This is a genomic window from Cryobacterium sp. 10I5 (genome assembly GCF_035019865.1).
In the GTDB taxonomy this organism is placed as follows: Bacteria; Actinomycetota; Actinomycetes; order Actinomycetales; family Microbacteriaceae; genus Cryobacterium; species Cryobacterium breve_A.
The window spans coordinates 56775-109322 of record NZ_JASJVI010000004.1; the positions used below are offsets into that span (position 1 = coordinate 56775).

Annotated in this window: 74 protein-coding genes, 4 tRNA genes and 1 pseudogene (2 of these 79 running past the window's edge); 19 read left to right on the forward strand and 60 right to left on the reverse strand. The window is 65.5% G+C overall.

The genetic code is table 11. The features are described from left to right. The 6 genes from QN350_RS02515 to QN350_RS02540 form a co-directional block, all read right to left on the reverse strand. On the reverse strand, nt 1-138 hold the 5' portion of the coding sequence (locus tag QN350_RS02515) for a hypothetical protein (RefSeq protein WP_323515688.1). 609 nt of this gene lie to the left of the window's left edge; only the first 138 of its 747 coding nucleotides appear in the window; the start codon lies at nt 136-138; its stop codon lies off the left edge, out of view. 72 nt (nt 139-210) lie between these two features. Then, nucleotides 211-636 carry a hypothetical protein gene (locus QN350_RS02520; protein ID WP_322138882.1) on the reverse strand — a complete coding sequence of 142 codons (426 nt, stop codon included), beginning with the start codon at nt 634-636 and terminating at the stop codon, nt 211-213. Then, nucleotides 629-1030, reverse strand: a complete 402-nt coding sequence (locus QN350_RS02525; RefSeq protein ID WP_322138883.1) for a hypothetical protein — start codon at nt 1028-1030, stop codon at nt 629-631. The genes QN350_RS02520 and QN350_RS02525 overlap by 8 nt, the downstream gene beginning before the upstream one ends. 10 nt (nt 1031-1040) lie before the next feature. Continuing rightward, nucleotides 1041-1382: a hypothetical protein gene (locus QN350_RS02530; RefSeq protein WP_322138884.1), complete on the reverse strand. Its 342-nt coding sequence runs from the start codon at nt 1380-1382 to the stop codon at nt 1041-1043. A gap of 9 nt (nt 1383-1391) precedes the next feature. Next, entirely contained in the window at nt 1392-1814 is a 423-nt protein-coding gene (locus QN350_RS02535; RefSeq protein WP_322138885.1) for a hypothetical protein, read from the reverse strand. A 2-nt stretch (nt 1815-1816) separates the two neighbouring features. Then, complete coding sequence (locus tag QN350_RS02540) at nt 1817-2053, reverse strand: hypothetical protein (protein WP_322138886.1); 237 nt, start codon at nt 2051-2053, stop codon at nt 1817-1819. Between the two features lie 86 nt (nt 2054-2139). Between QN350_RS02540 and QN350_RS02545 the strand changes: the two genes are divergently transcribed. Beyond that, entirely contained in the window at nt 2140-2304 is a 165-nt protein-coding gene (locus QN350_RS02545; protein ID WP_322138887.1) for a hypothetical protein, read from the forward strand. Nucleotides 2305-2313: 9 nt separating this feature from the next. On the opposite strand, the gene QN350_RS02550 is transcribed toward QN350_RS02545, so the two are convergent. Further along, entirely contained in the window at nt 2314-3534 is a 1221-nt protein-coding gene (locus QN350_RS02550; protein ID WP_323515691.1) for a phage minor capsid protein, read from the reverse strand. A 296-nt stretch (nt 3535-3830) separates the two neighbouring features. On the opposite strand from QN350_RS02550, the gene QN350_RS02555 reads away from it, so the two are divergent. Next, complete coding sequence (locus QN350_RS02555; RefSeq protein ID WP_322138889.1) at nt 3831-4304, forward strand: hypothetical protein; 474 nt, start codon at nt 3831-3833, stop codon at nt 4302-4304. Here QN350_RS02555 and QN350_RS02560 read toward each other — a convergent pair. The 17 genes from QN350_RS02560 to QN350_RS02640 all read right to left on the reverse strand — a co-directional run bounded on the left by QN350_RS02560 (nt 4297) and on the right by QN350_RS02640 (nt 14944). Continuing rightward, nucleotides 4297-4368 (reverse strand) — tRNA-Asn (locus tag QN350_RS02560). The genes QN350_RS02555 and QN350_RS02560 overlap by 8 nt on opposite strands. Nucleotides 4369-4419: 51 nt before the next feature. Then, nucleotides 4420-4776: a hypothetical protein gene (locus QN350_RS02565; RefSeq protein ID WP_322138890.1), complete on the reverse strand. Its 357-nt coding sequence runs from the start codon at nt 4774-4776 to the stop codon at nt 4420-4422. A 78-nt stretch (nt 4777-4854) separates the two neighbouring features. Beyond that, nucleotides 4855-5787, reverse strand: coding sequence for a P22 phage major capsid protein family protein (locus QN350_RS02570; RefSeq protein WP_322138891.1), 933 nt, complete (start codon nt 5785-5787; stop codon nt 4855-4857). 17 nt (nt 5788-5804) lie between these two features. Beyond that, nucleotides 5805-6446 (reverse strand): hypothetical protein, encoded by a 642-nt coding sequence (locus QN350_RS02575; protein WP_322138892.1) that lies wholly within the window; start codon nt 6444-6446, stop codon nt 5805-5807. Between the two features lie 71 nt (nt 6447-6517). Continuing rightward, on the reverse strand, nt 6518-8086 hold the full coding sequence (locus QN350_RS02580; protein ID WP_322138893.1) for a hypothetical protein: 1569 nt from the start codon (nt 8084-8086) through the stop codon (nt 6518-6520). Nucleotides 8087-8120: 34 nt separating this feature from the next. Then, nucleotides 8121-9428 (reverse strand): PBSX family phage terminase large subunit, encoded by a 1308-nt coding sequence (locus QN350_RS02585; protein WP_322138894.1) that lies wholly within the window; start codon nt 9426-9428, stop codon nt 8121-8123. Beyond that, nucleotides 9418-9948 (reverse strand): hypothetical protein, encoded by a 531-nt coding sequence (locus tag QN350_RS02590; RefSeq protein WP_322138895.1) that lies wholly within the window; start codon nt 9946-9948, stop codon nt 9418-9420. The genes QN350_RS02585 and QN350_RS02590 overlap by 11 nt, the downstream gene beginning before the upstream one ends. 141 nt (nt 9949-10089) lie before the next feature. Further along, complete coding sequence (locus QN350_RS02595) at nt 10090-10428, reverse strand: RyR domain-containing protein (RefSeq protein ID WP_322138896.1); 339 nt, start codon at nt 10426-10428, stop codon at nt 10090-10092. A gap of 441 nt (nt 10429-10869) precedes the next feature. Further along, complete coding sequence (locus QN350_RS02600) at nt 10870-11133, reverse strand: hypothetical protein (protein WP_322138897.1); 264 nt, start codon at nt 11131-11133, stop codon at nt 10870-10872. A gap of 115 nt (nt 11134-11248) precedes the next feature. Beyond that, nucleotides 11249-11323, reverse strand: a tRNA-Met gene (locus tag QN350_RS02605). Between the two features lie 42 nt (nt 11324-11365). After that, nucleotides 11366-11659, reverse strand: a complete 294-nt coding sequence (locus tag QN350_RS02610) for a hypothetical protein (RefSeq protein ID WP_322138898.1) — start codon at nt 11657-11659, stop codon at nt 11366-11368. Between the two features lie 237 nt (nt 11660-11896). Beyond that, nucleotides 11897-12100 carry a hypothetical protein gene (locus tag QN350_RS02615; RefSeq protein ID WP_322138899.1) on the reverse strand — a complete coding sequence of 68 codons (204 nt, stop codon included), beginning with the start codon at nt 12098-12100 and terminating at the stop codon, nt 11897-11899. Beyond that, nucleotides 12097-12972 (reverse strand): hypothetical protein, encoded by an 876-nt coding sequence (locus tag QN350_RS02620; protein ID WP_322138900.1) that lies wholly within the window; start codon nt 12970-12972, stop codon nt 12097-12099. Before QN350_RS02620 ends, QN350_RS02615 begins: the two co-directional genes overlap by 4 nt. Continuing rightward, complete coding sequence (locus QN350_RS02625; RefSeq protein ID WP_322138901.1) at nt 12969-13217, reverse strand: hypothetical protein; 249 nt, start codon at nt 13215-13217, stop codon at nt 12969-12971. Before QN350_RS02625 ends, QN350_RS02620 begins: the two co-directional genes overlap by 4 nt. A gap of 328 nt (nt 13218-13545) precedes the next feature. Then, a complete protein-coding gene (locus QN350_RS02630) occupies nt 13546-14121 on the reverse strand; it encodes a hypothetical protein (protein WP_322138902.1) in 576 nt (191 codons plus the stop codon). Then, nucleotides 14118-14297: a hypothetical protein gene (locus QN350_RS02635; RefSeq protein ID WP_322138903.1), complete on the reverse strand. Its 180-nt coding sequence runs from the start codon at nt 14295-14297 to the stop codon at nt 14118-14120. Before QN350_RS02635 ends, QN350_RS02630 begins: the two co-directional genes overlap by 4 nt. Then, nucleotides 14297-14944 (reverse strand): hypothetical protein, encoded by a 648-nt coding sequence (locus tag QN350_RS02640; protein WP_322138904.1) that lies wholly within the window; start codon nt 14942-14944, stop codon nt 14297-14299. Before QN350_RS02640 ends, QN350_RS02635 begins: the two co-directional genes overlap by 1 nt. 26 nt (nt 14945-14970) lie before the next feature. Here QN350_RS02640 and QN350_RS02645 point away from each other — a divergent pair, with 26 nt between their 5' ends. Beyond that, nucleotides 14971-15258 (forward strand): hypothetical protein, encoded by a 288-nt coding sequence (locus QN350_RS02645; RefSeq protein WP_322138905.1) that lies wholly within the window; start codon nt 14971-14973, stop codon nt 15256-15258. Nucleotides 15259-15260: 2 nt separating this feature from the next. Here the strand turns inward: QN350_RS02645 and QN350_RS02650 are convergent, their stop codons facing one another. The 31 genes from QN350_RS02650 to QN350_RS02800 all read right to left on the reverse strand — a co-directional run bounded on the left by QN350_RS02650 (nt 15261) and on the right by QN350_RS02800 (nt 33731). Continuing rightward, nucleotides 15261-17102 (reverse strand): DNA cytosine methyltransferase, encoded by a 1842-nt coding sequence (locus QN350_RS02650; protein ID WP_322138906.1) that lies wholly within the window; start codon nt 17100-17102, stop codon nt 15261-15263. Next, complete coding sequence (locus tag QN350_RS02655) at nt 17099-17749, reverse strand: hypothetical protein (protein ID WP_322138907.1); 651 nt, start codon at nt 17747-17749, stop codon at nt 17099-17101. The genes QN350_RS02650 and QN350_RS02655 overlap by 4 nt, the downstream gene beginning before the upstream one ends. A 76-nt stretch (nt 17750-17825) precedes the next feature. Beyond that, on the reverse strand, nt 17826-18029 hold the full coding sequence (locus tag QN350_RS02660) for a hypothetical protein (protein ID WP_322138908.1): 204 nt from the start codon (nt 18027-18029) through the stop codon (nt 17826-17828). Next, nucleotides 18026-20656: a DNA methyltransferase gene (locus QN350_RS02665; protein WP_322138909.1), complete on the reverse strand. Its 2631-nt coding sequence runs from the start codon at nt 20654-20656 to the stop codon at nt 18026-18028. Before QN350_RS02665 ends, QN350_RS02660 begins: the two co-directional genes overlap by 4 nt. A gap of 69 nt (nt 20657-20725) precedes the next feature. After that, the gene (locus QN350_RS02670) at nt 20726-20986 is read right to left on the reverse strand and encodes a hypothetical protein (protein WP_322138910.1); all 261 of its coding nucleotides are present in this window, start codon (nt 20984-20986) and stop codon (nt 20726-20728) included. Between the two features lie 3 nt (nt 20987-20989). Beyond that, nucleotides 20990-21496: a single-stranded DNA-binding protein gene (locus QN350_RS02675; protein WP_322138911.1), complete on the reverse strand. Its 507-nt coding sequence runs from the start codon at nt 21494-21496 to the stop codon at nt 20990-20992. Continuing rightward, complete coding sequence (locus QN350_RS02680; protein WP_322138912.1) at nt 21496-21732, reverse strand: hypothetical protein; 237 nt, start codon at nt 21730-21732, stop codon at nt 21496-21498. Before QN350_RS02680 ends, QN350_RS02675 begins: the two co-directional genes overlap by 1 nt. Beyond that, the gene (locus tag QN350_RS02685) at nt 21729-22049 is read right to left on the reverse strand and encodes a hypothetical protein (RefSeq protein ID WP_322138913.1); all 321 of its coding nucleotides are present in this window, start codon (nt 22047-22049) and stop codon (nt 21729-21731) included. The genes QN350_RS02680 and QN350_RS02685 overlap by 4 nt, the downstream gene beginning before the upstream one ends. After that, nucleotides 22046-22453 (reverse strand): hypothetical protein, encoded by a 408-nt coding sequence (locus tag QN350_RS02690; protein ID WP_322138914.1) that lies wholly within the window; start codon nt 22451-22453, stop codon nt 22046-22048. Before QN350_RS02690 ends, QN350_RS02685 begins: the two co-directional genes overlap by 4 nt. Then, nucleotides 22450-23307, reverse strand: coding sequence for a hypothetical protein (locus QN350_RS02695; protein WP_322138915.1), 858 nt, complete (start codon nt 23305-23307; stop codon nt 22450-22452). The genes QN350_RS02690 and QN350_RS02695 overlap by 4 nt, the downstream gene beginning before the upstream one ends. After that, complete coding sequence (locus QN350_RS02700) at nt 23307-23450, reverse strand: hypothetical protein (RefSeq protein ID WP_322138916.1); 144 nt, start codon at nt 23448-23450, stop codon at nt 23307-23309. The genes QN350_RS02695 and QN350_RS02700 overlap by 1 nt, the downstream gene beginning before the upstream one ends. Further along, on the reverse strand, nt 23447-23851 hold the full coding sequence (locus tag QN350_RS02705; RefSeq protein ID WP_322138917.1) for an HNH endonuclease: 405 nt from the start codon (nt 23849-23851) through the stop codon (nt 23447-23449). Before QN350_RS02705 ends, QN350_RS02700 begins: the two co-directional genes overlap by 4 nt. After that, complete coding sequence (locus QN350_RS02710) at nt 23848-24435, reverse strand: hypothetical protein (RefSeq protein WP_322138918.1); 588 nt, start codon at nt 24433-24435, stop codon at nt 23848-23850. The genes QN350_RS02705 and QN350_RS02710 overlap by 4 nt, the downstream gene beginning before the upstream one ends. Nucleotides 24436-24507: 72 nt before the next feature. Next, nucleotides 24508-25389 carry a DUF2303 family protein gene (locus QN350_RS02715; RefSeq protein ID WP_322138919.1) on the reverse strand — a complete coding sequence of 294 codons (882 nt, stop codon included), beginning with the start codon at nt 25387-25389 and terminating at the stop codon, nt 24508-24510. Then, nucleotides 25390-25758 carry a hypothetical protein gene (locus QN350_RS02720; protein WP_322138920.1) on the reverse strand — a complete coding sequence of 123 codons (369 nt, stop codon included), beginning with the start codon at nt 25756-25758 and terminating at the stop codon, nt 25390-25392. It abuts the gene before it with no gap. Nucleotides 25759-25844: 86 nt separating this feature from the next. Then, on the reverse strand, nt 25845-26264 hold the full coding sequence (locus QN350_RS02725; RefSeq protein ID WP_322138921.1) for a hypothetical protein: 420 nt from the start codon (nt 26262-26264) through the stop codon (nt 25845-25847). Then, nucleotides 26257-27162: a recombinase RecT gene (locus tag QN350_RS02730; RefSeq protein WP_323515695.1), complete on the reverse strand. Its 906-nt coding sequence runs from the start codon at nt 27160-27162 to the stop codon at nt 26257-26259. Before QN350_RS02730 ends, QN350_RS02725 begins: the two co-directional genes overlap by 8 nt. 118 nt (nt 27163-27280) lie before the next feature. Further along, a complete protein-coding gene (locus QN350_RS02735; RefSeq protein ID WP_322138923.1) occupies nt 27281-27904 on the reverse strand; it encodes a hypothetical protein in 624 nt (207 codons plus the stop codon). A gap of 112 nt (nt 27905-28016) precedes the next feature. Next, on the reverse strand, nt 28017-28328 hold the full coding sequence (locus QN350_RS02740) for a hypothetical protein (protein WP_322138924.1): 312 nt from the start codon (nt 28326-28328) through the stop codon (nt 28017-28019). Next, nucleotides 28325-29605, reverse strand: coding sequence for a hypothetical protein (locus tag QN350_RS02745; protein ID WP_322138925.1), 1281 nt, complete (start codon nt 29603-29605; stop codon nt 28325-28327). The genes QN350_RS02740 and QN350_RS02745 overlap by 4 nt, the downstream gene beginning before the upstream one ends. After that, nucleotides 29602-29793, reverse strand: a complete 192-nt coding sequence (locus QN350_RS02750; RefSeq protein WP_322138926.1) for a hypothetical protein — start codon at nt 29791-29793, stop codon at nt 29602-29604. Before QN350_RS02750 ends, QN350_RS02745 begins: the two co-directional genes overlap by 4 nt. Further along, nucleotides 29790-30020, reverse strand: a complete 231-nt coding sequence (locus QN350_RS02755; RefSeq protein ID WP_322138927.1) for a hypothetical protein — start codon at nt 30018-30020, stop codon at nt 29790-29792. The genes QN350_RS02750 and QN350_RS02755 overlap by 4 nt, the downstream gene beginning before the upstream one ends. A gap of 91 nt (nt 30021-30111) precedes the next feature. Then, nucleotides 30112-30384: a hypothetical protein gene (locus tag QN350_RS02760; RefSeq protein WP_322138928.1), complete on the reverse strand. Its 273-nt coding sequence runs from the start codon at nt 30382-30384 to the stop codon at nt 30112-30114. Next, a complete protein-coding gene (locus QN350_RS02765; protein ID WP_323507814.1) occupies nt 30381-30512 on the reverse strand; it encodes a hypothetical protein in 132 nt (43 codons plus the stop codon). The genes QN350_RS02760 and QN350_RS02765 overlap by 4 nt, the downstream gene beginning before the upstream one ends. Beyond that, entirely contained in the window at nt 30509-31336 is an 828-nt protein-coding gene (locus tag QN350_RS02770) for a phage antirepressor KilAC domain-containing protein (RefSeq protein WP_322138929.1), read from the reverse strand. Before QN350_RS02770 ends, QN350_RS02765 begins: the two co-directional genes overlap by 4 nt. Nucleotides 31337-31544: 208 nt before the next feature. Continuing rightward, nucleotides 31545-31880: a hypothetical protein gene (locus tag QN350_RS02775; protein ID WP_322138930.1), complete on the reverse strand. Its 336-nt coding sequence runs from the start codon at nt 31878-31880 to the stop codon at nt 31545-31547. Then, nucleotides 31877-32068, reverse strand: a complete 192-nt coding sequence (locus QN350_RS02780) for a hypothetical protein (RefSeq protein ID WP_322138931.1) — start codon at nt 32066-32068, stop codon at nt 31877-31879. Before QN350_RS02780 ends, QN350_RS02775 begins: the two co-directional genes overlap by 4 nt. Before the next feature lie 38 nt (nt 32069-32106). Continuing rightward, entirely contained in the window at nt 32107-32703 is a 597-nt protein-coding gene (locus QN350_RS02785; RefSeq protein WP_322138932.1) for a hypothetical protein, read from the reverse strand. A 25-nt stretch (nt 32704-32728) separates the two neighbouring features. Beyond that, nucleotides 32729-32796: transfer RNA gene (locus tag QN350_RS02790), tRNA-OTHER, on the reverse strand. 504 nt (nt 32797-33300) lie between these two features. Next, nucleotides 33301-33492: a hypothetical protein gene (locus QN350_RS02795; RefSeq protein ID WP_322138933.1), complete on the reverse strand. Its 192-nt coding sequence runs from the start codon at nt 33490-33492 to the stop codon at nt 33301-33303. Then, complete coding sequence (locus tag QN350_RS02800) at nt 33492-33731, reverse strand: helix-turn-helix transcriptional regulator (protein ID WP_322138934.1); 240 nt, start codon at nt 33729-33731, stop codon at nt 33492-33494. Before QN350_RS02800 ends, QN350_RS02795 begins: the two co-directional genes overlap by 1 nt. A 164-nt stretch (nt 33732-33895) precedes the next feature. Between QN350_RS02800 and QN350_RS02805 the strand changes: the two genes are divergently transcribed. From QN350_RS02805 to QN350_RS19935, 5 genes and pseudogenes are all read left to right on the forward strand, one after another. After that, nucleotides 33896-34369, forward strand: a complete 474-nt coding sequence (locus tag QN350_RS02805; protein WP_322138935.1) for a hypothetical protein — start codon at nt 33896-33898, stop codon at nt 34367-34369. Continuing rightward, nucleotides 34344-34721: an ImmA/IrrE family metallo-endopeptidase gene (locus tag QN350_RS02810; RefSeq protein WP_322138936.1), complete on the forward strand. Its 378-nt coding sequence runs from the start codon at nt 34344-34346 to the stop codon at nt 34719-34721. The genes QN350_RS02805 and QN350_RS02810 overlap by 26 nt, the downstream gene beginning before the upstream one ends. Beyond that, nucleotides 34718-36142: a recombinase family protein gene (locus tag QN350_RS02815; RefSeq protein ID WP_322138937.1), complete on the forward strand. Its 1425-nt coding sequence runs from the start codon at nt 34718-34720 to the stop codon at nt 36140-36142. The genes QN350_RS02810 and QN350_RS02815 overlap by 4 nt, the downstream gene beginning before the upstream one ends. 123 nt (nt 36143-36265) lie before the next feature. After that, nucleotides 36266-36610: a TadE family type IV pilus minor pilin gene (locus tag QN350_RS02820; RefSeq protein WP_322138938.1), complete on the forward strand. Its 345-nt coding sequence runs from the start codon at nt 36266-36268 to the stop codon at nt 36608-36610. A gap of 71 nt (nt 36611-36681) precedes the next feature. Further along, nucleotides 36682-37014 (forward strand): annotated as a pseudogene (locus QN350_RS19935) (Rv3654c family TadE-like protein); the annotation flags it as partial. A gap of 69 nt (nt 37015-37083) precedes the next feature. Here the strand turns inward: QN350_RS19935 and QN350_RS02825 are convergent. Next, on the reverse strand, nt 37084-37326 hold the full coding sequence (locus tag QN350_RS02825) for a hypothetical protein (RefSeq protein ID WP_281533962.1): 243 nt from the start codon (nt 37324-37326) through the stop codon (nt 37084-37086). A gap of 141 nt (nt 37327-37467) precedes the next feature. Here QN350_RS02825 and topA point away from each other — a divergent pair, with 141 nt between their 5' ends. From topA to QN350_RS02855, 6 genes are all read left to right on the forward strand, one after another. Further along, nucleotides 37468-40491 (forward strand): type I DNA topoisomerase, encoded by a 3024-nt coding sequence (gene topA, locus QN350_RS02830; RefSeq protein WP_322138939.1) that lies wholly within the window; start codon nt 37468-37470, stop codon nt 40489-40491. A gap of 86 nt (nt 40492-40577) precedes the next feature. Further along, nucleotides 40578-41180, forward strand: coding sequence for a dTMP kinase (gene tmk / locus QN350_RS02835; RefSeq protein WP_322140376.1), 603 nt, complete (start codon nt 40578-40580; stop codon nt 41178-41180). A gap of 50 nt (nt 41181-41230) precedes the next feature. Beyond that, on the forward strand, nt 41231-42481 hold the full coding sequence (locus tag QN350_RS02840) for a DNA polymerase III subunit delta' (protein WP_322138940.1): 1251 nt from the start codon (nt 41231-41233) through the stop codon (nt 42479-42481). A gap of 165 nt (nt 42482-42646) precedes the next feature. Beyond that, nucleotides 42647-44185 (forward strand): alpha/beta hydrolase, encoded by a 1539-nt coding sequence (locus QN350_RS02845; RefSeq protein WP_323515699.1) that lies wholly within the window; start codon nt 42647-42649, stop codon nt 44183-44185. Nucleotides 44186-44260: 75 nt separating this feature from the next. Then, the gene (locus tag QN350_RS02850; RefSeq protein WP_322138942.1) at nt 44261-44899 is read left to right on the forward strand and encodes a TetR/AcrR family transcriptional regulator; all 639 of its coding nucleotides are present in this window, start codon (nt 44261-44263) and stop codon (nt 44897-44899) included. Between the two features lie 52 nt (nt 44900-44951). Beyond that, nucleotides 44952-45027 (forward strand) — tRNA-Thr (locus QN350_RS02855). 15 nt (nt 45028-45042) lie between these two features. On the opposite strand, the gene QN350_RS02860 is transcribed toward QN350_RS02855, so the two are convergent. Both QN350_RS02860 and QN350_RS02865 read right to left on the reverse strand, forming a co-directional pair. Then, complete coding sequence (locus tag QN350_RS02860; protein ID WP_322138943.1) at nt 45043-46200, reverse strand: tyrosine-type recombinase/integrase; 1158 nt, start codon at nt 46198-46200, stop codon at nt 45043-45045. 369 nt (nt 46201-46569) lie between these two features. Beyond that, nucleotides 46570-47142, reverse strand: a complete 573-nt coding sequence (locus QN350_RS02865; RefSeq protein ID WP_322138944.1) for a hypothetical protein — start codon at nt 47140-47142, stop codon at nt 46570-46572. A 237-nt stretch (nt 47143-47379) separates the two neighbouring features. Between QN350_RS02865 and QN350_RS02870 the strand changes: the two genes are divergently transcribed. From QN350_RS02870 to QN350_RS02890, 5 genes are all read left to right on the forward strand, one after another. Next, entirely contained in the window at nt 47380-47631 is a 252-nt protein-coding gene (locus tag QN350_RS02870) for a hypothetical protein (RefSeq protein WP_322138945.1), read from the forward strand. 90 nt (nt 47632-47721) lie between these two features. Beyond that, nucleotides 47722-48360, forward strand: a complete 639-nt coding sequence (locus QN350_RS02875; protein WP_322138946.1) for a hypothetical protein — start codon at nt 47722-47724, stop codon at nt 48358-48360. A gap of 375 nt (nt 48361-48735) precedes the next feature. Continuing rightward, complete coding sequence (locus tag QN350_RS02880) at nt 48736-49428, forward strand: hypothetical protein (protein WP_322138947.1); 693 nt, start codon at nt 48736-48738, stop codon at nt 49426-49428. A gap of 191 nt (nt 49429-49619) precedes the next feature. Then, the gene (locus QN350_RS02885; RefSeq protein ID WP_322138948.1) at nt 49620-50177 is read left to right on the forward strand and encodes a hypothetical protein; all 558 of its coding nucleotides are present in this window, start codon (nt 49620-49622) and stop codon (nt 50175-50177) included. Between the two features lie 691 nt (nt 50178-50868). Further along, nucleotides 50869-51402 carry a SecDF P1 head subdomain-containing protein gene (locus QN350_RS02890; protein ID WP_322138949.1) on the forward strand — a complete coding sequence of 178 codons (534 nt, stop codon included), beginning with the start codon at nt 50869-50871 and terminating at the stop codon, nt 51400-51402. A 68-nt stretch (nt 51403-51470) separates the two neighbouring features. Here the strand turns inward: QN350_RS02890 and QN350_RS02895 are convergent, their stop codons facing one another. Together QN350_RS02895 and QN350_RS02900 are read right to left on the reverse strand one after the other, a co-directional pair. Further along, nucleotides 51471-52433 (reverse strand): hypothetical protein, encoded by a 963-nt coding sequence (locus QN350_RS02895; protein ID WP_322138950.1) that lies wholly within the window; start codon nt 52431-52433, stop codon nt 51471-51473. A 2-nt stretch (nt 52434-52435) separates the two neighbouring features. Then, nucleotides 52436-52548 carry the final stretch of a GntR family transcriptional regulator gene (locus QN350_RS02900; protein WP_322138951.1) on the reverse strand. 235 nt of this gene lie beyond the right edge of the window, so only the last 113 of its 348 coding nucleotides appear in the window; the start codon falls outside the window, past its right edge; the stop codon is at nt 52436-52438.

Sequence of the window (52548 nt, forward strand, 5' to 3'; positions counted from 1 at the left end):
GGGCGTGTTGACGAGGGCGTTGATGTCGCCGGACACGTTCTCGAAGGACCCGGCCCGCTTGATGCGGAGGATCTCTTCGTGGGCGAGTGCGATGGTGCCAGCAGTGGGCACCTCGGCGTCGAACATGGTTGTTGGCATGATTTCTCCAATTGGGGTTGGTGTCGGGCGCGCCGACGGACCCCACGAGCGTGGGGAGTTTGAGGGGGTGGGTTACGGGCGACGGCCTGTGAAGTGGAACGTCTGGAAGGTGCCGCAGCGGCCGGACGAGTCCGCGGTGACGAGCAACTCGGAGAACAGTTCGCACCAGGCGACCTGCATCCCGGGCGGGACGTTCGCCTTGTAGTCGAGGACCGCCGTGATCGCGCCGGCAAGGTTCTCGGCGGCGATGGTGTTGCCCTTGATGCGGGAGAACACCTGCACGCGGTAGAGCATGTCGGAGCGGCCGTCAGCGATCGGCTGGAGCCACGTCAGCACGAGGCAGTTGTCCGTGGTCGTGGGCATCGTGGGCCCGTTGGTGTAGATGCCCCGGTCCGTGGCCGCGTAGCTGCCGGTCGAGTACACGGCGACACCCTGGTCGGCGAGGTGCTGCGCGAGCGCCCGCTTGAAGACGATCGCGTAGGAATCCGGGTCAGCCACGGCCAGCCTCCGCCCCGACGATCTCGCCCAGCTCGGCCTTGTTCTGCAGGGCCGGGTCGGAGAGGTAGTGCGACTTGCGTCCGTTCTGGAAGTTCGAGCCTCCCGAGTAGTGCCGGCCGAGGTTGTCGACCAGTTCCCCGTCCTCGTGCCATCGGGCTGCGTACGGCGTATCGAAGACGACGAGGGTGTCGTCGCCGAGCACGGTCGCGGGGACGGTCGTCCCGGATGCGACGAGGGTGCCGCCGCCGTTGGAGTCGAGTGGGGCCTCGGCGGACGCCAGGGCGAGCAGCCGTTCTGCCGCGACGTTCTGTCCCTTCACCGCGCCGAGCAGCAGGGATGCGATCGCGCCGTCGAGGTTCGTGATGATGTCGACGGTGACTTGGATGCCGGCCATGGGGCCTCCCTCAGATGTAGAGCTCGACGTGAGACGGTGTGCGCGGGTAGTCGAAGAACGCCGACGAGATGACCTCGGCGGTGCGCTCGCGCGGCGTGCCCTTGAACACGGTCACGGTGGAGCGCGGGAGCACGTCGTCGTCGAGCAAGAGCACGATGAACGCGCTCGTGACGATCTCCTGGCCTGCGGTCGGCGAGGTCGAGCGGCGGTCGATGACGCGGGCCGCCTTGCCCTCGACGTACGCTGGCCGGTCCGCGACCGGAGCGGCCCATGTGTCGCCCTCCGCGCCTTCGCCGGTGAGCCGGGTGATGTCGATGCGGTGCGGCAGGTGCTTCTTCCGGAGCCTGGCCATGAGTGCTCCCTACCGGTGGATGACGGACGACTGGCGTAGGCCAGCGGTCGTGAGGATGTCGAGGGCACGCTCACCGATACGGTTCGTCAGGCGGCCCATCGAGGACTCGGCGGCGGATGCCGCGGAACTCGTCGTGCCGAGGGAGACGGAGCCGATCTTCACGGCACCCTGCGCGGCGACGGCGCCCGTCGGGTCGTCCGTCTCGTCCCAGTACTCGACAATCGCGATGGTGGCCTGCGTGAAGGCGGCGCGCACGTCGACGTCGGTCGCGTACCCGTCGGCGTCGACGTCGTACATGGTGAGGCGGGTGAGCTTCTCGACCTCGATCGATGCGGAGCGGAGGCGCTTGCCGAGCTTCTCCGGTGTGCCGTCGAAGAGTTCCTCCGCGGCGGCCGCGTATTCCTCCGCAGTGGCGAAGACTCGCTGGGCCACGGTCAGGCCTTCTTCTGGTGCGAGCGCGCGGGGTGCGCGAGCTTCGCTGCGGCGAGAGCGGCGTCGGCCGGGTCCTCAGCGGGCGTCTCTTCGACCTCGTAACCGTGCATCTGGTACGCGTCGCGGAGGTTGGGGTCGTCGGCCAGGTCGACCTCGGCGAACCCGTCGACGAAGACGACACCGCCGAGGATGTCGCGGAACGTGCCCTGCTGCGGGTTCGGGTGCTTGATGCGTGACAACTGGTGCCTCCTGGGGGTTGAGCCACCCCGCCCTGTACAGGCAGAGCGGGGTGGGGAATGTGGGTAGCGAGCGCTACTGTTCGACCATGAGCATGGAATTCGAGAACGGCGTGTGGACGTCCCACGGACCAGTAGCACGGGCAGAGGATGACAGGCGGAAGGTGGCGGCACTCATAAAAGAGAACGCTGAGCTCAAGAAGAAGGTTGCGGACCTCGAGCGCAAGGTGCGCAGACTCTCCCGCACCGACTAGGTCGTTCGGTCACGGCTTGCCCTGAGCGAAGTGCAGCTGCTCGCGGAACGAGGCCCTCGGCCTGTTCGTCTCGGCGAGGTGCTCGCGCATCTGGCCCTGCTTGGCCTTGATCTTCGCGGTGGCTTTCGCTCGAGCGGCGGGATCCGGGGCGATCGACTGCGCGCGCTTGGCGGCGCGAATATCGCGCTCGATGGAGCGTTGCTTCTCGCGGTCCGCTTCGGCCTGCGGGCTGTACTCCTGCCCTGCCTGAGGGATGCTGAGCCCCGGGAGATAGGCGGTGAACTTGTGGCGGCAGTTGGGGTGCATGAGCCCGGCGCCGCGTGCGGCATCCGTGGTGGCCACGACCGAGACGACCATGTGCTCGTCCTTCGTGGCGTGCTGCACCTCGACGTCGCCCATGCTGCCATCCGTAGAGAGGATCTTTCCCACCCACGGTGCGCAGCGCTGGCAGGAGTCAAGGCCGCCCTGCACGGTGACCAGGTTCACGCCCGACTGCTGCATCCGGTACACGCCGGCGTCGTTGAATGCCCGGTTGACGGCGGTGCGTCCGGCCATCTCGGCGTAGGAGCCGATCCGCCAGTTGCGGTCGGCCTTGTCGACGAACCCGGTGATGCCCTCGGCAAGGAAGCGCTGCACCGAGAGTTGCTGCATCCGCAGGCTCGTCGTCGAGCCGAGGAGGGTGTTCGACGCGGTGAAGGAGATGAACCGCTGGTACGCGTCCTGCGGGTACCGGGCGATCCGCAACGCCATCGCCTCGAGCTTCGAGGTGAGGTCCATCGTCAGCATCGTGGCGGCCTGCGACGACGTGCCCGTGAGCGCGTTGACCGCGGGGAGGCGTGTCGCCATGCCCAGGCGGGCGGCGGCCGCAGCCTCACCTTCCTTCCACGCCAGGGTGATGACGTCGAGGGCGATCTGCTTGGACTTGAACTTCCCGGCCATCTGCGCGGCGAGGAACTGCAGCTCGCGGATGGACTTGGCCCGGTGCGCTGCCAGCTCGGCGAGCGCGCGGTTGCGGGCGATCGCGCGGGCGAAGAGATCCGACGTGTGCGGGTCCATCGCGACGGTGCGGACGACGTCCTGCAACTGCAGGTCACGGTACGCACGGACGGCGATCTGCTTGATCAGCTCATCCTTGGCGCCGGCGTACCGTGCAGCGAGGTCGGTGCCCATCTCCTCGATGAGGTCGTGGGCGGGAAGGCCAGCGGGATCCGGAACGTACTGAGGGGACACGAGCGACCCCCCAATGATTACTGCTTGCGTCGCCTCTGCTGGCTTGTCAGATGCCAGCCGTTGCACTCGGGGCAGCGATAGGCGCGCGCCTCGATCTTCGACCGGCGCGACCTGTCCGTGCGCTGTGCACCAGCCATCGCCAGGAGAGCCGCGATGCGGTCCCGGTAGCGGGTCTTCGTGCAGGTGGTCATGTGGGTATCAGCGTGGCAGGAACCACTGACACGTGGCGACACCTTCTCGGTGTCGCCACGTCGTCGCGGGTTCGGCCATGATTGATTTGCGAACGAGGGGGACAAATGTGGGAAGCAATCGCAGCAATCGGCGTGCCAATAGTGACAGGCCTGATCGCGTTCTTCACAAGCGCGCTCGGCGCCGGCAGAGAACGTCGGCTTCGAGAACACCTTGAGCTGGCGGAGCTTGCCAAAGACAACCCGCAGGCTCGGGGTGCCCTTGACGAGCTTGTCGAATATGAGGCGTCAATTGTACTGAGGCTCGGAAAGCAACTGGCCGACCGGAAGCTTAACGTTCCGAACCTCTTCCTCTCAATCTTCTTGGCCCTGATGACCGCCGGAGTGCTTTACGCGCTGTTCTCGTGGCTTGGCACAATCTGGGGTGAATCGGCTGCATGGTTGCCGATAGGCCTGATCGCGACCGCTGGACTCTTCCTAGTGCTGCTCACCGCTGCCGGATTCAGCATGCTTTTCAAACCTTCAAAGCCAAAGAATACTGAGGCCGTGCTTTCGGGCGAGGCGAGCGCTGTCGGTGAGTAGGCAGTGTTCGGACCTGCAGCCACCTGATCAATAGTCAGAAGCTCTGCCGCTGGGCTACTACCCAAAGCATTGGCCCCGAAGCGGTGGAAGGCGCCTCGGGAACAGCATGGTGCGGCTAAGCCGCGGGGGTTCCGTTTCCAGCCGGCTCAGCGCCCGGGTCAAGCGCGACGCCTGAAGCAGTTGCTGCATCAGCGACAGCCTTCTCTGCCAGCCCTGCGATGATTGCGGCGAAATACTCGCCCTTGTTCTTCGCGGCGCCGAGGTCGATCTCCTCGCGGGCCGCGAAGGCCTTGAGCTCGCCCACGGCCCACTTCTCCGTGGGTTCACCGTCGGGGATGACGGTGGGTGTCTCAGCGGTGGGCTCAGGGACAGGAATGCTCACCCAGCGGGCGAGCGCCTCGAGGTCTTCGCGGGGTTCGTCCGAGATGATGATCTGTTCGCCCGGTTCGAGCGACTGGTATGCAACGGCCATGATGTGGTTCTCCTACCTGCAAGGTGATGAGTGTGGGGTGCGGGCGGCCGCGTGAACGACCGCCCGCGAGGTGGCGGGCTACGCCTTGTTGATGCCCTTGATGAGGACAGCGCGGGTCGCATCGAGCGTCTTCACGCCGTACAGCGTGTCGAGCGAGACGATGGTCTGCTTGTACTTGATGTCGTACTGGTAGGCGATCCGGATGCTGATGCCCTTGTAGGACACGACCGAAGCCTGCGAGCCCGGAGCGACCTCGAGCGGTGCGGACGCGAAAGCGAACGCGGTGTTGTGGAACGCCACGCCGATCTCGGTCGTCGGGTCGCCGGACACCTGAGCGCCGACAGCCTTGGGCTGGCCGATGTTCTGGGACCAGTATGGGTCGAAGCCCGACAGTCGGCGTCCGACGTACGCCTCACGGAGCGCGTCGGTGCTGCCGGACGCCTGCGCGTTCTTCAGCACGGGCGAGTCGAGCCAGCGGCCGTTCGCCACCGGGCCGATGACTGCGTTGCGGCCGAGGGCTCCGACCTTCGCGAGGTTCAGGACCACGCCGGCGTCGATGAGCGCCTCAGGGGTGTCGTACGTGTGGGTGCGGATGCCGTCTGTGCCGATGACACCGACGCTCTGCGTGATGTCGCTGCGTAGAGCGAGGATCGCACGGTCGATCTTCTGGCTGATCGCCTCCATCGCAGGGGACAGCAGCTGCTCATCGAACTTCTCGATGGACAGCGTCAGGTCCTCGGAGGTGACGTTGAACGACACGTCGGCGATCTTGTTGAGGATCACCGGGACCATGCCCTCGGTAGCGTCCTGGGGGACGATGCCAGTGGCGCGGTCGAAGTCGTTGGCGACGAAGACGGCGGGCTTGCGGATGTTGACCGTGTTGCCGATCTTCTGCGTCGCGAAGTCCGAGCTGACGTCGGTATAGACCAGCGGCAGCATGACCGTGGTCTCGTAGAGGGAAGCGAGCGCCTGCTTGGCGATCGCCTGCGGGGTGAGGAATACGTTGGCCATGGTGGCCCTTCTGGCAGCTAGTTAGCTCGCCGTGCCTGACGTTCCTTGCGGAGGTCGTCAATGGATTTCGGTCCGTCCGGGGCGGTCGAACCGGCGGGTGGTGCTTCGCCTCCACTGCGCGGGGCCACCTGGACGGCGCGGAGTTTCGGGTTGGATGTGACCGACGTCTTCACGAGGTCGTCCACCAGGGAGCGGTACTCGGGATCGGTCGTATCGATGGCCGCGAGCTTCGCCTGGAAGCTTGCGGAGTCTGTGAGGAGGTCGTAGTCGGCGCCGTGCTTGCCGACGACCTTGAGGAGGGCGTTGTCGAGTCGGGCAGCCTTGATGTCCGCGCTCTGCGTGGTGATCGTGGAGTCCTTCTCCTGAATCGCAGCGGACAGGGACTCGACTGTGGTCTCGTCCTCAGCCGCGACGAGGCCGAGCTTCTGGCCCAGTTCCTTGTACGCGGCCTCGCTGGCAGTCTTCGCGGCAGCCTCGGCGTCTTCCTTGCCCTTGACTCGGGCCGCGGCGTTCTCCTCGCGGAGCTTCTTCACGTACGCGGCATCGAAGGTCTCGACGGGCGGCGTAACGGGCTCGACCGGCGGTGTCGGCTTCGGTACCTCGACGGGCTCCACGGGGGGAGTGACCGGCTCGACGACGGGCTCAATGGGTTCGGGCATGGTTATTGCTCCTTCACGGCTCCTGGCCGTATCGGTGGACGTCTGCCCCTGCGGCAGACGGAGTGAATGGGTTAGTCGTCGATGACGGTCGGGTCAGCCTCAGGGGCCATTCCGTTCTCCGCGCGAATCATGTCGGCCTCGGTGTCAGCGTCCGTTTCGGACAGTTGCGGCTGAGCCATGGCGACCTTCGCCCGCACGGAGATGGCGCGGGCCGCGTCGAGGAGCTGGATGGTGCGAGCGCGCGCCTCCGGGTCGACCTGCGACACCTCGGCGAACTCGACCTCGGGCAGATCCTCGATGAGCATTCCGCCCATGCCCGGGAACACGAGGGCGTCGATGGCCAGCGCGGTCCGGGCGAGACGAGACAGGGCCGGCCGGACGTACAGGGCCTTCTTGTCGCGGGTGCGCTCGGAGTCCTTGAAGTCAGCGGACACCTCGGTCGCGGTCTTCTGCGTCCCGGTGCCCTTGACCCCGAAGTGCGAGACCGAGTAGCCGGTGGCCAGCGCGATCTCCCGCTTCAGCTCGTCGATCGCACCAATGTGCTCGTCGAGGCGGATGGCGAACTGGCTGATGGTGATCTGGCCGCCCTTGCCGTCGTCGACGAGGCCACCGAGAGGCGAGTACACCTGACGGCCCATCTCGAACGACGCGCCCTTGCCGGGCCCGTTGAGCTTCAGGTACGACTCGGGCACGGACAGTCGGCCCATGCCGTTGTCGAAGTCGCGCATGAGGCTGGACCAGATCGCGTTGATGCGGGAGAACAGTGGTTCGATCTTGTAGAAGTCCGAGCGGCCGAGGTTGGCGAGCACGCCCTTCTTGTCCCACTCGGGGTTCGGCAGCATGTTGGGGTAGAACTCGACAGCCAGCCAGGGCACGTCGAACTTCACGACGATGTCCATGGTTGGTGCGCCCGGCAGCAGGTCGGCGTTGGAGACGTCGATGAGGGTGCCGTAGTGCTCGGTCTCAGGGATGGCCCCGATGTTGACCTGCGAGCCCTTCAGCCCGGCCATGCCCTTCCACAGGGAGTAGGTGATGCGGCCCGGGTCGTGCCGTTCGAAGAGCCGGTAGACGGCATCCTTCTTCTCGTACTCGGTCCACAGTGTGACGGCGGAGAGGCGGCCGTAGCGGAACTCGGGGATGGCGCAGTCGGCGCGGTACGCGCGCGGCCACACGTGATCCTCGAACGCCTTGTCCCACGTGCACGCAAGGTACGCGCCACCGTGAGCGGCCGCGTACTCTCCGGAGCGCAGCAGTTCAGCGTGCGCCTGGTCGGAGCCCATGATGACCTCGAGGCGCTCCTGAGCGGCGACGCGCTCCGGGGTGGCCTTGACGTCCGCGGTGTCCTTCGAGTCGCACAGGGTGAACTCGGGGGCCTCGGCGAACAGCAGGTCAGCGGACAGCTGCGCAAGGTCGCCCGCGGTGGGGATCGTCAGCGACGAGCGGTTCTCCGGAGTGCCGAACACGCCGTTGTTGAGCGCGCCCATCAGCCCGCCCGTGTGCGGCCGGCCCTGATGCATGTGCGTTGCCGGCGTGCCGAGCTGATCGAGAAGGTTGTCGAGGTTGTTCGAGTACCACGCGTCGTAGATCGCGAGCTGCTTGAATGCTTCGTCGAACGGGGCCGGGGGGAACAGATCGGCCATGATGCCCTCCAATGGGGTGTGACCCCGCAGGGTGTTAGGCGGCGTCGAGTTCGTACTGCCAGGACGATCGGGTGGTGTGGATTCCGTACCGGCCGGCGTCGAGGGAGTGGTCGTCTTCCTTGACCACTTCGTCGTGCCCGGCTTCGGTCGCTTTCGCATCCCACCGGTACTCGGTGATCTCGGACTCGAACCCGGCACACCGCCCGCCGACGACCTTGAGTTGGTCGTTGGCCAGCAGCCCGGACACGGTGCCGATGCCCTTGAGCACGGCGTTGGAGGCGTTGGCGAGCTGCAGGTCAGGGAACTTGCGGAGCTCAGCGGAGAAGTGCGAGGCGGCCGGGTCGACGACGTGATACTCGGGGTCGAGCAGCGCTTCGTACGGGGTGTGCTTCGAGGCCAGCCACTTCACGTACTGCTTCGCCTGGTCGGAGGGCGCCATGGTGACGCCGTTGTGATCGCGGGGGTCGTAACGCCACTCGTCCATCAGGATCAGGCTGCGCTTCTTGCCCTGCTCCGGACTGGTGAGGCCGACCATGAGGGCGGCGGACGCGTTCGAGGTGCCGTAGTCGATGCCGACACCGACGACACGTTCGATGCGGGGCATCTGGTCGAACTGGATGATGTGGCGGGCAGGATCCCACATCGGGTAGACGGCGCCGGCGGCGTTCGTCCACTTGCCCAGGATCATGCGGTCGTAGAAGACGCCCGCGAAGGAGCGCTTCATCTGCTCCACATACCAGCCGGGCAGCGACGGGTTGTCGAGCATGGTGAAGGGGAAGTGGATGACGTCCTGACGGTCAGCGTCGAGGATCCACTTCTTCCGAAGCCAATGGTTCATCGACGCCGGGTTCATCGTGCCGAGCAGGCGCGCACCCTCCACCCGGAGACGGGTGATGAGCATGTCCCAGAACGGCTCGAGCAGCAGGGTCGCCTCGTCCACGTACACGAGGCCGATCGTCTTACCCTGAATGCGCTTCACGGATGCGGCGTTGTTCGCGCCGACGAGGATGATCTCCCGGCCGAGGATGTACGCCTTCGTCGCGCCAGGCGTGTACTTGATCTGCGACACCACGTTCGAACCGAACAGTTCCGCGTTCATCAGCTGCGTGAAGACGTTCGTGTAGATGGTGTCGAGGGAGTTGCCCACGATCACGATCAGGCCGTTCGTCGGCGCGTTGCGCACGGCGAGCAGGAACGCGATCAGCGAAGCGAACGTCTTCCCCGCCGACACCGACCCCGACCAGAGCGCAATGCGCCGGCTGGGACTGTCCACGATGGACAGCAGCTGCTTCTTCGAGATCCGCTTCAGCAGACCAGCGAGCATCGCCGACTCAAACAGCATCGGCGTCAGTCACCGGCGTCGAATCCTCATCCCGCAGGAGAGCCGCCGCGGCCGCCAGATTCCCCGACAGGGCATCGAGCACGCCGACCGTCGTCTCCAGACCGCCATTGTCCTTCTCGACGATGCGACTGATCTTGTCGAACACGATGGCCGTCGACGTGATGATCGTCCGACGAGCCTCCACCGGAACCGAGTCGAGAGTCTTCGATGCGAACGTGTTGTTGGAGCCGCCGAAGTTGAAGACCTCGAACGGCTTGTCGAGCATGTCCAGCATGTCGAGGGCTGCCTTGTTCAAGCGGTGCGCGAGGTTCATGCGGGCCTCAGTCAGATCGACCTGCTTCGCGACCGTCGCGGCAGCAGTCTGCGACCGATCGAAGAGCAGACCTTCCGCCTTCGCCCAGCGAGACACGGTCGCCTTCGAAGAGTCGAGGAGCTTTGCGATCTCGGCGCACGAGCGACCATCGTCGAAGAGACGGCGAGCCTCTGCGCCCTTTTGGGAGCGGAACGTTTCGCGGGCCACAATCATCACCTCGTTCGGAAGTTCGGACTGCCGTGCGACGCCTGGTCGCTCAGTGTGGGGTTGCGCTATTCGACGCCGTGCTCGCGGTCGTATTCGACGAGGTAGGCCTCTTCGATCTCGGCGTCGTTCATGGTGTTGGGCCTACTGGTGGAGGGCGAGCACGATGGCGGTGAAGAGGTCATCCTTAGTGCGCTGTTCGGCGGGGAGGTCGTCGTAGTCGACAAGGCACGGGTGTGTCTTCTCGCCGGCGTCCTTGACCTCGCCGAACGTCCAGCCGTCTGCGACCTTGAAGGCACACCAGGACTCGTGGAGTTCGCGGGGTGTTGCGCCGTCGATGGCAGCCTGCACGCCTTCGATGGCGGAGTCGCGCTGCCACTGCTCGGCGGTGTCCCACGGCTGCGAGGGTGCGGCGTCGCCTTGGAGGATCTGGAGGCGGCGGTTGGCGTCGTGGCAGACGGCGGCGATTGCTTCGAGGTTCACGGTTGCTCCAATCGTTGGAAGAGGGTCCGGCAGCACGCAGGTGGCTCAGCCCCGGAAAGGTACAGGGCCTTCAGGAGTCCTTCGCCGCAATGCACGAACGGCGTTGACGTGCGTGCCGGAAAGGGTTTTGCCACTCGCCCAGGGGTGAACGTGTGCGACCTCCTACCGTGACTGTGGAAGCTACGCACGGTGACGGCGGCCGAGTCGACCTTGATTCGGTTGGCTGACGGGTGGCAAATCAGTGGGGAAGCTGGTCGACGTCGTGCTCGCGGGGCGACTTCCGCGTCTTTCCGGGGTTTCGAAATCTCGCGGGTGGTCTAACCCCGTGTTTTCGGAGACCTTGAGGCTCAGTACAGGCTCTCGGGGACCGGCTTGTGCTTGCACTCGGTGGCAAGGATGATCACAGGCCAGATGCGGCCGCAGACCGGACAGATGCGCGGGTTAGTCGTCATCGCCGGGCACCCACGACTCGCCCACCGACTGGCGGAACTTGGTGTGCATGAAGTCCATGAGGCCGAGGGAGATGTCGGAGTCCTGTGACTCGGCAACTTCGCGCAGGTATGAGGTCTGCTGGCCCGCTTCGAGGTCTTCGCTGGTCTTGCCCTTGACCTGGAGGACGTAGCCCGTGGTGAATCCGCCGAGAGTCACGTCGGCGAAGTGAGCCTGAATGGCGGCGTCGAGTGCTGCCTTCGTTGCCACGCTCATGATCAGCCTTCCGTTGAGGTGTTCCGGCGCCCGCGCAGGTCTGCCGGCCGCGAACGGTGCACAGCCTCAGGGCAGTCTTTACTGGTTAGGGCAGCGTTGACGCGGCGCCGGATCGTTGCGGAGGCGGGATTCGAACCCGCGATTTCAGGTTTATGAGACCCGTGAGATGACCGAACTTCTCTACTCCACACTGAGCCCCGTAAGCCAGCCGGGACAACGCTGTTCGACGGTGCTAGACGCGCTCGGGCCAGCGCCACTTGCCGTATAGGCCGCCCGTGGGCAGCGTCTGGTCTTCGGGCCCGGCACTGCAGACCCAGAGAGTGTCGTTCCCATCGAGGAACGCCTGGCCGTTCACGCACTCGTTGGGCCACACGCGGACGACGATCATCGGGAAGCTGTCGCCCTCGCGAGCGACGTTCCCAGTCTTCGTGGCGTGGCCTGCCTGCGTGCGCTGGGCGTTGATCTGCTTGGCCTGCTGCTCGGTGACAGTGAATTGGACGATGCGGCCGGGGGACACTGCGGTCATGATTACTCCTTGGTGGTGGTAACTGCTGGGTGATCTATGTCCCGGTGGGACACCCGCCGGACGCCCCATGGGACACCGCGGATGCCCCACAGGGACAGGGAAAGCCCCGTCACGTCCACCGATTTCGGCGGGAAAGACTGGGGCTTTTGAACAGTTGAGACAAGTCTCCTACTGCCTTCAATCATGACACAGGTTGAAACATTGTCCACTATTTTCAATAGGACGCGCCGAAGTTTTTTACTCGTGCTTCGTCGGCACCTCACCATCGAAGATTGACCGTTCGGTCGCGATCACATCGGCACGGCGAACGAGGACGAGTCCGCGCGCCTTCATCGAGCGGACGAACCCGGCCTCTACCCACCGGAAGATGGTTCGCTCGCTGCGCTGCACGGTGGCGGCCGCCGCGCGCACCGTCGCCCAGGTCTCCGACTGCTTCGTCACGCCGGCACCCCGACCTCCGCCGCCTTCTCGGCGGCCTTCGCCTTGGCTGCTCGCGCCCGCTTGTCCAGTGCGCGCGCCTTCCGGGCCTCGGCGAGCTCGGCGGCCTTCCGCTCTCGGATCGCAGACGTGAGCACCTCGAGCTGCTGGGCGGCGATCTTCTGGTACTGCGTCTCGTCGACCTCGAACGTGCACGCCGGGTTCGAGCACACGATGTGGATGCCGTCCTCGAAGGTCAGCGGCGGCTTCCACAGGAGCGTGAGCTGGAAGCATTCCCTGCAGCGCACGTTCTGCACCTTGTGCTCGTAGTCCGCCATGGGGTGCTGCTTCATGGCCCGCTGGATGAGCAGGTAGAAGCGCACCGCGTTCTCGGCGCCGTCGATGCTGGACGTCCACAGTTGAGGATCCCGGCGGACGAAGTTGTCCGGGTCGCTGTAGTCGACGTAGCGGTCGGTGATTGCCTCGGCCTCCCACACGGTGGCGTCTGCAGGGAACCCGGGGTCGGGGTGTCCGAGCAGCATGATCAGGTCGTCCGCGGTGCGCCAGGTCATGGGCACCGGGAGGATCCACGTCGCCGAGGCGCGCACACCGTTGTTGTCGACCTGCTGTGCCCGGTCGACGGAGCAGAGGTGCGTGATCATGTCCGGGGCGATTTTGAGGGCGGCGAGCAGCTTCTCCCAGCAGTGCCAGCAGAGGAGCCCGTGGTCGGCGGGCACCGGGAGGCAGCCGCTGCACTCGACGGGTGTCGGGTACTCACATTCGGCATCACGGTTGTAGCGCCATTCCCAGCCGTCACAGTTGCTGGCGTGCTGGCCGCGCAGGGTGCACGACCTGACGTCGGGAACTGAGTTGGTGATACAGGGTAGGTAGCTCATGTGTGTTCGTCCTCGCTCTTCGTGATGTGGATCATCGGCCGGCCTTCGAAGTCGTACGCGCACGCGCCGTGCTCGCCGCATTCGGGGCAGGGCCCGTTCTGGTTGGCGATCTCTTCGATGTCGGGTTCGTCGGGTTCTTCGCCTGGGCGGATGCCGCCGAGCACGAAGGGCCAGAACTCGTCGTCGGTGAGTGACGCGCGGTAGTCGGTGGTCACACATTCCACGCCGACGATGTGCATGCTCATCTGCTCTCTCCTTCGCGCTGTGTGCGCCTATCTCCGGGCTTGGGTGGGGTTGGAACTACAGCTGTGTCATTTCCTGCCGCCGTGGCGGGAGGCTCGGGATGGCGGGCGGCGGTGGGCGTTTCCGCGTTGGCTGCCCACCCCGTCACCCAGCCGTAGAGGCCGCAGGTCGAACAGCGGACGTTCTGCCACCCTTTGGCCAGTCGAACGCGCGCCGTTTCGGCTGCACTGTTGTAGCCGCTCGGCAGCGGATGGTCGTGCAGGGTGTTCGGGCATTCGTCGCGCGGTCCCGGGCGGTCGTCCATCCCGCAGACGTACGTGGCCCCGGCCATCAGGGCTGCTCCGTACTGGGGGTGAAGAGGATACGGGCGGGGAGGTCAATCTGCGTAGTCGACCAGCATCTGCCAGCGCCGTCCCAAATAGATACCCCGTCCTTCTGGTAGGCGATATCCTCGGACATCACTACAGACTCGACCGGTAGCGCGTTCAGTTCCTCGACCGTCGTGACCTCTCGCGGCTCAGGCTGGCGTCGGTAGCCAGCGACCAGGATTGCGTCCGCCTTCTCGAAGAATTCCGACTGGAATTCGGCGACGGTTGGCGGTGGGTCGAAGATGCTGCGGCCCTTCGCAAGGTCTCCCGTCGTCGGCCACCCGAGGTCCATTCGCGGGTGGCCCCAATCCGCGCGATAGAGAAGCAGTGCCAGCGCTTCCCGTTCCGGCTCTCCTGTGGGAGGGGTGGGAAGGGATTCAAGGGCGTCTGCGAGCCAGCGGTCAAACATCGCCATGGTCTCGGGAAGGTCCAACGGCTGGATCGCGTCAACGCTCAACGCGCCCAGCCTGTACAGGTCGCGGATCTGCTCGGTCGTCGGGGTGTAGGGCATTGGCGCTGCGTGTTCTTCGTTGCTCATGATTCGTCCTTCGTGTCGTCGCTCATCGGTTGCTTCGTGTAGTGCTCGTTCTGGCGGGCGAGGTCTGCCCGTTGCTCTGCGGCCTCAACTACCTGGAGAATCTGCCGCGTTGCGATCGGTGTCATGTGGCCCTCGGATTCGAGCAGCTTGCACATGGCAGCCATCTGGGCGTGCATCAGCTGCCCGCCTTCCGGTACTCGTCAGCGAGGTCCGTCATCTCGCGGTGCACGTCCGCGTAGACCGCATCGATTGTCGACGTACCCGGTCGCTCGTTGCCCGTGGTCGGGTCAAGGTTCCAGTTCAGCGGGGGCGTGATCTTGTCCCGGACTTCCTCGATCGCGTCAGCCTTCGCCGCCACCACATCCGCAGCGGTGAACGCCTCCCGGTGCAGCGCGTCCAGCACGGACAGCCCCGACTCACGCATGGCCAGCTCGTACTGTGCGGCCCGCTTCGCCACAACCTCGTACAGGCCCGGCCAGTTGATCAGCGAACCGTTCGCAGACCGGGCCTCGGCGAGCTCGGCGGTCAGCCTGTCGATCGCCCCGCGAAGCTCGCCCTCCACGTTCGTACACTCGAACTCGTACACGTCGGCCGCGGCGTCGAACCCCCAGGCCACCTCCGTGTCGGGGTTACATGCCATCGGGTTCCGGGTGGCCTTCCGTCTTGCGACCGCTTCGTCTCTTGCCTTGCTCATAGTGCTTTCCTCTCGTAGATGTTGGTGGTCGTGCTGGAGCGCGTCGGCGACGTAGTCATAGACGCCGCCGACCGTTCGAAGGGATGCTGTGGCCGCGGTGATCTGCTGCCAGGTGGGGACGGTCGTCACGGGACCACTACGGATAGAGTGCGGACATGCAAACCATTTACTATTCCGGCACCAATTTCAGAGTCGCCGACGAGCTCGCGTGGAGCATTCAGTCGCTCATCTCCAAGCTCCAAGCAGCAGGAGGATCGGGGTTCTACTCCATTCCGGGATACGCCGAGGGGAGCGATAACCCATCTATCCTTCGCGTGCGTTTCATGGGGAACGCCCCGATCGTGTTCGCTGAATCCTTCCCGAGCCTGCCGAACGCCGCAGGGACCCTGGAGGCGATTGCCGAGATCGCGGAAAGGGTCAGCGAGCTCACGACCTCTCGGTAGGCTCATGCCGCGACCGTGAACACGGCGCCGAGCGACTCCGCGACGGCCGCGCCCAGGTCGCGAGCGTTCGGCGGCGTGACCGCGTTCCCGCTCTGCTTCACCTGCTCGCGCTTCGTGCCGAGCAGCACGTACGCACCGGCGAACCCCATGCCGCGCTTGATCTCGTCGGGGGTCAGCATCCGGAAGATGCAGTCCTCGATGTCGACCGGGCCAGTGAGCAGTGAGTAGCGGTCGACGGTGGTCAGCGTCCGGTGCGGTTCCGACACGGGCGCCGGGAGGCTCGTCCCGTAGTAGGGAACGAGCAGCGACTGGTGTCCGCCCGTGGTGAGCGTCCGCAGCGACTCGGTGGCCGGTGTGGTCATCTCGGCGCCTCCCGTGTTGTTTCGCATGACGAGGGCGTGGTGGTTACCGTTTGCCGAGACGGTGTCGATCGGCGAGGACGTTTCCTTCGCGACCCCGTGATTGCGCAGAGGGATCAGGATGCCCGTCTCGTTCCGGGTCGACTGGGTTCGGTGCGGTTCGCTCGCTCGAGCGGCCGACTTCCCCTCGCGGCCCTCGACCGGGATCAGCAGTGACGCATGCTGAACCAGCATCTGCCCTGCCCCGTCCGCAACGATCGTAGTCAGCGGGTCGCGGGTGGCATCGAGAGTGCGCTCCCTCTCGCGGAACTGGGCGAGGAACGGCGGGAACATGACGCCCTTCGTCTGCGCGGTGGTCTGCGTGTTCAGCGGACCGGCCCCGGACTGCACGGTGCCGTCGCCGCGGATGCCGTCCGTGATGATCGGCGGCAGCGCGAGCCCTTTCGAATCTCCCCAGGTGCTGATGGTGCGAAGCGGGTCAGATGTCGGGTTCGCGCGGTAGTAGCCGTCCGGGTCGAGGTAGTGCGGGTGCTTGGGGTCCGCGGCGTCGTAGACCGTTCCCGCGTTCTCGACGACGAGCGGCTTCCAGTACCGCTCGATGCCCTTCTCGATGCGCGTCATCGTCTTCGGCGACAACGGCTTGTCGCGGTCCCCGATCCGGGTGCCCTCGATGTTGAAGTCGATCGCCGACGACGCCGGCAGCCAGCCCGGCTCGACCACGGCCGCGCACTGGCCGCAGCGGAAGACGTACTGGGCCTTGTACCTGCCCCAGCGCTCCGCCTTCTTGAACACCTGGACGGCCTTCACGATGCCGTGCGTCTCGCAGAACGCGTTCGGCCGCGTCCACTTCTCGAGGTTCGGCTTCGTGTTGCCCTTCCGCCAGAACACCACGTACATCCGGTCGCGGGACTGCGGTGCCGGATCCCCGAGGGCCTGAGCGTGCATCGAGTTCACCCAGGCGATCTCGTGGTCGTATCCGAGGGACTCCATGGCCATCAGCCACGCGGGGAACTGTACCCACCGGTACGCGTCGACGACGTTCTCGATGATGATCGCCTTGTACATGTGGTACTCGGCGAAGCGAGGAACGTCCCACATGGTGGCGCGGGAGCGCACGGCCGCGGCATCCGGCAGCTTGTCGGCCATGCCCGGGAGCTGGTCCTGCGCTGCCCGCTGCCGCTTGATGCCCTTCGCCACCGAGTGGTTCGTGCACTCCGGGGACGCCCACAGGATGTCTGTCGTCGGGAAGCGGGACGGCTCCACCTGGGAGATGTCCGCGCTGTCGTGATCCGTCGTCGGGTGGTTGATCTGGTGGGAGTCGATCGCCATCTTCCAGTGGTTCGCGGCGATCACCACCCGGAAGCCCGCAGCGACGAGGCCCGACGAGGATCCGCCGGCCCCGCAGAAGAGATCCGTGACCGTGAGGCCGTTACTGACGACGGTTGCGCGGCGGAACGTCGGCCGATCCAGTGTTGCTGTGCTCATGCTGCCTTCTCCATCGTTGGTTTGGCCCGTGAGGGCCGGTTCGCTTTCCGGTACTCGGCCATGGCCGTCGTGCAGGACTTCCCGCCGCTCGTCTCTGACGGACACACCGACTTGGCGTGGCACGCGAACACCCGGTATCCGCCCGGTGTCCCGTGCTCAGGCGGGATGCGTTCCTTGACGCCATTCGCCCGCCCCTGCTTCACCTGATAGGCGTGGATCGCATCCCAGCAGGTCTCTCCGTCGGGCTTCGGACAGGGCGAGTCCTTGTGGCAGCCCGAGTTGTAGCCGTACGTGGTGCCGTGGTTGATCCGTTCCGGCGGCAGGAGGTAACGCTTGGGCCGTCGCGTCGTCGGACCCACAACACGTGGCGTCGGGAGCACAGTCACGGGTTTCGGTTTCGATGCCCGCCACGCCCGCTGCTTTGCTGCCAGGCGCGCCGCCTTCGCGGCCGAAGCGTCTGCGAGCTCCACGGCGACGATCTCCGCCGGGGTGAGTCCCGCTTGGACCCGCTTCATATACGTGTAGTCGCCGGAGTACCGCTCCCGCGCTCTCGTGCACGTGATGACGCCGGGGCAGGCGGCGCGACCGTGACAGCCGAGGTCGTAGCCGCGGGGCGTTCCGTGCGGGAAGTCGAGTGAGTCGATCATGAGGCCCCTTTCTGGGCATGAAAAAAGGCCCCAGTCGATGTGACAGGTGCCTTGTGTGTGAGAGTTCGGATCGGTTTCACTCGCGATCCTCGTCGGCGTATTCGTCGTACTCGACCTCGGCGATGACATACCGTTCGCGCCGGCCGATGCTCTTCGTCAGGGCGCGTTCCTTGTCCATGGCGTCTTTGGCTTCGTACTCCTCGAGCAGGTCGTCGCCGCTGCAAATACGCGGCTGCCCAGACGCCTGGTTGTATTCGATGACCACGTGTCCGAGGATCATGACGCTTCCTCCATCGCGAGGTCGATCATGTCGAACAGCGACGGCATCTCCTGCTTCCGCTCGCCCGCCTCGAGGTACTTGATCCCGTCGCGGAACGACTCAGGGTTCAGCTCGGCGGCACGGCCGCGGCGCCCGAGCTTGTTGGCGCGTACCGGGACCGTGCCGAGCCCACCGAACGGGTCGTAGACCAGCTCGCCGGGGTTCGTCTTCTCGATGATGAGCCGGTCCACGATGTCGAACTGCAGCGGGCAGATGTGCATCGTCAGGTTCCGGCGCGCCTGCTCGCTGTTGAGGGTGAGCATGCGGTTCACGTCATGCCAGACGTCCGGGTGCCAGGATGCCGGGGCGAGCGACATGAACGTCGACGGGAGTCGCTTCCGGCCGGCCAGTAGCTCCCCGACCTTGATGTGCGAGGCGTAGTCGTATACCTCGTGTTTCGTCTGCTCGGTGAACAGGCGGGAAATGTCCTCGGGCTTGAGCTGCGCCAGCTCCTCAGGGGTGAGGTGCCGGTCGCCCGACGAGCGCCAGAACGCGTGCGCGTCGATCTGCCAGCGGGCCAGCGAGTAGCCGTCCTCCGGGTTGTTCTCCTCGGTGACGGGTTTCGATGGGTCGTAGACGTCCTTCGTCACACGCTCGTCGCCCCAGCCTTTCGTCCGGTCCGTCTGCGGCTTGCGGAAGATCAGCACGTACTCGGGCATCCCCATGCCCATCGACGACGCGTCAGCGCGCATCTTCGTGTAGCCGAGGCGATAGGTCTGGTTGTTCTCGCGCACGACGTCGGTGACGATGGTGTGCATGCCCAGGTAGTCGAAGCCGTGCGACCGGAAGTGCGCGATCGTCTCGGCGTGGAACGCTTGCACGGTCGGGTTGCCGGTGCCCTCGACGTTACCGAAGAGGATGCGGTCCTTCACGTGAATGGCCGCCACCCGGCCGGGCTTCAGCACGCGGAGCAGGTTCGGCGTCAGGTAGTCCATCTGCTGCCAGAAGTGCCCGTTGTCGTCCGTGTGCCCGAAGTCGTTGTAGCTCGGCGAGTACTCGTACTGGGTGCCGAACGGGATGCTCGACAGGATCATGTCGACCGAGTCGGTCTCCATGTGATCGCGGGTTTCCAGAACGCAATCGTTGAGGGCAAACATCCATTTGGCCCCGGACGCTTCGACGCGCTCGACACCCATCGTCCGGGTGAGGGCTTCCGAGATCGCGCCGGCGTCGAGACCGTACTCGCGAATGATGTCCGACATCGATGAGGTCAGCTTCTTGTGCTGCTCCCACTTCGCCAGCAGGATCTCGATCACCGATTCTTCGGACTCCGCCAGGATCACATCGATCTGAACCTGCTCCGTCTGCAGGAACCGGTGGAGACGGTGCACGGACTGGATGAAGTCGTTGAACTTGAAATCGATGCCCGCGTAGATCGCCCGGTGGCAGTGCCGCTGGAAGTTCGACCCGGACCCGGACAGGGACGGCTTGGTCGCGAGGATCCGGGACTCACCTTCGGCGAACTTCACCGCGCGTTCCTCGCGCTCGTCCAAGTCGAGGGACCCGAAGATCTCCATGGCCTCGGGGATCGCCTTCTTGATCGCCCGGCGCTCATCCTCGAGGGTGTGCCAGAGCACGAAGTGATCTTCGGGGGAGGCATTCACGATCTCGGCGAGCTTCTCGATTCGGGCAGGCAGGCTGTTGCGCTTCTCCAGCGCGGCGCCGGACAGGCCGAGCGCACCGTTCGCGAAGAGGACAGCCTGACCGTCCGAGTCGGTGCGGACCTCGCCGCCGGTGACCTCGACCCGGTGGAACCGGACCTCGATCTCGGGGAGCTCATAGTCGTCATCCGAGTAGCCGAGGTCGGAGGGCTTCTGGATGAAGCACGCCCAGGTGTTCAGCCACAGCCAGAACTCGCGCTCCTTGTGCGGGTGCAGCGTGAGGTTGCCCGCCTGCGACGAGTCCCGCTGGAAGAACCGGGTGAGGATCTGGCCGGAGTCCATGATGCCGAGGTACGCGGCGTAGTGGGACAGCTCCTTGAACCGGTTTGGGCTCGGCGTCGCGGTGGCGACGAACCGGAATGCGATGTCCTTGAACTGGTGCAGGAACGTCTGGAACGTCTTCGAGCCGTAGTCGCGGAGCACGGATGCTTCGTCGAGGCTCGTGGCCGTGAACAGATTCGGGTCGATCTTCCCGTCCCGCACGCTCTCGTAGTTCGTGACGAACATGCCCTCGCCGGGGAGGCCGAATGCCGCGGTCTTGATGAAGGAGATCTCCACGCTCAGCTTCGCGCCGTCCGCGATGAAGTCATGCCGCATCCCGAGCGGGGCGACGATCAGAGCCCGGCCGCCGCGGTGCTTCGTGATCAGCCGCAGCGTCTCGATCTGGACGAACGTCTTGCCCAGGCCGAACGCGGCGAAGAACGCACGACGGCCGCCGGCGACTCCCCACTGCACCAGGTCGCGCTGGTGGGGTTTCAGCATCGGGTTCACTTCGGACTGGTCGATGTGGAAGCCGAAGGACTTGTCGAAGTTGACCTTCTCGCGGAGGAACGCTTCGTAGGTGAGGGTGGGTGTGGGTTCGAGCGGGTGGGCCGCGAGCCAGCGGTCGACCTCGTCTCTCGTGAGCGTGCGGTCAGCGATCGTCATCGTGTCGTCCTTCGTCTGTGTGGAGTTGTCAAGGTGGGGGCGGCTCATGCCGCCCCCGGTGGGTCGTGCTCAGTGCCTGCGGTTCGCGACGATCCACTCGGCGCAGGCACTGAGCGTCAGTGCGACCTCGGCGGCGACCAGGCGGGACTCGGCCTGCTCGACCGCGTGGTCAGGGCTGTCACTGTCGAGGCTGCCCAGATAGTCATCGAGGATTTGCTTTGCGCCTCGCTCGTAGAGCGAATTCGCGTCGACGTGCTGGGGGTTGTCCGCCCAGGCGAGGAAGTCAGGCAGCCACTCCGTGACGGCGTTCAGCGCTTCTTCCGGGTCCATGGCCTAGAAGGGTGTCTCATCGCTGAAATTCCCCGGGGTGTTCCAGACATCGCCACCACCGGCCGGGGTAGCTGCCGCGGATGCCGGCGGCGTGGCCGCCCACGGTTCGTCGTTGCCCGCGGGCGCCGAGCCACGCGTGTTGCTCGCCGCCGCCCGGGCGACCGCGGCCGTGGCGTACTTGAGCGACGGGCCGATGTCGTCGATCTCCAGTTCGAACGACGTGCGCTTCTCGCCTTCCTTGGTCTGGTACGAACGTTGGCGCAGGCGGCCGGTCGCGACCACACGCGTGCCCTTCGTCAGAGATCCAGCGACGTGCTCAGCGAACTCACGCCAGACGCTCGCCCGGAGGAACAGCGCGTCGCCGTCCTTCCACTCGTTCGAGGCCCGGTCGAAGTTCCTCGGGGTGCTCGCGATCGTGAAGTTCGCGACGGCGAGGCCGCCCTGGGTGTAACGAAGTTCTGCGTCGGCGGTCAGGTTGCCGACGACGGTGATGACCGTCTCGCCCGCCATTAGAGGATTCCCATGCTGATCGCGTTCTCGACCGACTGGGCGACCAGCTTCGCCACGTGCTCACTGATGTCGTTGCCACCCTCGTCGACAGCGCCGAGGACACGAATGTCGACGTCGGCCTCGCCCTGGTCGGCGTACTCACCGATGGAGACGACCCAGTGATCGGGCGTCGCTGCGGTGATTCCCATCGCGATCTCGCGTTCTTCGGAGGGAACGCGCTTGATGATGGTGCTCATGTCGTTGTGCTCGCTTTCTGTTTGGGTTTCCAGCCGCGGGGATCGTTGGCCGGGAGTTTCATTTCGTTGCGGAGTCGGGACGCGTACGGTCGGGGGATGCCGAGGTTCTCGGCGATCAGCCGGTCGTTGCGGCCCGTGGCGTGCAGCTTTCGCACCTCGTCGGACAGTCGCTGGCGGATCATGGCCGGCGTCGGCTGGAGCGCGTGAGCGACCAGCTGTTCGATGAGGGTGCTCACGGCGATGCCGCGTTTCCGTGCGATCTTCGACAGGGCCTGATGCTGTTCGTCCGTGAGCTCGACGCCGAGGCGGGTGCTCACGACGGCGCCTTCCCTGTCGTCGGGTCGAGGCCTTTCCGGATCCGCTCGGCGATGGTCGCCGCCTTCGTCTCCTCCTCAAACTTGACCCGGTCGAGGTTGATGGCCGGAGCCGTGATGGCCCGGCGCTGGATGGACTCTTCGATGCGCGCCGCGCGCGCCTGACGAGAGCGGAGGATGCGGACGTTCGCGATGATGTGCCCCGGCTCGAGGTACACACCCGGGCTGACTTGCCGATGGCGGACCAGCGCCGCGAGACACTCATCGAGCGACGGGTCCTCCATCCCGTCGACGCCCGTCAGGATTTGCAGCCAGTCCTCATGCAAGACGCCGGACTTCGGCACCTCGCGGTTGTCCTGGTCCTTTACCCGTCCGAGGAGGAACCCGATATCGAGGTAGGTCATCATGCGTTCAGCGCCTTTCGCTCGTGCTCTGCTTGCATTCGTTTTCCTGTCTCGATGACGTCGAGGATCTGCTGATCCTTCGGGACCTTGCCGCCCTGATTGAGCCGCTCGGTCCGCTGCCGTTCCGCATGGAGGCGGATCTTGTCGTAGCTCTTCCGGAAGGTCGGCATCGATAGGACGTTGGCCTTCCAGAAGTCGTCCGCCTGGCACCAGCGCATGAGCCGTTCGGCGGCCATAGGGTCGCGGCCGTCGGCGACGAGCATCAGTCGGGCGGCGGTGAGCCAGCCCTTGCCGATGACCGGCGGCTTCGACCCGTTGGCGATGACGAGATCGCGGAGGAGGATGCACAACCCTTCGACGTCGGGGCGAAGCTCCGACGAAGAGCTTTTAGTACTTAACAGGGTTGGCTTGGAAGGGATTGGAAGGGCTTGGCTTGGGTGTTGGGACACCCGTGGGACTGACGCGGGTGTCCCATTGTCTGTCCCTTGGGACATTTGCGGGACAGGAAAAAGCCCCTGACCAGCTTTATTCTCTCGCCACGTCTTCTTTCGTACCCGCTCCTTCTCGCGTCCGGCCTCAATTTCATCCCTCGTGCGCTGCCACCCCGACCAGTCATGGAAGACGAACCCCTCAGGGGTGATCTCCCACAGGCCAGAGGCCACCAGGTGCGACGCTGAACCCGGATTCGCACCCCATTCGTCGAGCATGAACGAGCCGATATGGCCGTCCGTCATGTGCTTGGAGCACCAACTTCCGGCCGTCGTCCACAGCCCAACCGCGGCCATGCGCTCGTCCCGGGGGATACTCAGAACCTTCGGGCTGCTGGAGAATCCGTCATCTACGTTGAACCAGACCACTACGTCTCATCTCCTTCCTTTACGTTGAAGTCACCCCGCTCGATTGCGGTTGCCAGACCGTCGAGGACGGCGGCGGCGACGAGTGATGCCTGGGCGTTCGCACGGGCCTTGATGTGCGCGAGCAGCGCGGGGACGTCGATCATGAGTCGCCGTACATCAGCGCGAATGCCTCGGCCTCTGTGATGACCGCGACCAATCCCGAGTTGTCGTACTGGACCCAGGAGAGATGCACGATGCCGAGCGCCACGGGCATCCAGCGCCGTGCCGGCCAGACGAGCGGGTCGGAGTAGCCCGGTGCCGCCCAGCCCTCGGCCAGCGCGTCCTTGGGGTGCTCGGTCGCCCACTTGTGGCAGCCGAGCCCCAGCACCTGCAGGTTCGACACGACGGTACGGCCGCCCTGTGAGCGGTTCACACGGTGGTCCCTGGCGGTCGGCCCGCAGTCGCGTCGGCACCGCTGGCAGGTGTCCTTGTCACGCAGCGTGGCGAGCTCGTAGGCGTCGGCCTCGTCTGCCTTCGATGGCAGGGGGACCTTCGGCTTGATCACACCGACCACCTGACGGCGCCCATCGCTTCGAGGTTCGCGATCGGCAGCGACTCTTCGACGGGTATCCCCAGATGGCGGGCACCCATCGCGGCGAAGACCACAGCGTCGGCCTCGTCGTTACCTGTTGGGTCGGCCTGCGGGTAGCGCTTGATCACTGCGGCGAGCACGATGTCCTTCTTCGCCGATCCCTTGCCGGTGGCGTAGAGGCAGCGCTGCGAGGTATTCACGACGACCGGCTCCTGCTCGATGAAGTCGGCGATGGACTTCACGACCAGCCACCAGTGAGCGTGGATCTTGTCGAGTGACGATGACTTGCCGTGGAAGATGAGTCCCTCGATTACGACTAGGTCGCTGCGGGTGAACTTCACCGCATCGTCGATCTGCTGTGCGATCCGTTCCGACCGGGCGAGGAAGCTGCGTAGCGTGCCGGCGTCGGGCTTCGACGTGACCGTGTGGGTTTCGATGACGCCGTTCGCGATGACGGCGAGGCCCGTCGACGTCATCGAGAGGTCAATGCCGATAACACGGCGGGGCGTGGGGGTGAGAAAGCTGGCGGGCATCATGCCCGTGTCAGTGCCGATCACGAGGTGCCCTCGGATCTTGGTGCGGTCATGCTGGTCATGATGCCTCCCGGCGGCGGGTGGTGCGGGTGTGAGTTACTGCGGCTTGCCGTAGAAGATCGGGGCGGTGATGCCCTCGAACAGGCGAGTCTCGGTGGGCGGCGGGCCGACCTTCTTCTCGGTCTTGCCGTCACGGATCTCCGACACGACGTCAGCGAACGCAGCGTCGAGGATGTCCTGCGGCCGCTCGAGCGCGAACCCGAGCCGAAGGTCCCCGCTGTTGACGCGGTACCGGAACTGCGCGGTCACGTGGTAGATCGGGCCGCCGATGTACGGGCGGATCGCGAGCTTGAGGATCTTCGGGATTTCGAGTGCACCCTTCGATCCCGCCTTTGCCGTGGTCGTCTCGGTGTATTCGAACTTCACCTCGCCGTTGTCCAGCCGCACAGCCGAGCCGAAGTCTGCATTCGACTTCGCCTCGAACGTGGTCGCGATCTCGATGAGTCGGGCGTGGTCAGGATCGACCACGTCGAGGGCGCGTGCCTCGATGAACTCGGCGAACTCGGCCTGGTTGAACCACGCTCGCGGGTTCGTACCGAGGTCGTGCTCGGCCCAGGCGAGCCACGCCGGCGTCTTCACGAGGCCGAGGGTCAGCTTGTGGCCTTCCCACCCTGCAGGCTTGTCGGCCCCGGTGTGGGAGTCGATGACGGCGACGACCGTGCTGCCGGGTGTGTCCGCGTAGACCTCGGTGGCGACGGTGGAGTGCCGCTTGAGGTAGCCGACGAAGGAGGCGGCATCCGTGACGACGCGGGCACCCTTCGCACGGCGCGGGTTGGCGCCGTAGGCGTCGGTGTCCTTGAAGGCCACGCTACCGTCGCCATTCGGAACCGCGTAGGCGGTGCCGGGTACCAGCTCGGTAGGTACGACGGTCTGGACCGCGAGTTCTGCGATCGCCTGGGCTTCGGTGATGTCGCTCATTTAGTTCACGTCCTTGATCTCGCCGGTCTCGGCGTTGAATGCGGGGGTGTCGCGGATGTCGTCCTCGAAGAGAGGCGTGGACCTCGGGTCGCGGCGGGACAGGTTATTGTCGTTGTCCGTGTAGGCGATGGAGCCCTCACGGTTGCGCTCGGGGAGCTTCGCGGTGATCTTGTCCGAGATGATCACTTCGGAGCCGCCCGGGTTGACGAGCTTGACGTCGACGCGGAGGTTGAACGATCCGGGCTTGCCGGTGTCCTTCACCGCGGCGATGAGAGAGCGGATGACTTCCGCCGCCTCGACGTCGGTCTTCGGCCGGATCGACGCGAGAGTCGCCGCGAAGCTGCCGGTCTCGTTCTGGGTTTCTGCCATTGGGTTCCTTACTGGGTTGGGTGTTGCAGGGCCCTGAGCCATCGGCTGCAGGGAGAATGTGGGGGCCTCACGGCGTGCGGTGCCGATCATCGGCCGACGCCGCCGGCCATGTACGCCGACGTGATCGCCTTGTTCAGGTTCAGAAAGCCGTAGAGCTTGGACGTGAGCGCCTTCTGCAGTTCCTCGGCCGCGTGCAAGATTTCCTTGGCATCGTCGAAGTCGTTCTTCTGCTGCATGGTGGCGAGGTCGGCTTCGGCCCGTTGCCGGGTGACGCTCGACTCGTTCGACCGCATGATCGCTTTCGCCCGCGCCTCGATGAAGTTGCGCTCCGCCTGGTAGCGGCGGCCCCATAACTCCTTGATGATCGGCACTGCGTTCTCCAGGCGGTCGCCGACCTCGCGGATGAGCTGCTCGAGTTCGAGCGGGCCGACGGGTTCGTAGTTGACGAGATCCGCTGTCGGGATGTTGGCGACCTCGCCCGTCTGCGGGTTCGTGAACTCAACCATTCGCGGAGGCCGTCTGTGCTGCCATCTGCCGTTCGTACTCGGCACCGGCCTCGCGCTCGTAGCGCTCCGTCTCCGACTCCTCGGGCTCGGTGGCAGGTGTCGGCGCCGCGGCCGGGGCAGGCTCGTCGTCGGGGATGACTTCGGCGTCGATCACGTCGCCCGTAGCGGGCGGAACGGGCGGAGCCGCCTCGGGTTCGCGGGGCTCGCGTGAGTCCTTGGTGAGGGTCGAGGCGTGCGTCATGACGATGGTGCGGAGGTCACCGGTCATCTCAGACTCGCGAACCTTCTCGCCGTCCTCAATGCCGCGGATCCGGAGGGTGAGCGCCTCCAGGTCGGCTTTGTCATCGACGGCGCGGATCAGCGCCGCCCAGTCCTCCGAGACGGCGGCCGGGGCCGTGCTCTCCGTCGAGGTTGTGCTCTCCAGCTCCTCGGCGATGTACAGGCCGGTGAAGCGACGCGGGAACGCCTTGCGGAACGCCTGCATCTCCGCGCACTTGAGCAGCTGGTTGGGGGAGTTGAACTGCCACTGCCCAGTCGGCGTGATCCCTCCCGCCTTGTTGCGAGGCACGTATCCGGCGTAGGTGACGACGCCGACGGCAGGCGATGCCCAGTCGGTGCGGATGATGCCGACGCGCGCAGCAGCCGGCGGGGTGTCCTTCACCCACACATCCACCCAGGTCACGCCGTCGTCCGACCACTGCGGCTCCGTCTGTCCGCCGTACTTGCCCGTCTCTTCGGCCTTGCCGCGGATGCCGTTGATGCCGACCTCGATCGACCACTTGCCGCCCCGCTCGATGCAGTAGATCTCCTTGGCGATGGGGTCAAGGCCGGAACGGCGGCACTCGGCGAGGAACATCTCGACGACGGGCCGGGTGCTTCGAATGCCTCCTTCGCCCACTGGCCGTTGACCTGTCGGTTCTTCGTGCCCTTGAGGCCGAGGCCTTCGAGGAGTGCTGCTTGCTGCGGTGTCCACTGGGTGATGTCTCCCGTCTCGGGGAGGAGGTCGAGTGCGGTGCTCATATTGCGTTTTCCTTTGCGAATTGGAGCGCGGAACGGATCCGCGCAAGGACGGGTGTGGCGATGTCGACCATCGGCTTGAGGAGATGCTCGACGTCGGCCGGGTAGATGCGGAGTCGCTTCGGCTCGAGGGCGTTGTTTCGGAGTTCGCCCTTGACGAGCTCGCCCCACACGAAGTCGGTGTACGCGATGTCGTCCCAGCCGACGCACATCATCTGCCAGGCGACCTGCCGGAACTCGCGGGCGGTCGGGCCGTAGACGATCTTGTTGTGCTTGATCTTCGCCTCGCCGAGGACGATGCCCTCCGACGTGACCTTGATCGCATCCGGAGTGGCCGCGAAGCCGGGTTCGCCTGGTGAGTGGATCAGGAGCAGGCTCTGCTCCAGCCCGACAGCGGCGAGAAGGCGCGGCTCCCATTCGTGCCCGGCCTGGGTGAACGCGTTGCCTTGGAAGCTCGACGTTTTCAGCTTGGCGGCCACGTACTTGTCCTCGGATGCCGGGTTTACGTAGCCGGCGGCGTCGGATGCTCCGATGACGCCGTTGGCTCGGGCGGCCAACCAGCGCTCGCGGATCGTGCCGTCGTCGAGGATCCTGTCCTGCCATGGGACCGCGAGGAGCGTCATGGCTTGACCAACCTTTCTTCGATGATTCGTTCCCAGTCGATGCCGACGGGAGCGTTGTCCTTGTCCCGTACGATGGGCGGCGGGACGGTGGGCGGGTGAGGCTTCGGGGCGGTCACGAGCGACCCAGACCCGTGCGTGCCTGCTCAAGGACCTCGCGTCGCTCAGTGGTGCGCATGTCGTTCCATGCCGCCTGAGCTTTGCCGTGCCACCCGTGCCACCCATCCGGCGGGATGGGTGGCAGTGAGAGGAACGCGATCAGGTTGGCGGCCCGCTGCTGCTCGGCGGCATACATGGTGGCGTGCACCTGTGCGAGCGCGAACACCTCCATGTCGTTGACGGGCACCCAACCGTTGATGCCGAGCGCGTCGATGTAGGCGGTGAGGACTTCGGCCGTCTTCTTGTGGTCGATGGCGCTGCCGCTCATTCGGACACCAGCTGGCCCTCGTCGAAGACGAACCCGATCTCGCTGGAGTTGTCCCGGCCGCGCTCAGTGACGACCGTCCACCCACGCTCCGTGCCGCGCGCTTCGATCTGCGCGAGGCTCTCGTCGTCGAGCGCGTTGCCGTTCTTGATGAAGATGACCTTGAGCGGCGGGTTCCCCGACGTAGCGATGTCAAACGCGATGAGCCACTGCTGCGCCTCGTTCAGCGACTCGAACCGGCGCCCGTTGACGGTCACACCGTCGTCGTCGACCGAGAGGCCGTCGACCGGGAACACCGCGGCGGCGAGCCCGTCAGCCTCTGTCTTCTCGATGGCCTTGATCTTCGAGGTGAGGTCGGCCTCCTTGGCGTCCAGCGCGGCGAGATCGGCGGCGACCTTCGCCCGGGCGGCCTGCGCGCGCACTTTCACATTCACTTGGTCGACGGTGGCGAGTCGTTCGAGGACAGCATCCGTGGACTTCACCTCGGCAGCAGCGCTCGCGACCGCCGCGGCGACCTCGGCTGCGACGGCCGCCTTGTGCTCGGCGCGCGCCCTGTCCAGTTCGGCCGCCAATTCGCGGCCCTTCATCTCGAGCGCAAGGCGCGTGTCCGTCGCCGCGGTGTGCGCGGCGCTCAGACCGGCGACGCGCTCGTTGTGCTCGCGGATCTCGTCGCGCTCGGCGTACAAGGCGGCGACGTCGACCTCGGCATCCGGAAGACTCGGGTCGAGCGGCGGGAACCCGGCGAGCTGGTTCTCCACCTTCTTCCGGTCGCGGGTGACGTCCGTGCGACCAGCGAAGAACCCTACCCGCTTGGCGGCGAGGGCGTCCGGGTCGAAGTCCAGCTCCACCTTGGAGAGCAGCACCTGCCGCTTCTTCTTCTCGTCGAAGGCGACGAACTCCCCCGGGTCGACGATGTTCCCGCCGGTCAGTTCGGCGAGGATGTCCATCGGCTTGCGGGTGTCCTTCGCCCCGTCGAGCGCGTACACCGAGAAAGTCGACTTGATCGTGCCGTCCTTCTGCACTTTCCAGACCCGGAGGAACCGGAGGTCGAGTTCTGTGTCGATGAACTCGGCCCGGGATTCCGTCTGGCCGTCGTGGATCGGTTCCGGGATCGCCTTCGACCCCTGGTACTTGAACAGTTCCGTCTGTGAGGTGAAGAAGCTCGTCTTGCCCACACCGTTGCCGCCGGCGAGGCAGATGATGCTCTTCCCTTCCGTCGTCGAGATGGAGGTTTCACCGACCAGCCCGCGGTAGTCGGTGGCTGAGAACGTCTGTGTCATGAGTGATCCGTTTCATTGGGGTTTTCGAGGTGGATGACGGCGGCGCCGCATCCGATGACGATGAATGTGAGGAGGAGGCCGAGCAGCGTGAGGCCGTCGGCGTGAGGCGGGCGGGTGAAGGCGACTGCCACAACGACGAGGGCGAGCACGGCAGCGACAACTGCGGCCGTCTTGAGCGCGCGGATCACAGGACGATCACTTGGACATCAGCGAGCAGGAATGATGTGCGCCACCAGTCGAAGAGCGGGTTGGGTCTGCCGTCGTCCTCTTTCTCCGCAGCGATTCGGATGCCGTACTCGTTCGCGTTGAGCACCCACCCGACCTGCTCCGCGCCGGTGTGGAGGCGGACGACCATCACGCGATCGCCGCGCTTCGGGGCTACGGGCGGTCGGGGTGTGCCAGCGATGATGCTCACGAGAACGCCCGCCACGCGACAGCGACGATCGCGCCGAGAATCAGGACCGCCCAGACGACCGCCAGCGCTCGTGCGACCTTCCAGATGCCGGTCACTGGGAGATCACCACCGCGAGGACGAGCAGCGCGGCCACGAGCACGACGAGCGCAGTTGCCACCCAGGGGAGCGTGCGGTGCTGCCTACGGGTCGGTGCGACTGGGGCAGTCGGGACGGGCGGCAGGGTGAGTGCACGCGCCACGGCGAGATCCAGCGATGAGCGCTCCTCGTGCACACCGATCCGGGAAATCTCTGGGTCGGACCAGGCGAGGTTCGGGCCGTCGATGTCGTCGGCATGCGGGTCAAAGTTTCGGGGTGAGATGCTCACGAGCACTGCTCCAATTCGTCGTCGGATTCGTCGCTGATTGTTTTCACCGCGGCCACAGCAGCAACCGCGGCGAGGAGGTTCTCCACCGGATGGGTGGAGCGGAGGATGAAGGTCGACCGGCGGCTCACGCGTTCACCGACAGGACGCCGCCGCTGAGCCGCCGGCGGATAGCTGGCAGCGCTTCGGAGCGGATGTACAAGGTCTGCTTGACCTGCCCGTTGTGGTGCCTGGGTGCGTTGTGCTGCGGCATGAGCCGGAACTGATTGCCGTGTGCCGCCACTGCGCGGTATTCGCGTTCATCCACGTCGCGATGCTGGGACGCAGACCAGCGGGTGCCGATCTTCACGATGTAGATCCAGCTGAAGTCGAGGAGAGATTTACGCAGGAGGCTCTCGCTCATCCCAAGCTCGGACGCAGCGACCCGGAAGAGGATCACGTCGTCGGCGTCGACGAACTCTTCGACGTAGGCGACCTTCGGGGCGTCGGCCTCGACCTTTGCCGTGAGCGCCTGGTTCGCTTCCTCCCGCTCCACGAGCGCCTTGAGCGCCGATAGGTAGTCGGTAGGGAGCGACGGCGCCGCGAGTTCCTGCCTGCGGGTCTGCACTGCGAAGTACGCCTGCAGCGCTGCGATCTCAGGCTTTGAGGCGTCCGCGTTCTGGAAGAGGATGTAGCAGCCGTAGCGGGTCAGTTCGACGTCTTCGACCTGGCGCTTGCCTCCCTTGCCGATCTCGATCAATTTCGTGACCCCGCGAAAATGATCAGCGGCGTCGAGCCCGGTCGTGTCGACCGACGTGATGGCCCGTGTGATCGCCTTCGAGAAGTTCTCCCACCGGTCATATCCGGCGAACTCCATCAAGTCCCGTGCGCTCCACACCTCGCCGTCGGTGAGGGTGATCACTTTCAGGTCGTCGAGTCTCTCCGCGTACGCGGTGGTAATCTCATTGCTCGTCATCGAATCTCTCTTTCGTGTCGTGGGCCCCGACTGAATCTCGGGGCCTTTTTCGTGCTGCAAGTGCTAGCTGGGCGGGCCTAAACAGGTCCGGCCACGTAGGTATGGGAGGCGACCCGCCCAGCTGAGTGCGACGCCGGAACTCACATCCGGACTGACCCTCGAAGGGCTCGCCGCTTGACTGGGTTATGAGGGCCAGTCCCCTGTGGTGCTAGTTGGTAGCTGGTGTGAATGCCGCGACCTTGGCAAGGTCGGCGAGCACCTGGTCCGGTGTGCTGTGCGGGTATTCCCTCTCGTGCCAGGCGCGAACGGCGGCGAGCAGTGCGTCGCGCTCGCCCGCCTCGAAGTCCTCGATACGGCCCACGTTTTCCCCGAGGTAGTTACACGAGCAACCGGAACCGCTGATCCAGAAGAACTTGCGGCGGCTGGGTGACCACCACGCCTCCAACTGGTCCCAGTCGTATCCACCGCCCTCGCCGACGCTGACGACATCCTCGAAGTCCTCGACGCCCGCTACCGGGTGGTAGATCAGCTCGTCGACCTTCATGCAATGCCCCGGGCGTCGAGCGCGGCCTGCAGCTTCTTCGCGCTGCGGTTGCGCCATCCGCCGGCCGACTTGATGTCGAGGATCGGGAGTGCATACCAGGCGCGCTCCTTGAACGGCGTGCCGACCTTCGCGGCCTTCTCGAACTTGATGCCTGCGCGCTTGCGGGCCTTGCGTGCTGCTGTGCTCATCTCGTGCTACTTCTTGTAGGTCGTTCGGTGGTTGGTGGTCAGTTGGTGGGGAGGGATACCTTGAGGTCGCGCACCCATTTGTTGCGGCTGGCTGTGCGCTCCTGCTCCTCAGTCCACGACTTGACGTGGTAGGCGACATTCCAAACTGCGCTGGCGATCCGCTCATCCCGGTAGACCTCAGCCGTGCGGGTGGACGGTGCTGCATCCGAACGGTCGGAGCAGTCGAACTTGATCGACCCCTCAAGCTGCTCGCGCATGAAATCCTTGAACCGTTCGTGCTCGCTGGTCGGCGGCTGCCACCCCTCGACCCGAGCGAGCATCGCCTCGTAGCGTGCTCGCAGCGCCTCGGTCTTCGCCGCCCCAGCCATCTCGGCGGCAGCGTTGTCGGCGCGGGCAGCAGCCTCTCGCCGCTCCCACTCGTCGAGCGGCAGCTGCGTGAGTTCCGCCAGGGTGTCGACTGCCTTGGCGTGCGCGATCTGGTGGTAGTCGCTTGGCTCGTACTCGTCTGCGATCGGCCCAGGCCCGTCGTCGCGCTGCATGATCGCCGCTCCCATACCGCGGGCCGCGGTGAGTGCGAACTCCTTGAACGTGATCGCCTTTCCCTCGTAGAGGTCGGCTGTATATCCAGTTGGCATCTGTGCTCCGTTGCTTGTAGGTGAGTGGACGGGACAGGAATCGAACCTGCGTCGTGGTGGGGGAACCTCGCTCTACCGCTGAGCTACCCGTCCAGGCGTCCGGTCAGGACTCGAAGCCGACCGGACTGACCCTGACTAGCTACTCGGCGCGCCTTTGCCGAAAACTGCAGCGTTACTGGTGCCGGCCACAACACCCGAAGGTGACGATGGGTTGCCGGCGCTTGGTCAGGGGTGAAACCGTGTGCCGTCGATCGCGCTGGAGCGGTCATCGACGGCCTTACCCACCGGCCTCAGGGGGTCGGCGGTCGTGCTTTCTAACCCCTGCCATATCGGCAGGGTTCGAACTGATACGCGGCCTTTCACGCCTGTACCTGCGCAGCGAATGTCTGCGCCTTCTCCGCACGGTTGTAAGGCGTGGGAGGTTTCCCCTAGATTTCGCGGGGTTCTGTGTGTAGTTCTCAAGGGTCAAGCGCGTCCGACTTCCAGCCGCCAGGCCTTCGCTTCGGAGCAATGCGGGTCGTTCGTGACGGCGTGCGGGCACGCCGGCGGATGCCCCCGAAATGCGAGGGCAAGAATGTGGGTACTAATGCGGCGCTGTTACGCGCTCACTGCGGGGACGAGATACGTCTTCCGCTTGGCGGCGATGCGTACGAGGAGTTCCTCGTAGGTCGGCCCGCCTGGTCGTACAGCGCGACGCGCTGCTTCTTCGATCGGATATGTGTAGAGGACCCGATAGCAGTCCGCCAAGATGACCGCGGCCGCCTTGATGCACTCCTCACGGGTTGCCATTACGCTGCCTTCGCGAGAACTTCTGATGTCACGACGTCGAATGCTTCGCCGAGACCGAGTCCGAAAGCGTCGCAGAACCCGGCCATAAATGATCCGGACGGCTGTCCACCTGCGTCGATGCGTCGCAGCGTGGATCGGTCCGTTTGAATGAGTCGAGCGAATGCTTCTTCGCTGCCGATTCCGCGAGTCTCGCGGAGGCGATCAATGATCCCCGGCTTGATTTTGATGGCGACCGACACGTCCACCTCCTTGTTGTGATTTCGATTCGGTATGTAGTGAATCTACACCAGAGGAGATGTCAATGGAGCGTTGACGCTACGGTGTGTTGCGAAAACGCACAAGGTCTCCCGGAGTTACGTGGGTAAAAGCTTCCACTGTGTTGCAAAAGTGCTACATTGAACGCATGACGCAGACACTCGTTGACTTCTTCAACAGGGCAACAGCCGGGGCCAGTAACCGTGCAATGGCCGAGCGCATTGGGATGACACACACCACGCTCATGGCTCAACTTGCCAGCGATAAAACTCCAGGCGTGACCGTCTCGATGCTGTGCCGCGCATACAACGTTTCGTTCGGCGAGGCCGCCGTCGCCGCCGGCTGGGTCACCGAGCAGGAAATGCTCAGCTACGGCAGCGGGCTTCGACTCGCCAGCTTCAGCGAGGTTGAGCTGACTAAAGAGATGCTGCGCAGGGTTGTCGCTGGCGCGGCCACGGCCGTAATCACGGAGCCTGTGGCCGAGAAGCTGATCGATGATGTCCTACGTGAGGTGGAAGATGCCAGGGAGCAGGGGCGACGCTCCGACTACGCCGTCGCAGCTGACGACGGAGAAGATGAAACACCAGGGGGAGACAGTGCAGACGACCGGGAGGGGCTATGACCCATACGAGCACGCGGATGCGCTCGGGATCGACGTGGTCTACAAGAAACTGCGGACTGCCAACGGCCTGTGGATACCGGCCCTGAAAACGATCTGCCTGCAGACTCGGATGAGAACAATCCATGAGCGCTCGGTGCTGACGCACGAGATTGGGCACGTACTCCTCGGGCACACGGATGCCACCCCGCGCCAAGAAGTCATGGCCGACCGATGGGCTGCTCGAAAGCTGATCAACATCCGCGAACTCCAGCGGGCAGCACTCATGACCGATGACCCCGGACTGTGGTGCCAGGAACTCAACGTTTCTGCCAAGATCCTCGGGCGATACATGAAGGACAGGCGAGCGGCATGATGCTTCACCCGGTACCTGATACGCCGCCGCGCGCGGTGCTCTACCTGCGCCAGTCTGTCTACCGAGACGACTCGATCAGCATTGAGATGCAGGAGTCGGCCGGGCGCCTCTACTGCGAACGGATGGGCTACACGGTCCTCTCGGTCGAGGCTGATCAGGGACTCTCAGGACGCAGGTGGGACAACCGGCCGGCCGTGAAGCGCGTCTTGGACATGATCGAAGCCTCCGAGGCGGACGTGATCATTCTCTGGAAGTGGTCCCGTCTCTCTCGAAGCCGACGAGACTGGGTCCTCGCCGCCGATCGCGTCGACGTGGCCGGCGGCCGCATCGAATCCGCCACCGAGCCCATCGACACTGCGACCGCATCTGGGCGCTTCGCCCGCGGCGTCATGACGGAATATGCCGCATTCCAGTCCGAGCAGATTGGCGAGCAGTGGGAGGAAGTGCGACAGCGCCGCCTGCGCCTCGGCCTTCCAACATCAGGGAGGCTCCCATGGGGTTGGCGCCGAACGGACTCGGGTATCGAACCTCACCCCGATCAGGCTGGCTACGTGATCGAGATGTACCGCCGATACCTCTCCGGTGACGGTTCGTCCGCGATCTCACGGTGGATGAACGCCCAGGCGATACCCTCACCCAACGGTGGGATTTGGAATCGTGTGCGGCCGTTTACGGTGATGGACTCGCCGATTCACGTGGGCATGGTGCCGTACCGCGGGGAGGTCTTTCCGGGGCAGCACGAGGGCATCATCGATCAAGCCACCTGGGACCAGTATCTGGCCATGCGAAAGGATCGCCGGACCGAAGGGATGAAGCCCCGAAAGTCCGTGTATCTCCTCTCTGGGCTCGTCCGCTGCGCGTGCGGCGCTCGAATGCAAGGCAAGGGCGCGATCACCGCGGGGACCTGGTACGGCGGCTATCTCTGCACATCCCTGATTCCAAATCACGGGCACAACTACGTGTCCGTGAAGAAGCTCGAACCGCTCGTGAAGGTCTGGCTGGAAACGTTGGCGAGCGAGCTCGATGAAGCCGTTGACCTGGCTCCGAAGGTGGAGAACGAGGCCAACCTTGAGCGTCTTCGCGCGGAGCAGAATGCGCAGCAGCGGCGCATTGACAAGCTCACATCCCTCTACATCGACGACAAAGTATCTGCGACTTCGTACGCGGCCACGCGCCTCGAGGTGGAAGCTCGGCAGAACGAACTCGCAACGGAGATAATCGAAGTGGAGACGCTGCTCGCTGGGGTGCCAGACGTCTCACGTGAGCTTGTCCGGGGCATGGCGCGGGACTGGGACGAGTTCGATGCCGAGGGCAGGAGTGGGATGCTCCGGGCTGTTCTAAAGTCCGTACGCATCGATATGGACGCCCACACTGCGCTGTTCGAATCACGTTGGGGGCATTTGTCACCTTTGCACTGGTAATGTTCATCCTGCGGGGAGACGAAGTGCGCGGCATCCTCACCGAGCTGGTGCGCCATGCCCTCACGGTGGGGTAGCCGGGGAGGTGCGGCCCGCGCCGCCTGCCGAGCCGGGTCCCGTGCTGCGATGTCCCGGATCGCAGGGAGCAGCGTCTCGGGGGAGCGCGGCAGCGTCACGGCCGAGTTCGCCGCCGTCATTCCGGCCGTGCTCCTCGTGCTGCTGCTCTGCCTCGGCGGGGTGCAGGTCGGCGGCCAGCAGGTCCGGCTGGCGGATGCCGCGGCCCAGGCCGCCCGGTCCCTCGCCCGGGGCGACGGGCTCGACCACGCAACCAGCCTGGCTCGTCAACTCGTCGGCGACGCGTCCGTCTCGGTGGACCAGCGGGGCTCTGCGGTGTGCGCCCGGCTGAGCGCGCCCGCCGCGCTCGGGATCACCGTGACGGCGGGCTCGTGCGCGCTCGGCGGCGCGACGTGACGCGCATCCGCCCGTCGGGCGCGAGCGTTCGCTGCGCCGGCACCGGTCAGTACGGGCGCTCGCCCCTCCGTGTGGGCAGCGGCGACGGCGACGGCGACGGCGAGCGCGGCTCCGGCTCGGTGCTTGCCGTGGGCGTGCTCGGGGCGGTTGTGCTGCTGACGGTGATGCTGCTCCCGGTCCTGGCTGTGTTTGTCGTCGGCCAGACCGTGCGGGCGGCGGCGGATGCCGGGGCGCTCGCCGCAGCGGACACGCTGTCGGGACTCGTGGCCGGGGTGCCCTGTCAGGCCGCGGCCGAAATTGTGACCCTCGACGGGGCATCCGTGGAGCTCTGCACAACGGCCGGCCCGATCGCGAGCGTCACGGTCACCCGGGAATTTCTCGGTTGGACTCTGAGGGCGCACGCCCGGGCCGGTCCACCGGGTTCGGCGGGAGGCCGGCCGTCGCCCGGGATTGCTCCGGGAGGAGGCGCCGGATCAGTCGAAAAGGGCCTCGAGGTAGCGGTAGTCGACGGCCGTCGGTCGCTCGGGAAATTCGGTGGAGTCGAACTCCAGACCCGCTCCCCGGGTATAGAGGTAGCGCTTGCCACCGGACTCCGCGGGAATCTCCAGACGAGGCCGGATATCGCCCGTGTCGAGGAATTCGGTGGTGATCGTTTTGCCTTCGAGGGGGCCGTCCGTAAGCTTCGCGGTGTACGTGCCCGTAGCTGCTGTACCCATGCTTCCATTGTCCTCACCAAGGCGGGGCTGGCAAGCCCCAAAGCCCTGTGTGACGTGTGGCCGATTAGGTGAGCACCATCTTTCTGTGTGTATGGTGTGCCTTGGCCCTTCAACGGGCCGATACCTATAAAGAGGAGTCTGGTGCCAGGCACTAAGAAGCTGGTCATTGTCGAATCGCCGACAAAAATGAAGTCGATCGCCGCGTATCTCGGCGACGGCTACGAGGTCCTGTCCTCGGTCGGCCACATTCGGGACCTGATCGAGCCAAAAAACCTGCCCCCTGAATTGAAGAAGGGGCCCCTCGGCAAGTTCTCCGTCGACGTCGACAACGGCTTCGAGCCGTACTACGTCGTCTCCGACGCCAAGAAGAAGACCGTCGCCGAACTCAAGCGGGCGATGAAGACGGCCGACGAACTCCTGCTCGCAACTGATGAGGACCGCGAAGGCGAGGCCATCGCCTGGCACCTGCTGCAGGTCCTCCAGCCCAAGGTTCCCGTCAAGCGCATGGTGTTCCACGAGATCACCAAGGAAGCGATCCTCAAGGCCAAGGACAACACCCGCGACCTCGACACGGCCCTCGTCGACGCGCAGGAGACGCGGCGCATCCTCGACCGCATCTACGGTTACGAGATTTCCCCTGTGCTCTGGCGCAAGGTCGGCCCTGGCCTGTCCGCCGGCCGTGTGCAGTCCGCCGCGACCCGCCTCGTCGTCGACCGCGAACGCGAACGCCTCGCCTTCGTCTCCGCCGGCTACTGGGACCTCTCGGCCCAGCTCGCTTCCGGTGCCGCAACGACGGATGCCGCCTTCCAGGCCAAGCTCGTGCGCCTCAACGGTGAGCGCATCGCCTCCGGCGGCGACTTCGACGACCTCGGCCGCCTCAAGCCCAAGGTCACGGCGACGACGCTCGACGAGGCATCCGCCCTCGCCCTCGCCGACGCGCTGAAGGATCCCCAGGTCGCGATCACCGTGACCAAGGTCGCGTCCAAGCCGTATCGCCGCAGCCCCGCCGCCCCGTTCACGACCTCGACTCTGCAGCAGGAAGCGGCCCGGAAGCTGCGCTTCACCGCCCGGCAGACCATGAGCGTGGCCCAGTCGCTCTACGAGAACGGCTACATCACCTACATGCGTACCGACTCGCCGTCGCTCTCGCAGCAGGCGATCAACGCCGCCCGCAACCAGGCGTCCTCGCTGTATGGCCCCGAGACGGTGCCTGCCCAGCCGCGCCTCTACAAGGGCAAGAGCAAGAACGCGCAGGAGGCCCACGAGGCGATCCGTCCCTCGGGCGACACGTTCCGCACGCCCTCCTCGCTCGCGAACACGATCCGCGGCAACGACTTCCGCCTCTACGACCTGATCTGGAAGCGCACCGTCGCCTCGCAGATGGCCGACGCGACCGGTTCGACCGCATCCGTCACCATCGCGGCCGGCCCGACCGGCGTCTCGCCGCACCCCGCGGCGTCCGGCGTTCTCGCCGAGTTCTCCGCGAGCGGCACGGTGATCACGTTCCGCGGCTTCATGCTCGCCTACGAGGAATCCCGCGACGAAGAGCGCAACGCGCCCACCGACGCGACCGAGTCCAAGCTGCCGCCGCTTGAAGAGGGTCAGTCGCTGTCCCTTCTCGAGGTCGAGGCCAAGGGCCACGAGACCACCCCGGCCGCCCGGTACACCGAGGCGAGCCTCGTCAAGAAGCTCGAAGAGCTCGGCATCGGCCGTCCGTCCACGTATGCCTCGATCATCTCCACGATCACCGACCGCGGCTACGTCACCCCGCGCGGCCAGTCGCTCGTGCCGAACTGGATCGCCTTCTCCGTGGTGCGCCTGCTCGAGGAGTACTTCACCGACCTCGTCGAGTACGACTTCACTGCCGAGATGGAAGACGACCTCGACCGCATCGCCGACGGCAAGGCCGACCGCGTCGACTGGCTCAACAGCTTCTACTTCGGCTCGGAGAAGCACCGCGGTCTCCGCCAGGTCGTCGACAACCTCGGCGAGATCGATGCCCGGTCGATCAACTCGATGCCGATCGGCGACGACATCACCCTCCGCATCGGCAAGTACGGCCCCTACCTCGAGGTCATCGACCCCGCTGCCGCAGCGGATGCCCCGCCGCGCCGGGTGAACATCCCGCCGGACCTCGCACCCGACGAACTGACGCCCGCGAAGGCACGCCAGCTCATCGATGCGCCCGTCGTCATCGACCGCGTCATCGGGGTCAACCCGGAGACCGGCAAGAACATCGTCGCCAAGGACGGCCGGTTCGGCCCGTACGTCACCGAGCTCGACCCGGCACCCGCCGAGCCCGTCGTCGCCGAACTCGTCGAAACCCAGACCGAGTCCGCCGGCGAGACCATCGACCCGCTCACCGGTGAAGTGACCCAGCTGGTCGACGCCGGAGCTCCCGCAGCGAAGCCCAAGCGCAAGCCGGCCGCGAAGAAGATCGCCCTCGCGGACAAGCCGCGCACCGCGTCGCTATTCAAGTCGATGGACCTCGCCACGATCGACCTCGAGACCGCGCTCCGGCTGCTCGACCTCCCGCGCATCGTCGGCCTCGACCCCGAAACGCAGACCGAGATCACCGCCCAGAACGGCAAGTTCGGCCCCTACCTGAAGAAGGGCGTCGACACCCGTTCGCTCACGAGCGAAGACCAGATCTTCGAGATCGACCTGCCCGGAGCGGTCGAGCTGTACAGCCAGCCCAAGTACGGCGCGCGTCGCGCCTCGAGCGCCCTGAAGGAATTCGAGACGCCCGACCCGGACAGCGGCAAGGCGATCAAGATCAAGGATGGCCGTTTCGGCGCGTACGTCACCGACGGCGTCACGAATGCGACGATCCCGAAGGCCGAGACGGTCGAGGAGATCGACTTCGACCGGGCCGTACAGCTCCTCGCCGACAAGCGCGCCAAGGGACCGGCGGTCAAGAAGGCGCCCGCCAAGAAGGCCCCGGCCAAGAAGCCGGTCGCCAAGAAGCCGGCCGTGAAAGCTGCGGTCGTCAAGAAGCCCGCCGTGAAGAAGGCCACCGCCGCCAAGACCACCGCCACGAAGACCACGGTCACCAAGACCGCGGTCCGCAAGCCGGCCGTCACCAAGACGGGGACATCCACCAAGACCGCGACGACCAGGACTGCAGCGACGAAGACGCCCGCGGGTTCGACCACCCAGTCGTGACCACGCCAGACGTGACCGGGGCAGCCTCCACCGGTCAGGCCCCGACCGGTCAGGCACCGACCGGTCAGGCCCCGACCGGTCTCTTCATCACGCTCGAAGGCGGTGACGGGTCCGGCAAGTCCACCCAGGTCCGGCTGCTCGCCGAGTGGCTCGGCGAGCAGGGGCGCACTGTCCTGCGCACCCGGGAGCCCGGCGGCACCGTCGTCGGCGTCGAAATTCGGGAGATCGTGCTGCACCACACCGGCGAGGTGTCCCCGCGCGCCGAGGCCCTGCTGTACGCGGCTGACCGCGCCCAGCACATCGCCACGGCCGTGCGTCCGGCGCTCGCCCGCGGCGAAGTGGTGGTCCAGGACCGCTACCTCGACTCATCCGTCGCCTACCAGGGTGCGGGGCGGGTGCTCGGCGCCGCCGAGATCCGCGACCTGTCGCTCTGGGCGGCAGAAGGCCTGCTGCCCGAGCTGACCATCCTGCTCGACCTTGATGAGACCGTCGCGCGCGACAGGCTCGACGCCGCCAACAAGCGCTTCGACCGCCTCGAGGCCGAGAAGGGCGACTTCCACCGACGGGTTCGTGCCGCGTTCCTCGACCTCGCCCGCGCAGAACCCGACCGGTTCCTGGTCGTGGATGCCGCGAGCCCGGTCGACGAGATCGCCGCCGCGATCCGCGCCCGCGTCGCACCCCTCCTCTGACACCGCAGGCCTCTGGGCGGGATGTCAGTGGCGACCGGTACCCTGAGGGAATGAGCGTGTGGGACAACCTGACCGGCCAGGCGGATGCGATCGCGATCTTCCGTGCCGCCGCGGAGCCACAGGGCAAGGAGCCACAGAGCACAACGGCTGACGCCCCCGCGAGCAAAGCCGGCACGGCCGCATCCGGTACCTCCGCGTCCAGCGCCTCCGCATCCGGTACCTCCGCGTCCAGCGCCTCTGCCTCCATGACGCACGCCTGGCTCATCACGGGCCCGCCCGGTTCGGGCCGGTCCAACCTGGCCTTCGCCTTCGCCGCAGCCCTCCTCAGCCCGGGATCGCCCGCCGAAGACGCGACCGCCGAACGGCTCGTGGAGGCCCGCACCCACCCCGACCTCGTCGTGCTCGCCACCGAGGGCGTCATCATCAAGATGGACTCCGTCAAAGAGGCCGTCAAACGTTCGCAGTACTCGCCATCGGTCGGTCGGTATCGGGTCATCGTCGTCGAAGACGCCGACCGCATGGTCGAGCGCACCTCCAACGTGCTGCTCAAAGCGCTCGAAGAGCCGCCGGAACGCACCGTCTGGATCCTCTGCGCGCCGAGCGAGGCCGACCTGCTGCCGACCATCCGGTCCCGGGTGCGCACCGTTCGGCTGCGCGTGCCGAGCGTCGCCGACGTCGCCGCGCTCCTCGTCGCCCGCGAGGGTGTCGATCCCGTCGTCGCCGAGCGGTGTGCCCGCGAGGCGCAAAGCCACATCGGCATGGCCCGGCGCCTCGCCACGAACCCCGAGGCCCGCGATCGGCGCGAGGAAACCCTCAAGGCCGCGCTCGGCATCCGTGGGGTGTCGTACGCGGTGAACGCCGCGGCGCGACTGCTCGCGATCGCGGGAGACGACGCGAAGGCGATCACTCTCGAGCGGGACGCCGCCGAACGCGAAAGCGTGCTGCGCTCCCTCGGCGTCGAGCCGGGCAAGTCGGTGCCGCCTGCGTTGCGCGGTCAGATCAAGGCGCTCGAAGACGACCAGAAACGGCGGGCCACCCGGAGCCTGCGCGACGGGATCGACCGGATTCTCGTCGATCTGACCTCGCTGTACCGGGATGTGATGATGGTACAGTTTGGCCGCGAGAATGAAGTGATCAACCGTGAGCTCCTCGCCGGAGTGCGTGCTGCAGCAGCGGCCTGTGCGACCGTCACGACGCTCGCGACCCTGGACGCCATCGCGATCGCCCGGCAAAGAATTGAATCCAATGTGGCACCGGCCCTGGCCCTCGAGGCCATGCTGGTGTCCGCCATCCGACGTTGACGCCGATGACCACGACGAGGACGAGGACCGCGACAATGGCGCCGCCCACCCGCGGCGCTTGTGACAGCCTGAGCACACCTGCACGACCAGACCAGTAATGAGGAACCGTTGACCACACGCATCCGCCAGCGCCCGGCGTCGAATGGCCCGGCGTCGAATGGCGCAGTGACGCGCCGCCCGGCCGCCCGACGCTTCGCGATCCTGGCCGCCGCCGTCGTCGTCACGCTGGGGCTGAGTGGATGCGTGCCGGCGTTCCTGCCGCAACCCTCGGCCTCGACGTCGTCCCCCACCGGGGAGAGCGTCAGCAGCGCCCTCGACCCGTTCTACAACCAGGTGCTCACCTGGACCGACTGCGGCAACAGCCTGCAGTGCACCACCGCGAAGGCCCCGCTCGACTGGAGTGCGCCCGGAACCGACACCGTCGATCTCGCCCTCGTGCGGCACGTCGCCACCGGCACCCGGGTCGGCTCGCTCCTGGTCAACCCCGGCGGCCCCGGCGGCTCCGGGTACGACTTCGTGAAGGCCTCCCTGGACTACGCCACGGATGCGAAGCTGCAGGCAGGATTCGACATCGTCGGGTTCGACCCGCGCGGTGTCGGCCGCTCGTCAGCGGTGAAATGCTACGGGGCCGCCGACATGGACCAGTACCTCTACGCGATCCCGGCCGCGGCCCGCGGCACGGACGCCTGGATCCAGGAGGTCGAGAAGTCCTCGACCGAGTTCGGAGCGGCCTGCGCCACGAACACCGGTGCGCTGCTCGCCCACGTGGACACCGTGAGCGCCGCCCACGACCTCGACATGCTGCGTGCCGTGCTCGGCGACAAGCAGCTCAACTACCTCGGGTACTCCTACGGCACCTTCCTCGGGGCGACCTACGCCAACCTGTTCCCGGACAAGGTCGGCCGCCTGGTTCTCGACGGAGCCCTCGACCCGTCGACGAGCAACGCCGAGGTGACCCGGGTGCAGGCCGTCGGTTTCGAGAGTGCACTGCGCTCCTACCTCGCCGATTGCCTCGGTGGATCCAAGTGCCCGTTCAACGGCACCGTCGACCAGGCGATGAGCACGATCTCCGCCCTGCTCGACTCGGTGGACCGGAGCCCGATCGCCGCGAGCGACGGCCGGATGCTCGGCGGCAACACTTTGCTCACCGCGATCATCTACCCGCTGTACCAGGCATCGGCGTGGCCGAACCTCAGCGAGATGCTGTCGAGCGTGATGCAGGGCAACACCAAGGTCGCGTTCCAGTTCGCCGACGCCTACAACGGCCGCAATTCCGACGGAAGCTACCTCGACAACTCGACCGAGGCCTTCCTCGCGATCAACTGCCTCGACTACAGCTACAACGACGACCCGGCCGTGATGCGCGCCGACGCCGCCACCATCGAGGCCGCTGCACCGGTCATCGGCAAGTACATGGCCTACGGCGACACCGGTTGTGCCAACTGGCCGGACAAGTTCACCGGGACCCGCGCCGAGATCCACGCGCCGGGAGCGGCTCCGATCCTCGTCGTCGGCACGACGAACGACCCGGCGACCCCGTACGTGTGGGCGCAGAGCCTCGCCAAGCAGCTCGACAGCGCCCAGCTCGTCACCTATGCCGGCGAGGGGCACACCGCGTACAACAAGTCCAATGCCTGCGTGAACAACGCGGTGGACTCCTACCTGCTGCAGGGGACGGTGCCGGCGACGGACCCGAAGTGCTGATGCCGGACGGCCCCGCGGCATCCACCGGCCGCCTTCTGAGGACTGCACAATTGCGCGCCGTGTAAGAATATGACCATGGTGGATGTTGCGGAAGAACCCGGCCTGCGCGAACGGAAACGTCTGGCGACCCACCGGGCCATCCAACTCGCCGTGCTCACGCTCGCGTCCAAGCGCGGGGTCGACAAGGTCACCGTCGAGGACATCAGCCGGATCGCCGATGTGTCCCCGCGCACCTTCTTCAACTACTTCCCGTCGAAGGACGCCGCCCTCGCCGGCGATGACCTCACTCTCGGGTCTGAGGCGGAGATCGAGGACTTCGTGAACAGGAGCCCCTCGGGCGACATCCTCGCCGACCTCGCGGTGCTGCTCTCGACAGGCGTGCAGAATTCCGAGGATGACCGGGAGATTCACCAGCTGCGGCGTCAGGTGATGAAGGAGAACCCCTACCTGTTCGGAATGCGGATGGCCACCCTCCGCAGCTTCGAGGGGCACCTCGACGAAGTGATCAGCCGGCGCCTCGCTGCGGACGATCCGGTGCTCGCCGCTGACGCCGTCGCACTGCACCAGCGCGCCCTGCTGCTCACGCTCGTCGCGGTCGCGGCCTTGCGCCACGCCTGGCGCTGCTGGGCGGAGGGCGACGAGTCCCTGCCCCTCGCCGACCGGGTGCGGGCGTCGTTCGCGGGCCTGTACGAATTGACCCTCCGGACCAGCTAAGCTTTGTTGCTGTGTCACCGCGCGTTTCCGGAAGGAAGCATTCGGGCGTCACGCCGCCTTAGCTCAGTTGGTAGAGCATCTCACTCGTAATGAGAAGGTCGTCAGTTCGATTCTGACAGGCGGCTCCAGATAAACCCCTGGTCCTAGGCTGTTTCTGAGCCCGATGAACTCGCGGATTCCGACGATTCGCCGGCCCGTGCCCACATTTTGCCCACATCTGTACGACGGGCCCTGTCGTCGAGGGCGGTCGCAACGGCATCCAGATCGTCGTCGAACAGGTCGCTGTACACGTCGAGGGTCATTGCCGCCGAGGCGTGGCCGAGCATCCGCTGCACGGAGAGCACGGTGGCGCCGGCCGAGATCGCGAGCGATGCTGCCGTGTGCCGCAGCGAGTGGGGCGTGATCTTCGGCAGCTCCGGATAGCGCTCGCGCAACACCGCGACCGCGGCGTCGAAGCGGCGATTCCGGAAGTTGCCGCCGCGCAGCACCCCGCCCGCAGCGGACGTGAACACGAGGTCGTCGGCACGCTTCCCGGCGCACTGGGCGGCCAGGAGGTCGGTGAGGAACGACGGGAACGGCACCGAGCGGCGCTCGTGGTTCTTGGGCGTGCCCCAGATGATCGCGCCGGTGGGCTCGGTGACGGCTTCGGCGACGTCGAGACGCCTGCGCTGGATGTCGACCCGCTTGACCTTGAGCGCGGCCAGCTCGCCCCAGCGCAGGCCGGTGTAGGCGAGCAGGTAGATCACCGTGCCGTCGGAGCCGCAGAGCTCGGCCAGCTCGGCGACCTGTTCGTGCGTGAGGTAGCCGCGCGGTTCGGCGGTCACCCGCGGCAAGCGGATGTTGTCGCACGGGTTGTGCGGGATGCGGCGGTCCTGCACGGCGTACTTCATCAGCCCGGAGAAGATCACGTGGATCTTCCGCACCGTCGAGGGCGCGAGCGTGGCGCTCAGGCCGGTGACCCAGACCTGCACGTCGACGTGCGTGACGGCGACGAGCGGCACGGCACGCCACTGGGGCAGCACGTACCGGGCCAGGATCCACTCATAGGCGCCCCGCGTCGTCGGCTTGAGGTTGGACCGGGCCGCGAGCCACGTCGTGGACCAGGTGCCCACGGAGACGCGGGACAGGGTCGGATCGACCCACTCGCCGCGGCCCTTGGCGACCTCGACGCTGGCGAGGAATTGCTCGGCGTCGCGTTTGGTCCGAAAGCCGCGCTTATCCGTCTGGCGACGATCTGGGGTCCGGTACCGGACCCGATAGCGCTTGCCACTTTGCGTCGTGTACGTGTGGATGCTGCCCATGGCTCCATCTCGATTTCGTCGTCGGTCGGGAGGTTGCGAGAAGTCGTGACACTGGAAGTATCGCCGGAACGTCCGACGCTGAGTCGAGGGCTTCCGGAGTTCCGGGATCGGGTCGCGGATGTCTAGGGGGTCACTCAGCGTCCACCTCAGGGGTACGCTCACCGTCCCCTTCAGGGGTACGAAAACTGAGCCAGCAAGGGGACGCTCACCGTCCCCTTTAACAGTAAGGAACAGGAAGAACAAAACTGGAGCAGTACGCGCGCGCGAACCGAGCCTGTGGATAACTCACCACTGAGGGCGGTAGCGGTCGTGTTTGGGAGAACGAGTCGGATGCCCGTCGGCCGAAGTCAGATCAAGACTTTGCCCGCGCTAGCGGTCTGCGAGGAGCAGGTTGAGTCGTTTTCCTGCCGGCGCGGTTTGGCTGTCCGTGCTCATCAATTGGGCATCGTTCAAATAGGTGAGGTCGTCGACGGTGATGCCGAATCGGGCGGCCACGTCGGCGCGGTACTCATTCGTAGCGGGGGTATAGCCCGCCGGCTTGCCGTCGATAACATCGACTGTGCCCCGGGCGCCGGGCGTCTCGCCAGAGTCCACGGGGTTGAGGTAGCCGCGGAGCGGATCGAAGGTCCATCGGATGTCGGCGCGCGCTACGACGGCCTGAAGGCAACCCGGGTCCGTCGTGTTCGGTTGGGCTGGGCTTGTGACCAGAAGGACCTGGTCGATTCCGCTGGGATCTCCGCTGAGAATGCTGAGGTCACCCCAGTCTGAGGCGCCGCTTCCGCTCGTGAACTGCCCGAAGTCCATGCGGAAGCCACTGTCGTCGCAGGTCTGGTTCGCCGGTAAGGGCTGGATTGCGGTCAACGCGTCGACCGTGACCGCTGTCGGCGAGATGAGGTCATCGATGTGGAGCGTGAGCACGGTTCCGTCGAAATCGAAGCTCACACGGCCGGTGGTGCCGTTAACGGAGGTCAGCGTGCCCGTTCCGATGGTCCCGGTCGGGGTCGTCCCCGGAACCTCTAGATGGGTCGCCGGTGAATCCGCGGATGCAGACGGCGTTGGGACTGATTGGCCGGCAGCCCCGCCGCTCGAGCAGCCCGTGAGAAGCACCAGCACCGATATCAACCCGCATGTTGCCGCGATTCCGCGCATCTCATACCCCCTGTGTGCAGATTCTAAAGGATGGAACACCTGACCACATCAACTATTGTGTTGCTCTGGCGGGAGATGACTGACAAGATTGCACCGCGCCGAGCAGGAGCCGCGATATTCAAACTCGAGGGGGACGCAGTGGCAGAGCATGAAGCGTGGTTTGGTCCGAAGAAACTAGGTGGCGGCTGGGGTCCGCGCACGTGGCAGGGCTGGCTGATCGTTGCCGTGTTCGCGATCGCGGTGGTTGTGATCGCGGTCGTTGCGACGACGCATACTGGCTGACGACGTGGTGCGGCCCGCTGAAACTTGGAGTTCAGTCTGGCCGGCCGAGGTTACAGGCAACGAGTCACTTTCGGGAGGGAAACGAACGGCATGCCGTATGTGAAGCGTCGATGGTTCTGGTGGGCCGGTGTGCTCGCGCTTGGTGCCATCCTTGTGGGCGGTCGACTCGTATGGGCGGGCGCATCGGGACCGCCACTCACCTGGGCCGACCTGCTTATCCCAGTTGCCATCATCGGCGGCTTCGCGGTCGCAGTGGTTGTGCTCTACGTGGTCCTCGTGAGAGTCATGGGAACCCGACGGCAAGACGCGGCCACACTCGCTGCGATCCAGGCCAGCGAGCCCGACGCCGTGGTCGTCTACGTCGCCCAGACAGCGGTCTCGAGGAGGGCCCTTGAGGCTCTCGGTGGGAACGTCGTCTTCGAATGGGCTGCCGCTCTTGCCGTGACCTCAACGGGCATCAGTGTTTGGCAGTCTTCGCGGGTGGGAAAAAGTGTCCGACTCTTCGACCTCCGCTGGAGCGACATCCGAGACGTTCGTCTCGTGATGACGGCAATCTTTGGCAGTACGACGCCCACCCTTCAGCTGTCGTTCGTCACAAAAGGCGACCGTTCTGTGGTCGTCCCGCTTATCGTCCGACGCGGATTCGGTTCTGTAATTGGGCTTGGGCATGGCCGGCACATAGAAGGAGTCGAAGCAAAGGTCCAAGACCTGCGCGGCGCACGAGATTAGGCATCGCCGGGAGTGCTAAGGCAGCCAGGGCGTCGGCGTTGTCAGGATGAGCTGGCCTTTCAGGATGTCGCGGCGGCGGGCGCCGATTTCGTCTGCCCGGTCGTTTGCCCCGTCAGTGAGAGCGAATAGGTAAACGACGACCCGAGGGCACTCTTTCCCTGTCCCACCGCCTCCCCCTCGCTGCGCTCGCTTCCCAACCCCCCACACTCAACGGCATTGTGTGGGGGGTTGGGAAGTAAAGGGGAGGTGGTGGGACAGGGAAAGAGTCAGAGGTAGATGAGAGAAATATGAATGAAAGAAGAAGAAAAGAACAAAGAGAAAAAACAAGAAGTAAAAGACGGTGAGTGGCTGAAGTTCTGAGGGACGGGGAGCGGCATGGTGCAGGTGACAGAGCGTGATCTGGCGATGGTTGACTGGCTGGGCACGGTGCGTCTGGCGGAGGTCGATGCGATCCGGTGGGCCCTGGGCGCGATGCTGGGTTCAGCGGAGCCGATCAGCACGAGGAAGGCCCAGCACTGGGTCATGCGGATGGTCGAGGCCGGTCTCGTTGCCCGGGCGCGGCCGACGTTCCAGGGTGCGTCGATCGTGTGGGCGACGCACGACGCGGTCGGGCGGCAGCCACCGAACCTCTTCCGGCAGACCACCCGGCATGAGGTCGCCGTCGCGTCGGTATCGGCCCGGTATCTCGCTCTCGGCTACGCATGGCAGCGCGACCGACGGCCGGTCGGCGTGCTCGACCACCAAGCGGACGGTATCGCCACGCGCGACGGCCAGGTGGAACTAGTTGAGGTGGAGCTGACAGCGAAGTCCGCGTCGCGGTACAAACTGATCCACGAGAACCACGCGAGGCGCCTCACGCAGGAAGGGATATCGAAGGTCGTTTACTTCTGCACCGCGGATGCCTACCGGGTCGTGAGTCGCGAGGCGGACAGGTTCATCTTCCGTACCGAACGCCCGCGACTCGTCGCCACGATCGCTTTCGATAAGCGCGGCCACTGGATCGGGTCTCAGTCCGACCTCGTCACGCCAGCCCAAAGCACCCCAGGTGTGCCGGAGATCGCGAGGTGAGAGGCGGTCGTGGAAGTGGGCGACCTGGGCTACGTATCGGCGCTTCCGGCTCTTCGAGCATCGCTCGCCTTCACCTACACGCGGATGGTGCATTAGGTTCAGACCATGATGATGCTCGTTTTGGTCGCGGCCTTCGCAATCGTATGCCCGCTGATCTGGGCGACTTTCCGAGCGAATCACGTGGCCCGCACATGACGACGAGCACGAAGGCGCCAGCACGGCAGCGGCTACCCATTGGTGCACTGCTCGGGCCGATTCTGGTGTGGGCTCCGGCCGCGGCCCTTGTGACGATCCGCACCGTGTGGCGGAACGTACCCGGCCAGGTGCCGGCGCATTGGAGCGGGACCGGTGCGGCAGACTCGTTTCAATCGTCGACGGTGTTGTTCTGGCTGTCGTTGCTGCCCGCAGTCGGCTGCGGCGTGGTGGCAATAGTCGTCCTCATCTTCGTCGGAGCAGACATCAGGCGCCGCTCCGCAGCGCTCACCCATGGTGTGCTTGCCCTGATTGCCTCAGCCATCTCGCTGCAATGGGCCGTTGACGTCCTCACTGCGTTGCAGGCGAGTTCCGGCGGACACAGCGGAATTGGCCCCCCTTTTCTCCTCTACCTTTTGGCGCTCCTTTGGGGCGTCGTCGTCTTCGTCGTTACCACCTTCGGTTCGTGGACGCGTGAACAGTCCGATGATCCGGACTCCGATGACACGACGGCGGACCCGTCGCCCGTTCACAAGTTCACTGACGAAGGAGCGTAACGCTGGAGCGGCCCCGCCGTCGTCATTCCCCAATATCTCGCCGGGATCGGGGGCATGATCGACAAGGCCGACGATTGCTTCGACGAGACGTAGGGCGAGCTTTAGTCGAATAGCCAGGAGAACCCGGCTACGACCGCTGCAGATAACTGATCAGCGATTCTCGTCGGGACGTGCCCTTAATCCCAGGACCGACCGATTTCGACCACTGGCAGCGCTGTCCCACGGTCCACGGGTCGCCAGCGCGACGAGTGCAAGTCCGACGGGAATCAGTACCCAGGTCAAACCCGACGCCGAACTGAGAACGCAACGAAGGGCGAATGAGGTGAGTGCCATAACGCCGGCCAAGAAGACCGTTCGCGTCACCCACCAGGGGAAAAGCCCTCGACCGCTTCGCATTTCTTCACCCTACTTGCTGGACAGGGAGAGTGGCCCGCCGCAATGTGCTTATCTGCGAGTGCGTTGACAGATGCTGCTGGCTTGAGCGACGACGCAGAGCCCCAGCGTGACCAAATTTCTTGTAGCCCATGCGTGCCGGGATGAAATGGCCGCCAACCGGCGTGTACGCGCCCGACTTGAGCAAGAGCACCAGATCCGACGACGATTGCTTGACATTCTGATACGTGCACGGGACCATTCAGGCACATCTGCGTCATGCGCCTGAGGCGTGCCGCTTCACAGAAGGCAGATCAGTATGAAACGACAGCACGGTCATTTCAGTTCGACCTTCACCTTGGCAACGCGCTTAACCGTCGTGGTCGCCGTAGTGGCCATCCTTGCCGGATGCAGCAGCACGGCCGTGGGTGACACCAGTTCGCCGGGCAAGTCCCTGCAATTGCGTCTCGTGATCTCTTCGGTGGACGGTCCCTGTAGCGCACCAACCCTGAGTTCAGACGGCCCGGCCAGCGCGTGCGACAGAGCGGGCGCCATCACCTACGACTTGGCAAAGTCGCTGGGCGTCGTCACACCGACCACCGTCTCGCTCCCCGCGGATGATGGATCGTCGCACGTTGTCACCCTTGAGCTCAACAAGGCAGATACCAGCACACTCGAAAATGCCTCCAAGGAGGCCATCGACAAGCACTTGGCGATCGTCCTCAACGGCCGGGTACTCTCCGCGCCTCTCGTTAAGGATTCCCTCACGACCAGCAGCGTGACACTTGCGTTCGGGACTGCTTCAGAGGCCAAGCAGGTCGCAACGGAGCTGGGTGCGTCGGCAACTCCCTGACGAAGACAGTTTCACCCGCAGCCCGGGTTCGGGCGGGAAGCTGCACCGGGACCTTTGGGCGGCCGCAGCTAGTGTGCGGGAGTGCTCAGCGTTGACAGGAGCGCTGCGGGTGTCTCGGGCTCGTCGAGGGAGACCGCGAACTGCTTTCCGTTGGTGAGAGTGACGACGACCCCTGGTCCGGTGCGGAGGATGATCGCTGACCGCCCGGGCATGAATCGGTAGCCCCACCCTCCCCAGTTCATGGGTTCCAGGGTGTCGGTGTGCACGGACTCGATTTCCGTGAGCGGGATTGTCTTCAGTGCGATGCCCAGGAACCAAGTGACAACTTTGAGGCCTCGCCAGTCCACGCTGATCCGGAGTCGAGCGAACCCAAGCATAAGGACGCCCAGAACCAGAAGAACAACACCGCCGAAGACATCCGCCGCAGGTCCGCCGTCTCTTCCCGTCACGATGAGTATTGTCGCTGCGGCGGCGAGCAGTGCGACGCTCACAATCGCGAACAATGGAACCGTGACGGTTGTGATCCAGGCCCCGGTCTCCGTCGGCGCAAGCACGACCTCGACCGGATGCTGGTCGAGTTCTGGAGCCACCCACCGGTGCGCAAGCAGCAACGGGACAAGGCCGTACCCCAGCAGCGCCATGAATAGCAGTGGCCACGCACCGATCTGCGGTTCCGCGCCGGGACCGGAGGTGATCGTTGATCCGGCAATCAGCAGCCAGGATCCGGTTGCCACCCCCGCCGCGAACCCGCTCCAAAGAAACGTCTTGCGGCGACGGGCGGCAGCGCTCTCCCGCAGCGCGAAGGTCGCGATGACGGCCGAACCTAGGCTGACCACCGTGAAGATCGCGATGGCCACCCCAGTCGGCCACGTCGAACTAACCCCATGGCTACCCCACTGGCGGGGCAGGTCAGACGGGAGCTCTGCCCGCCAGCTGAGCCAGGTCGTGACCACCACGGCGAGGGGGACCCAGACAGTGACCGCAGCGAGGACATCACGAGCGCGTGCTCGTCCGGAACTGTGTGCATCCATGGTTAGACCCCTTCGATCAGTCGGCGGATCTCTGGCTGGGACAGTCCTAGTTTCCGTGCTTCGGTGAGGAACTGCTCAGCGAGTTCGGTCAACCGCACGAAACCGGGTTCGACGT

Bases quoted from the DNA above. Each gene is read 5' to 3' on its own strand.
- QN350_RS02650 (WP_322138906.1), bottom strand. From the start codon at position 17,102: ATGAGCACAGCAACACTGGATCGGCCGACGTTCCGCCGCGCAACCGTC.
- QN350_RS02895 (WP_322138950.1), bottom strand. From the start codon at position 52,433: ATGGATGCACACAGTTCCGGACGAGCACGCGCTCGTGATGTCCTCGCT.
- QN350_RS02610 (WP_322138898.1), bottom strand. From the start codon at position 11,659: ATGACCGCAGTGTCCCCCGGCCGCATCGTCCAATTCACTGTCACCGAG.
- QN350_RS02600 (WP_322138897.1), bottom strand. From the start codon at position 11,133: ATGAGCGTGGCAACGAAGGCAGCACTCGACGCCGCCATTCAGGCTCAC.
- QN350_RS02670 (WP_322138910.1), bottom strand. From the start codon at position 20,986: ATGGACCCGGAAGAAGCGCTGAACGCCGTCACGGAGTGGCTGCCTGAC.
- QN350_RS02805 (WP_322138935.1), top strand. From the start codon at position 33,896: ATGACGCAGACACTCGTTGACTTCTTCAACAGGGCAACAGCCGGGGCC.
- QN350_RS02675 (WP_322138911.1), bottom strand. From the start codon at position 21,496: ATGGCGGGCGAGACGGTCATCACCGTCGTCGGCAACCTGACCGCCGAC.
- QN350_RS02850 (WP_322138942.1), top strand. From the start codon at position 44,261: ATGGTGGATGTTGCGGAAGAACCCGGCCTGCGCGAACGGAAACGTCTG.
- QN350_RS02775 (WP_322138930.1), bottom strand. From the start codon at position 31,880: ATGAAGGTCGACGAGCTGATCTACCACCCGGTAGCGGGCGTCGAGGAC.
- QN350_RS02795 (WP_322138933.1), bottom strand. From the start codon at position 33,492: ATGGCAACCCGTGAGGAGTGCATCAAGGCGGCCGCGGTCATCTTGGCG.
- QN350_RS02885 (WP_322138948.1), top strand. From the start codon at position 49,620: ATGACGACGAGCACGAAGGCGCCAGCACGGCAGCGGCTACCCATTGGT.
- QN350_RS02660 (WP_322138908.1), bottom strand. From the start codon at position 18,029: ATGATCCTCGGACACGTGGTCATCGAATACAACCAGGCGTCTGGGCAG.
- QN350_RS02585 (WP_322138894.1), bottom strand. From the start codon at position 9,428: ATGCTGTTTGAGTCGGCGATGCTCGCTGGTCTGCTGAAGCGGATCTCG.
- QN350_RS02620 (WP_322138900.1), bottom strand. From the start codon at position 12,972: ATGAGCTACCTACCCTGTATCACCAACTCAGTTCCCGACGTCAGGTCG.
- QN350_RS02815 (WP_322138937.1), top strand. From the start codon at position 34,718: ATGATGCTTCACCCGGTACCTGATACGCCGCCGCGCGCGGTGCTCTAC.
- QN350_RS02880 (WP_322138947.1), top strand. From the start codon at position 48,736: ATGGTGCAGGTGACAGAGCGTGATCTGGCGATGGTTGACTGGCTGGGC.
- QN350_RS02770 (WP_322138929.1), bottom strand. From the start codon at position 31,336: ATGACGAGCAATGAGATTACCACCGCGTACGCGGAGAGACTCGACGAC.
- QN350_RS02780 (WP_322138931.1), bottom strand. From the start codon at position 32,068: ATGAGCACAGCAGCACGCAAGGCCCGCAAGCGCGCAGGCATCAAGTTC.
- QN350_RS02840 (WP_322138940.1), top strand. From the start codon at position 41,231: ATGAGCGTGTGGGACAACCTGACCGGCCAGGCGGATGCGATCGCGATC.
- QN350_RS02720 (WP_322138920.1), bottom strand. From the start codon at position 25,758: ATGGCAGAAACCCAGAACGAGACCGGCAGCTTCGCGGCGACTCTCGCG.
- QN350_RS02645 (WP_322138905.1), top strand. From the start codon at position 14,971: ATGCAAACCATTTACTATTCCGGCACCAATTTCAGAGTCGCCGACGAG.
- QN350_RS02635 (WP_322138903.1), bottom strand. From the start codon at position 14,297: ATGCACGCCCAGATGGCTGCCATGTGCAAGCTGCTCGAATCCGAGGGC.
- QN350_RS02630 (WP_322138902.1), bottom strand. From the start codon at position 14,121: ATGAGCAACGAAGAACACGCAGCGCCAATGCCCTACACCCCGACGACC.
- QN350_RS02745 (WP_322138925.1), bottom strand. From the start codon at position 29,605: ATGACACAGACGTTCTCAGCCACCGACTACCGCGGGCTGGTCGGTGAA.
- QN350_RS02580 (WP_322138893.1), bottom strand. From the start codon at position 8,086: ATGGCCGATCTGTTCCCCCCGGCCCCGTTCGACGAAGCATTCAAGCAG.
- QN350_RS02690 (WP_322138914.1), bottom strand. From the start codon at position 22,453: ATGATGACCTACCTCGATATCGGGTTCCTCCTCGGACGGGTAAAGGAC.
- QN350_RS02700 (WP_322138916.1), bottom strand. From the start codon at position 23,450: ATGATCGACGTCCCCGCGCTGCTCGCGCACATCAAGGCCCGTGCGAAC.
- QN350_RS02565 (WP_322138890.1), bottom strand. From the start codon at position 4,776: ATGGCCGTTGCATACCAGTCGCTCGAACCGGGCGAACAGATCATCATC.
- QN350_RS02735 (WP_322138923.1), bottom strand. From the start codon at position 27,904: ATGACGCTCCTCGCGGTCCCATGGCAGGACAGGATCCTCGACGACGGC.
- QN350_RS02545 (WP_322138887.1), top strand. From the start codon at position 2,140: ATGAGCATGGAATTCGAGAACGGCGTGTGGACGTCCCACGGACCAGTA.
- QN350_RS02570 (WP_322138891.1), bottom strand. From the start codon at position 5,787: ATGGCCAACGTATTCCTCACCCCGCAGGCGATCGCCAAGCAGGCGCTC.
- QN350_RS02655 (WP_322138907.1), bottom strand. From the start codon at position 17,749: ATGATCGACTCACTCGACTTCCCGCACGGAACGCCCCGCGGCTACGAC.
- QN350_RS02825 (WP_281533962.1), bottom strand. From the start codon at position 37,326: ATGGGTACAGCAGCTACGGGCACGTACACCGCGAAGCTTACGGACGGC.
- QN350_RS02665 (WP_322138909.1), bottom strand. From the start codon at position 20,656: ATGACGATCGCTGACCGCACGCTCACGAGAGACGAGGTCGACCGCTGG.
- QN350_RS02820 (WP_322138938.1), top strand. From the start codon at position 36,266: ATGTCCCGGATCGCAGGGAGCAGCGTCTCGGGGGAGCGCGGCAGCGTC.
- QN350_RS02740 (WP_322138924.1), bottom strand. From the start codon at position 28,328: ATGAGCGGCAGCGCCATCGACCACAAGAAGACGGCCGAAGTCCTCACC.
- QN350_RS02575 (WP_322138892.1), bottom strand. From the start codon at position 6,446: ATGCCCGAACCCATTGAGCCCGTCGTCGAGCCGGTCACTCCCCCCGTG.
- QN350_RS02875 (WP_322138946.1), top strand. From the start codon at position 47,722: ATGCCGTATGTGAAGCGTCGATGGTTCTGGTGGGCCGGTGTGCTCGCG.
- QN350_RS02715 (WP_322138919.1), bottom strand. From the start codon at position 25,389: ATGAGCGACATCACCGAAGCCCAGGCGATCGCAGAACTCGCGGTCCAG.
- QN350_RS02680 (WP_322138912.1), bottom strand. From the start codon at position 21,732: ATGAGCACCATCATCAAGCGCGTTCCCTCCGAAGAACGCGAGATCGCG.
- QN350_RS02555 (WP_322138889.1), top strand. From the start codon at position 3,831: ATGTGGGAAGCAATCGCAGCAATCGGCGTGCCAATAGTGACAGGCCTG.
- QN350_RS02625 (WP_322138901.1), bottom strand. From the start codon at position 13,217: ATGAGCATGCACATCGTCGGCGTGGAATGTGTGACCACCGACTACCGC.
- QN350_RS02725 (WP_322138921.1), bottom strand. From the start codon at position 26,264: ATGGTTGAGTTCACGAACCCGCAGACGGGCGAGGTCGCCAACATCCCG.
- QN350_RS02530 (WP_322138884.1), bottom strand. From the start codon at position 1,382: ATGGCCAGGCTCCGGAAGAAGCACCTGCCGCACCGCATCGACATCACC.
- QN350_RS02890 (WP_322138949.1), top strand. From the start codon at position 50,869: ATGAAACGACAGCACGGTCATTTCAGTTCGACCTTCACCTTGGCAACG.
- QN350_RS02870 (WP_322138945.1), top strand. From the start codon at position 47,380: ATGGAACACCTGACCACATCAACTATTGTGTTGCTCTGGCGGGAGATG.
- QN350_RS02860 (WP_322138943.1), bottom strand. From the start codon at position 46,200: ATGGGCAGCATCCACACGTACACGACGCAAAGTGGCAAGCGCTATCGG.
- QN350_RS02785 (WP_322138932.1), bottom strand. From the start codon at position 32,703: ATGCCAACTGGATATACAGCCGACCTCTACGAGGGAAAGGCGATCACG.
- QN350_RS02525 (WP_322138883.1), bottom strand. From the start codon at position 1,030: ATGGCCGGCATCCAAGTCACCGTCGACATCATCACGAACCTCGACGGC.